At 53.8% G+C, this 54,769-nt stretch carries 52 protein-coding genes, 2 tRNA genes and 3 other RNA genes; 26 read left to right on the forward strand and 31 right to left on the reverse strand.

The window, feature by feature from the left end; translation table 11 throughout:
* Positions 1-399: 399 nt before the first annotated feature.
* Both dsbB and nhaB read right to left on the reverse strand, forming a co-directional pair.
* A complete protein-coding gene (dsbB, locus tag H5P17_RS06875) occupies positions 400-930 on the reverse strand; it encodes a disulfide bond formation protein DsbB (RefSeq protein ID WP_044551807.1) in 531 nt (176 codons plus the stop codon).
* 124 nt (positions 931-1,054) lie between these two features.
* Positions 1,055-2,626 carry a sodium/proton antiporter NhaB gene (gene nhaB / locus H5P17_RS06880; protein ID WP_044551805.1) on the reverse strand — a complete coding sequence of 524 codons (1,572 nt, stop codon included), beginning with the start codon at positions 2,624-2,626 and terminating at the stop codon, positions 1,055-1,057.
* A gap of 243 nt (positions 2,627-2,869) precedes the next feature.
* On the opposite strand from nhaB, the gene fadR reads away from it, so the two are divergent.
* On the forward strand, positions 2,870-3,589 hold the full coding sequence (gene fadR, locus H5P17_RS06885; protein WP_182822057.1) for a fatty acid metabolism transcriptional regulator FadR: 720 nt from the start codon (positions 2,870-2,872) through the stop codon (positions 3,587-3,589).
* 222 nt (positions 3,590-3,811) lie between these two features.
* Here fadR and H5P17_RS06890 read toward each other — a convergent pair whose 3' ends face one another.
* On the reverse strand, positions 3,812-5,347 hold the full coding sequence (locus tag H5P17_RS06890) for a SpoVR family protein (RefSeq protein WP_020827233.1): 1,536 nt from the start codon (positions 5,345-5,347) through the stop codon (positions 3,812-3,814).
* Between the two features lie 538 nt (positions 5,348-5,885).
* Here H5P17_RS06890 and H5P17_RS06895 point away from each other — a divergent pair.
* Positions 5,886-7,190 carry a D-amino acid dehydrogenase gene (locus H5P17_RS06895; protein ID WP_044551804.1) on the forward strand — a complete coding sequence of 435 codons (1,305 nt, stop codon included), beginning with the start codon at positions 5,886-5,888 and terminating at the stop codon, positions 7,188-7,190.
* Positions 7,191-7,262: 72 nt separating this feature from the next.
* A complete protein-coding gene (gene dadX / locus H5P17_RS06900; protein WP_182822059.1) occupies positions 7,263-8,336 on the forward strand; it encodes a catabolic alanine racemase DadX in 1,074 nt (357 codons plus the stop codon).
* Between the two features lie 3 nt (positions 8,337-8,339).
* Here the strand turns inward: dadX and H5P17_RS06905 are convergent, their stop codons facing one another.
* The 6 genes from H5P17_RS06905 to H5P17_RS06930 form a co-directional block, all read right to left on the reverse strand.
* Positions 8,340-9,533: a multidrug effflux MFS transporter gene (locus H5P17_RS06905; protein WP_182822061.1), complete on the reverse strand. Its 1,194-nt coding sequence runs from the start codon at positions 9,531-9,533 to the stop codon at positions 8,340-8,342.
* 109 nt (positions 9,534-9,642) lie between these two features.
* Complete coding sequence (locus H5P17_RS06910) at positions 9,643-10,203, reverse strand: 3'-5' exonuclease (protein ID WP_044551799.1); 561 nt, start codon at positions 10,201-10,203, stop codon at positions 9,643-9,645.
* Positions 10,204-10,264: 61 nt separating this feature from the next.
* Positions 10,265-11,983 (reverse strand): ABC transporter permease subunit, encoded by a 1,719-nt coding sequence (locus tag H5P17_RS06915; RefSeq protein WP_182822064.1) that lies wholly within the window; start codon positions 11,981-11,983, stop codon positions 10,265-10,267.
* The gene (locus tag H5P17_RS06920; protein WP_182822066.1) at positions 11,983-13,491 is read right to left on the reverse strand and encodes an ABC transporter substrate-binding protein; all 1,509 of its coding nucleotides are present in this window, start codon (positions 13,489-13,491) and stop codon (positions 11,983-11,985) included. The genes H5P17_RS06915 and H5P17_RS06920 overlap by 1 nt, the downstream gene beginning before the upstream one ends.
* 18 nt (positions 13,492-13,509) lie before the next feature.
* Positions 13,510-14,301: an ABC transporter ATP-binding protein gene (locus tag H5P17_RS06925; RefSeq protein WP_182822068.1), complete on the reverse strand. Its 792-nt coding sequence runs from the start codon at positions 14,299-14,301 to the stop codon at positions 13,510-13,512.
* A 4-nt stretch (positions 14,302-14,305) separates the two neighbouring features.
* On the reverse strand, positions 14,306-15,115 hold the full coding sequence (locus tag H5P17_RS06930) for an ABC transporter ATP-binding protein (protein WP_182822070.1): 810 nt from the start codon (positions 15,113-15,115) through the stop codon (positions 14,306-14,308).
* Positions 15,116-15,267: 152 nt separating this feature from the next.
* Here H5P17_RS06930 and H5P17_RS06935 point away from each other — a divergent pair, with 152 nt between their 5' ends.
* Positions 15,268-15,423 carry a hypothetical protein gene (locus H5P17_RS06935; RefSeq protein ID WP_182822072.1) on the forward strand — a complete coding sequence of 52 codons (156 nt, stop codon included), beginning with the start codon at positions 15,268-15,270 and terminating at the stop codon, positions 15,421-15,423.
* A 10-nt stretch (positions 15,424-15,433) separates the two neighbouring features.
* Here the strand turns inward: H5P17_RS06935 and H5P17_RS06940 are convergent, their stop codons facing one another.
* Entirely contained in the window at positions 15,434-15,916 is a 483-nt protein-coding gene (locus H5P17_RS06940) for a hypothetical protein (protein WP_044551791.1), read from the reverse strand.
* A gap of 170 nt (positions 15,917-16,086) precedes the next feature.
* Here H5P17_RS06940 and H5P17_RS06945 point away from each other — a divergent pair, with 170 nt between their 5' ends.
* Together H5P17_RS06945 and H5P17_RS06950 are read left to right on the forward strand one after the other, a co-directional pair.
* The gene (locus H5P17_RS06945; protein ID WP_182822074.1) at positions 16,087-16,380 is read left to right on the forward strand and encodes a hypothetical protein; all 294 of its coding nucleotides are present in this window, start codon (positions 16,087-16,089) and stop codon (positions 16,378-16,380) included.
* A 438-nt stretch (positions 16,381-16,818) separates the two neighbouring features.
* Positions 16,819-18,936 carry a TonB-dependent siderophore receptor gene (locus H5P17_RS06950; RefSeq protein WP_182822076.1) on the forward strand — a complete coding sequence of 706 codons (2,118 nt, stop codon included), beginning with the start codon at positions 16,819-16,821 and terminating at the stop codon, positions 18,934-18,936.
* A 56-nt stretch (positions 18,937-18,992) separates the two neighbouring features.
* Here the strand turns inward: H5P17_RS06950 and H5P17_RS06955 are convergent, their stop codons facing one another.
* Positions 18,993-19,169: a GhoT/OrtT family toxin gene (locus H5P17_RS06955; RefSeq protein ID WP_020827221.1), complete on the reverse strand. Its 177-nt coding sequence runs from the start codon at positions 19,167-19,169 to the stop codon at positions 18,993-18,995.
* A 223-nt stretch (positions 19,170-19,392) separates the two neighbouring features.
* Here H5P17_RS06955 and H5P17_RS06960 point away from each other — a divergent pair, with 223 nt between their 5' ends.
* The 5 genes from H5P17_RS06960 to H5P17_RS06980 all read left to right on the forward strand — a co-directional run bounded on the left by H5P17_RS06960 (position 19,393) and on the right by H5P17_RS06980 (position 22,760).
* The gene (locus H5P17_RS06960) at positions 19,393-19,551 is read left to right on the forward strand and encodes a YqaE/Pmp3 family membrane protein (protein WP_020827220.1); all 159 of its coding nucleotides are present in this window, start codon (positions 19,393-19,395) and stop codon (positions 19,549-19,551) included.
* 517 nt (positions 19,552-20,068) lie between these two features.
* On the forward strand, positions 20,069-20,758 hold the full coding sequence (locus H5P17_RS06965) for an alpha/beta hydrolase (RefSeq protein WP_182822078.1): 690 nt from the start codon (positions 20,069-20,071) through the stop codon (positions 20,756-20,758).
* Between the two features lie 163 nt (positions 20,759-20,921).
* Positions 20,922-21,482 carry a fasciclin domain-containing protein gene (locus H5P17_RS06970; RefSeq protein WP_044551784.1) on the forward strand — a complete coding sequence of 187 codons (561 nt, stop codon included), beginning with the start codon at positions 20,922-20,924 and terminating at the stop codon, positions 21,480-21,482.
* 58 nt (positions 21,483-21,540) lie between these two features.
* Positions 21,541-22,101, forward strand: coding sequence for an RNA polymerase sigma factor (locus H5P17_RS06975; RefSeq protein ID WP_044551782.1), 561 nt, complete (start codon positions 21,541-21,543; stop codon positions 22,099-22,101).
* A complete protein-coding gene (locus H5P17_RS06980) occupies positions 22,098-22,760 on the forward strand; it encodes an anti-sigma factor domain-containing protein (protein WP_182822080.1) in 663 nt (220 codons plus the stop codon). Before H5P17_RS06975 ends, H5P17_RS06980 begins: the two co-directional genes overlap by 4 nt.
* Here the strand turns inward: H5P17_RS06980 and H5P17_RS06985 are convergent.
* Entirely contained in the window at positions 22,757-23,350 is a 594-nt protein-coding gene (locus H5P17_RS06985; RefSeq protein WP_182822082.1) for a type 1 glutamine amidotransferase family protein, read from the reverse strand. The two genes, H5P17_RS06980 and H5P17_RS06985, sit on opposite strands and share 4 nt — an antisense overlap.
* A gap of 654 nt (positions 23,351-24,004) precedes the next feature.
* Here H5P17_RS06985 and H5P17_RS06990 point away from each other — a divergent pair.
* Positions 24,005-24,424: a GNAT family N-acetyltransferase gene (locus H5P17_RS06990; RefSeq protein ID WP_182822084.1), complete on the forward strand. Its 420-nt coding sequence runs from the start codon at positions 24,005-24,007 to the stop codon at positions 24,422-24,424.
* Positions 24,425-24,466: 42 nt separating this feature from the next.
* Here the strand turns inward: H5P17_RS06990 and H5P17_RS06995 are convergent, their stop codons facing one another.
* Together H5P17_RS06995 and yeaG are read right to left on the reverse strand one after the other, a co-directional pair.
* A complete protein-coding gene (locus H5P17_RS06995) occupies positions 24,467-25,735 on the reverse strand; it encodes a YeaH/YhbH family protein (RefSeq protein WP_182822086.1) in 1,269 nt (422 codons plus the stop codon).
* A 64-nt stretch (positions 25,736-25,799) separates the two neighbouring features.
* Positions 25,800-27,734, reverse strand: a complete 1,935-nt coding sequence (yeaG, locus tag H5P17_RS07000; RefSeq protein WP_020827214.1) for a protein kinase YeaG — start codon at positions 27,732-27,734, stop codon at positions 25,800-25,802.
* A gap of 430 nt (positions 27,735-28,164) precedes the next feature.
* On the opposite strand from yeaG, the gene H5P17_RS07010 reads away from it, so the two are divergent.
* Complete coding sequence (locus H5P17_RS07010; protein WP_044551770.1) at positions 28,165-28,929, forward strand: MipA/OmpV family protein; 765 nt, start codon at positions 28,165-28,167, stop codon at positions 28,927-28,929.
* A 114-nt stretch (positions 28,930-29,043) separates the two neighbouring features.
* On the opposite strand, the gene H5P17_RS07015 is transcribed toward H5P17_RS07010, so the two are convergent.
* Complete coding sequence (locus H5P17_RS07015) at positions 29,044-29,919, reverse strand: D-hexose-6-phosphate mutarotase (protein WP_182822087.1); 876 nt, start codon at positions 29,917-29,919, stop codon at positions 29,044-29,046.
* Between the two features lie 80 nt (positions 29,920-29,999).
* Positions 30,000-30,995: a glyceraldehyde-3-phosphate dehydrogenase gene (gene gapA / locus H5P17_RS07020; protein WP_012145453.1), complete on the reverse strand. Its 996-nt coding sequence runs from the start codon at positions 30,993-30,995 to the stop codon at positions 30,000-30,002.
* 348 nt (positions 30,996-31,343) lie between these two features.
* On the opposite strand from gapA, the gene msrB reads away from it, so the two are divergent.
* The gene (msrB, locus tag H5P17_RS07025) at positions 31,344-31,757 is read left to right on the forward strand and encodes a peptide-methionine (R)-S-oxide reductase MsrB (protein ID WP_020827211.1); all 414 of its coding nucleotides are present in this window, start codon (positions 31,344-31,346) and stop codon (positions 31,755-31,757) included.
* Positions 31,758-31,822: 65 nt separating this feature from the next.
* Positions 31,823-32,095, forward strand: a complete 273-nt coding sequence (locus H5P17_RS07030) for a YeaC family protein (RefSeq protein WP_044551767.1) — start codon at positions 31,823-31,825, stop codon at positions 32,093-32,095.
* 38 nt (positions 32,096-32,133) lie between these two features.
* Here H5P17_RS07030 and H5P17_RS07035 read toward each other — a convergent pair whose 3' ends face one another.
* The 4 genes from H5P17_RS07035 to sppA form a co-directional block, all read right to left on the reverse strand.
* Positions 32,134-33,414, reverse strand: coding sequence for a glycoside hydrolase family 18 protein (locus tag H5P17_RS07035; RefSeq protein WP_044551758.1), 1,281 nt, complete (start codon positions 33,412-33,414; stop codon positions 32,134-32,136).
* Between the two features lie 231 nt (positions 33,415-33,645).
* A complete protein-coding gene (pncA, locus tag H5P17_RS07040) occupies positions 33,646-34,278 on the reverse strand; it encodes a bifunctional nicotinamidase/pyrazinamidase (RefSeq protein ID WP_182822089.1) in 633 nt (210 codons plus the stop codon).
* 24 nt (positions 34,279-34,302) lie between these two features.
* Positions 34,303-35,319 carry an asparaginase gene (gene ansA / locus H5P17_RS07045; protein ID WP_182822090.1) on the reverse strand — a complete coding sequence of 339 codons (1,017 nt, stop codon included), beginning with the start codon at positions 35,317-35,319 and terminating at the stop codon, positions 34,303-34,305.
* 93 nt (positions 35,320-35,412) lie between these two features.
* Positions 35,413-37,269 (reverse strand): signal peptide peptidase SppA, encoded by a 1,857-nt coding sequence (gene sppA / locus H5P17_RS07050; RefSeq protein ID WP_182822092.1) that lies wholly within the window; start codon positions 37,267-37,269, stop codon positions 35,413-35,415.
* 160 nt (positions 37,270-37,429) lie between these two features.
* Here sppA and H5P17_RS07055 point away from each other — a divergent pair, with 160 nt between their 5' ends.
* From H5P17_RS07055 to H5P17_RS07075, 5 genes are all read left to right on the forward strand, one after another.
* Complete coding sequence (locus H5P17_RS07055; protein ID WP_182822094.1) at positions 37,430-37,981, forward strand: NAD(P)H nitroreductase; 552 nt, start codon at positions 37,430-37,432, stop codon at positions 37,979-37,981.
* Between the two features lie 157 nt (positions 37,982-38,138).
* Complete coding sequence (gene selD / locus H5P17_RS07060; RefSeq protein WP_044551750.1) at positions 38,139-39,182, forward strand: selenide, water dikinase SelD; 1,044 nt, start codon at positions 38,139-38,141, stop codon at positions 39,180-39,182.
* Complete coding sequence (gene mnmH / locus H5P17_RS07065; RefSeq protein WP_182822096.1) at positions 39,182-40,300, forward strand: tRNA 2-selenouridine(34) synthase MnmH; 1,119 nt, start codon at positions 39,182-39,184, stop codon at positions 40,298-40,300. The genes selD and mnmH overlap by 1 nt, the downstream gene beginning before the upstream one ends.
* On the forward strand, positions 40,300-42,225 hold the full coding sequence (locus tag H5P17_RS07070; RefSeq protein WP_182822098.1) for a DNA topoisomerase III: 1,926 nt from the start codon (positions 40,300-40,302) through the stop codon (positions 42,223-42,225). Before mnmH ends, H5P17_RS07070 begins: the two co-directional genes overlap by 1 nt.
* A complete protein-coding gene (locus H5P17_RS07075) occupies positions 42,222-42,515 on the forward strand; it encodes a DUF1496 domain-containing protein (RefSeq protein ID WP_182822100.1) in 294 nt (97 codons plus the stop codon). The genes H5P17_RS07070 and H5P17_RS07075 overlap by 4 nt, the downstream gene beginning before the upstream one ends.
* 18 nt (positions 42,516-42,533) lie before the next feature.
* Here H5P17_RS07075 and H5P17_RS07080 read toward each other — a convergent pair whose 3' ends face one another.
* The 10 genes from H5P17_RS07080 to H5P17_RS07125 all read right to left on the reverse strand — a co-directional run bounded on the left by H5P17_RS07080 (position 42,534) and on the right by H5P17_RS07125 (position 46,969).
* Positions 42,534-42,935 (reverse strand): pyrimidine (deoxy)nucleoside triphosphate diphosphatase, encoded by a 402-nt coding sequence (locus H5P17_RS07080; RefSeq protein WP_182822101.1) that lies wholly within the window; start codon positions 42,933-42,935, stop codon positions 42,534-42,536.
* A 44-nt stretch (positions 42,936-42,979) separates the two neighbouring features.
* On the reverse strand, positions 42,980-43,786 hold the full coding sequence (gene xthA, locus H5P17_RS07085) for an exodeoxyribonuclease III (protein ID WP_182822102.1): 807 nt from the start codon (positions 43,784-43,786) through the stop codon (positions 42,980-42,982).
* A gap of 102 nt (positions 43,787-43,888) precedes the next feature.
* On the reverse strand, positions 43,889-44,461 hold the full coding sequence (locus H5P17_RS07090; protein ID WP_182822103.1) for a TIGR00730 family Rossman fold protein: 573 nt from the start codon (positions 44,459-44,461) through the stop codon (positions 43,889-43,891).
* A 151-nt stretch (positions 44,462-44,612) separates the two neighbouring features.
* A non-coding RNA gene (locus tag H5P17_RS07095) (RtT sRNA) lies at positions 44,613-44,739 on the reverse strand.
* Positions 44,740-44,783: 44 nt separating this feature from the next.
* A non-coding RNA gene (locus H5P17_RS07100) (RtT sRNA) lies at positions 44,784-44,910 on the reverse strand.
* A 44-nt stretch (positions 44,911-44,954) separates the two neighbouring features.
* Positions 44,955-45,039: transfer RNA gene (locus tag H5P17_RS07105), tRNA-Tyr, on the reverse strand.
* A 96-nt stretch (positions 45,040-45,135) separates the two neighbouring features.
* A non-coding RNA gene (locus tag H5P17_RS07110) (RtT sRNA) lies at positions 45,136-45,262 on the reverse strand.
* A gap of 41 nt (positions 45,263-45,303) precedes the next feature.
* Positions 45,304-45,388, reverse strand: a tRNA-Tyr gene (locus H5P17_RS07115).
* 158 nt (positions 45,389-45,546) lie between these two features.
* Positions 45,547-46,395, reverse strand: a complete 849-nt coding sequence (gene purU / locus H5P17_RS07120) for a formyltetrahydrofolate deformylase (protein ID WP_044551742.1) — start codon at positions 46,393-46,395, stop codon at positions 45,547-45,549.
* Between the two features lie 109 nt (positions 46,396-46,504).
* The gene (locus H5P17_RS07125; RefSeq protein WP_182822104.1) at positions 46,505-46,969 is read right to left on the reverse strand and encodes a YchJ family protein; all 465 of its coding nucleotides are present in this window, start codon (positions 46,967-46,969) and stop codon (positions 46,505-46,507) included.
* A 143-nt stretch (positions 46,970-47,112) separates the two neighbouring features.
* Here H5P17_RS07125 and rssA point away from each other — a divergent pair, with 143 nt between their 5' ends.
* From rssA to H5P17_RS07150, 5 genes are all read left to right on the forward strand, one after another.
* Positions 47,113-48,018, forward strand: a complete 906-nt coding sequence (rssA, locus tag H5P17_RS07130) for a patatin-like phospholipase RssA (RefSeq protein ID WP_182822105.1) — start codon at positions 47,113-47,115, stop codon at positions 48,016-48,018.
* Between the two features lie 105 nt (positions 48,019-48,123).
* Positions 48,124-49,137, forward strand: coding sequence for a two-component system response regulator RssB (gene rssB / locus H5P17_RS07135; RefSeq protein ID WP_182822106.1), 1,014 nt, complete (start codon positions 48,124-48,126; stop codon positions 49,135-49,137).
* A 196-nt stretch (positions 49,138-49,333) separates the two neighbouring features.
* Complete coding sequence (gene galU / locus H5P17_RS07140; RefSeq protein WP_182822107.1) at positions 49,334-50,251, forward strand: UTP--glucose-1-phosphate uridylyltransferase GalU; 918 nt, start codon at positions 49,334-49,336, stop codon at positions 50,249-50,251.
* A 43-nt stretch (positions 50,252-50,294) separates the two neighbouring features.
* Positions 50,295-51,638, forward strand: coding sequence for a UDP-glucose/GDP-mannose dehydrogenase family protein (locus H5P17_RS07145; RefSeq protein WP_182822108.1), 1,344 nt, complete (start codon positions 50,295-50,297; stop codon positions 51,636-51,638).
* 9 nt (positions 51,639-51,647) lie between these two features.
* Positions 51,648-52,658 carry an NAD-dependent epimerase gene (locus H5P17_RS07150; RefSeq protein ID WP_182822109.1) on the forward strand — a complete coding sequence of 337 codons (1,011 nt, stop codon included), beginning with the start codon at positions 51,648-51,650 and terminating at the stop codon, positions 52,656-52,658.
* Between the two features lie 206 nt (positions 52,659-52,864).
* On the opposite strand, the gene hns is transcribed toward H5P17_RS07150, so the two are convergent.
* A complete protein-coding gene (hns, locus tag H5P17_RS07155; protein ID WP_006321188.1) occupies positions 52,865-53,272 on the reverse strand; it encodes a histone-like nucleoid-structuring protein H-NS in 408 nt (135 codons plus the stop codon).
* Positions 53,273-53,973: 701 nt separating this feature from the next.
* Between hns and H5P17_RS07160 the strand changes: the two genes are divergently transcribed.
* Entirely contained in the window at positions 53,974-54,558 is a 585-nt protein-coding gene (locus tag H5P17_RS07160; RefSeq protein ID WP_044551729.1) for a thymidine kinase, read from the forward strand.
* Positions 54,559-54,769: the final 211 nt, after the last annotated feature.

Raw genomic sequence — 54,769 nt, forward strand, 5'->3', positions numbered from 1 at the left:
TGTTATGTAAATTACGTCCATAATCCTGCCCAGACGCTTCTTTTTAAACGTAAGGTTCGGTAGTTTGAGCGCTCTCACGCTAAGTTCCGAGAGTAAAATAATGAAAATGATACGCCTGTTTGCCATAGCTGGAGCACTGATAGTGCTCGTTTATTACCTTACACATACCTAATCTCGCATTACCTCTGAAGATCATAAGCGATTCCATGAAAAACGGCGCCTTGAGGCGCCGTCAGATTGTTGACAAAGTCCTTTGCAGTTAAAAGTTCTGTTCTGGTGACTAATGAAAACAAAGGATTATGCCTTCTGATTTACCCCAAACATCCGAAAACCACGTTTTTCGGGTGTTTGTCATTAGACTAACGGCGCCCTGAGGCGCCGTTTTTCATGCTGTCATGCTCAGCGGCCAAACAGATCGCGGCGGCGTGGGCGGACAAATTGTGCGAGCAGCACAACGATAGCAATCAACAAATAAGCCGCGAAGATGCCAACCAGCCACTGTGGCATTTCCAGCGTCAAGAATTCCCATTGGCGTACCGAACAGTCACCTGATGCGTGGAACACCGCCGGCAACCATTTGTCCAGCGGCAGCCAGGACGGGAAGCTAACGAAGAAATCACAGGTATTAAACGGCGAGGGATGCAGTTGGATCATGGTGTGTTTCCACGCCAGCTGCAGGCCTTCCCAGGCACTGTAAATCCACAGCGCAATAGCGGCATAACGCAGTGGCGTTTTCGGCGCAATGGCGCCCAGCAGTGAGGCGCCCAGAATGCCAAACAGCGCGCAGCGTTCGTAAATGCACATGACACAGGGTTGCAGCAGCATTACGTGCTGAAAGTAGAGTGCGACTAATTCCAGCGCCAGCGCAGTCAGGGCCATCAACAGCCAAGCACCGCGCCCCTGTGAGCAGCGGTTAAAGAATTGCAACATATATTTATTCTTCCATGCAGTAAGCAATTGAACTGGCAGTGTAAACCAATTCAACCCCGCTGCCAGCCACCTGAGCCGGATTCAGCACAAAAATAGTCGCTGACAGCGGAGCGGGTTTACAGGGTTAGTGTGCCGCGGCTTCGATTGACGGTAGCGTCAGCCAATGCCACTGGGTCAGCAGATCGGTCACGGGCGCCAGAGTAAACTGTACGCACAGCAGACCGACCAAGGTTAATACCACAGTATAGGGCAATGCCATCCATACCATTCGCCCATAGGATAAACGTACCAGAGGGGCCAGTGCCGAGGTCAGCAAGAACAGGAAGGCGGCCTGGCCATTCGGCGTGGCGACCGACGGCAAATTGGTCCCGGTGTTAATGGCGACCGCTAACATTTCGAACTGCTTCAGGGAAATGGCGCCATTTTCAAACGCGGCGCGCGCTTCATTAATGTAAACCGTGCCGACGAACACATTGTCGGATACGGAGGACAGCAAGCCATTGAACAGATAAAACAGCGAAAGTTGAGAAGAGGGTTCCGCCTGCAGAACAAATTGAATCACCGGTGTAAACAGGTGTTGTTCAATGATCACAGCCACCACGGTGAAAAATACCGTCAGCAGGGCGGTGAAGGGCAAGGCCTCCTGGAAGGCTTTGCCGATGGCATGCTCATCGGTTACGCCACACAGGGAAGTGGCGAGGATAATCACCGACAGGCCAATCAGGCCAACCTCCGCCAGATGGAAGGCCAGAGCGACAATCAGCCAAACGCCGATAAGTGCCTGAACCACCAATTTGACCTGCTCTTGCTTACTGCGCCCGGCAGTCGCCTGGCGGTCAAACTCCGTCAGCACTTCGCGCACGCGCTCCGGCAGTTTTGCTCCGTAGCCGAAGACGCCGAACCGCTCAAGCAGCAGGCAGACCAGCAGACCACAGACCAACACCGGTAAGGTGACCGGTGCCATGCGCAGGAAGAAGTCGACAAACCCCCAGTCGGCGCTTTTGGCGATGATCAGGTTTTGTGGTTCGCCCACCATGGTCATCACGCCGCCCAGAGCGGTACCGACACCAGCATGCATCAGCAGACTGCGCAAAAAGGCGCGGAACTGCTCCAGCGTCTGTTTGTTATCGTCGCTTACCAGGTTGCTGTCGTCGTTGACGTCGGCATTGCCGCCGGAAGGGTTTGACACCACGTTGTGGTAAATCGAATAGAACCCGGTTGCGACGCTGATGACCACCGCAACCACCGTCAACGCATCAAGGAAGGCGGACAAAAATGCCGCCGCAAAACAGAAGGCTAAAGACAGCAGTATTTTAGAGCGAATATTGAGCAGCAGCTTGGTGAAGACGAACAGCAGTAGCTGCTTCATAAAGTAGATACCGGCCACCATAAAGATCAGCAACAGCAGGACTTCCAGATTATGGGCAATCTCTTCGCCCACCCGATCGGGGCTGGTCATGCCGATCAACACCGCCTCAATGGCCAGCAGGCCGCCCGGCAGCAGGGGATAGCACTTCAGCGCCATCGCCAGCGTGAAGATAAATTCGATGACCAGCAGCCAACCCGCAATGAAGGGATCGACCAGGAAGAAAACCAGCGGATTGACCAACAAGAAGATGAGGATGGCCAGTTTGTACCAGTCAGGTGATTGCCCGAGGAAGTTTTTCACCAGGGCACTGCGTAAAGTCGTTTCCATTATGCGTTACACGTCCTGAAAATAAGTTGTCACATATTACCCTAACAATGCCGCAGGGGCAGAAGCAATACGGGCTTGCTTTACGCCGTGAAATTTCTCTGACGCGGTGTTTTTGCACGTTTTTTGCCACTTTATGCACACTTTCGTTTAATGTTTTTCGCTCACGCTATGTCATGCCAAGGCGATCTGGTATGATCAGCCGACTACTATTACTGATTATCGTCGCTACGGAACGTCAAACACATGGTCATAAAGGCGCAGAGTCCTGCCGGTTTCGCGGAAGAATACATTATCGAGAGTATCTGGAATAATCGCTTCCCTCCTGGCTCTATTTTGCCCGCGGAGCGTGAGCTTTCAGAACTGATTGGTGTTACGCGCACCACGTTACGCGAAGTTTTACAACGCCTGGCCCGTGATGGCTGGCTGACCATTCAGCATGGCAAACCGACCAAAGTAAATAATTTCTGGGAAACATCCGGCCTTAATATTCTTGAGACGGTGGCACGCCTCGATCACAAAAGTGTTCCACAGTTGATCGACAACCTGCTGTCGGTTCGTACCAATATTGCCGCGATCTTTATTCGCGCAGCAGTGCGTAATCATCCTGAGGCTGCTCAGGAAGTGTTGGCGAAAGCGACCCAGGTGGAAGATCAGGCGGACGCTTTCAACCTGTTGGACTACGAAATTTTCCGCGGTCTGGCATTCGCTTCCGGCAACCCGATTTACGGCCTGATCTTCAACGGCCTCAAAGGTCTGTATACCCGTGTCGGTCGTTACTACTTCTCAAATCCGGAGTCCCGCAAGCTGGCGCTGACTTTCTACAGCAAGCTGTCGACGCTGTGCCATGAGAAGTCGTACGATCAGGTGATGGATTGCGTGCGTAATTACGGTAAAGACAGCGGGGCCATCTGGCAGAGCATGCAAGGCACCATGCCGAGCGATCTGACCGAAGCCCGCTGTTAGTATCACATCTCGCATTACGCAAAAGGGGCGCCAGTGGCGCCCCTTAGGTTATTGACAAAGGGGGATAAAAACGTGGTTTTTCCCCTTTTGTATTATCAGGCGAAAATCAATAAATTGATTTTCCTGGTTTATTTTCAAAACCTTTAGCGCCTGCCGCCAAACATTATATGTTTGTCAGCAGTCAAAGGGGCGCCAGTGGCGCCCCTTTGTCATTGTCTGATCTTACAGCGGAGTCGGGCGCGGCGGACAACGTTCCAGCAGCTCGACGCTGCCATCCTCGTTGAGCTGCTCCAGAATAATGTCGAAGCCCCACAGGCGGTGCAGGTGTTTCATCACCTCTCGCCGGCTCTTGTCCAGCGGCGCACGGTCTTGTGGAATATAACGCAACGTCAATGAGCGATCGCCGCGCAAATCCACATTCCAGATCTGAATGTTCGGCTCGTGGTCGCTCAGGTTATATTGCGCCGACAGCTCCTGACGGATCGCCCGATAACCCGCCTCATTATGGATCGCCGCAATCTCCAGGTAGTTATTGCGATCGTCATCGAGCACGGTGAACAGCCGGAAGTCACGCATGATTTTCGGCGACAGGAACTGGCTGATAAAACTTTCGTCCTTAAAATCACGCATGGCAAAGTGCAGCGTTTCCAGCCAGTCTTTACCGGCAATATCCGGGAACCAGTAGCGGTCTTCTTCGGTCGGCGACTGGCAGATGCGCTTGATGTCCTGGAACATGGCAAAGCCCAGCGCGTAAGGGTTAATCCCGTTATAATAAGGGCTATTGTAAGGCGGCTGATACACCACGTTGGTGTGGCTGTGCAAAAACTCCAGCATAAAGCGTTCGGTTACCCGGCCTTCATCGTAAAGATGGTTGAGGATGGTGTAGTGCCAGAATGTCGCCCAGCCTTCGTTCATCACCTGCGTTTGTTTCTGCGGATAAAAATACTGGCTCACTTTGCGCACGATGCGCAGCACCTCACGCTGCCAGGGTTCCAGCAGCGGTGCATTTTTCTCCATAAAGTAGAGGATGTTTTCCTGCGGCTCACTTGGATAGCGACGCGCTTGTTCAGGCGCTTCTTCGCGTTCTACCCGTGGCAGGGTTTTCCACAGCGTATTGACCTGGCTTTGCAGGTACTCCTCGCGGCTCTTCTGGCGGGCTTTTTCTTCGACCAGGGAAATCTTCTGCGGGCGTTTATAGCGGTCCACGCCGTAATTCATCAACGCATGGCAGGAATCGAGCAGCTTCTCCACTTCTTCAACGCCGTAGCGTTCTTCGCACTGGCTGATGTAGTGGCGGGCGAACAACAGATAATCGACGATCGAACTGGCGTCGGTCCAACTGCGGAACAGGTAATTATTTTTGAAAAACGAGTTGTGGCCGTAGCAGGCGTGCGCCATGACCAGCGCTTGCATGGTGATGGTGTTTTCTTCCATCAGATAGGCAATGCAAGGGTTGGAGTTGATGACGATTTCGTAGGCCAGCCCCTGCTGCCCGTGTTTGTAGCGCTGCTCGGTCTCAATGAATTTTTTACCGAATGACCAATGGGTATAGTTAATCGGCATGCCGACGCTCGAATAGGCGTCCATCATCTGCTCTGAGGTAATCACCTCTATCTGATGCGGGTAGGTATCGAGCTTGTAATGTTTGGCTACGCGATCGATGTGCTCCAGATACACCTGCAGCAGCTCGAACGTCCAGTCCGGTCCATCGCTCAGACGTTTATCTTCCTTGACCTTTTCATGTGTTGAAGTAGTCATCAGCGCACCCTCGTTATTACGGACCTTGCTCGAACGGCAGACCCTAGATCAATCGTAGCTCAATCTGGGCAGAGGTAATAATGATATAAAGCTTAAAAATTCAACGATCTGACGTCACTGTCCTGCCTCAGGAGACGACAGGGGCATTTTGCGGCGAGTTTTTTCTGCTGAAGCGATTGCGGATGCGTATGAAATGTTATCTCGATGGAATGGCTCTTTATTGGTTTTTTGTTCTGTTCTTGTGGGCCTGTTTCATTTTTATATTCTGTTAAAACCTTGTTGCACGTCGTAGCTTTTCATGATGCTTTCAATGCTGTCAATGACAGCATAATGGGGGCCGTTTCGCTCTTAAATCTGCCTTTCACAACATCTTATCGCTATTTATAGGGAGCTATTGCAAAAGAACCGGCCATGAACGATAAATTAATTGTGAATGCTGTCACGTTTGATGATGAAGATGTTGGACGGATTTTTCCACTGAGTTAATTTCCTGTGAGCAGAAGATTATGCTTTGTGAAGCCTTGAGCTGGAGTCAGCGATGCGAGTGGTAATTTTAGGTAGTGGGGTGGTGGGCGTTGCCAGTGCCTGGTATTTGGCGAAGGCGGGGCATGAGGTGACGGTAATCGATCGTCAGCCTGGCCCGGCAATGGAAACCAGCGCGGCAAATGCAGGGCAGATCTCACCGGGCTATGCGGCGCCTTGGGCTGCGCCTGGCGTGCCGTTGAAGGCAATCAAATGGATGTTCCAGCGCCATGCGCCGCTGGCAGTTCGTTTGGACGGCAGCCGTTTCCAGCTGAGCTGGATGTGGCAGATGTTGAAAAACTGCAACACCGAACACTACATGACCAACAAGGGTCGCATGGTGCGGTTGGCGGAATACAGCCGCGATTGCATCAAAGCGTTGCGCCAGGAAACCGGCATTCAGTACGAAGGCCGTCAGGGCGGCACGCTGCAACTGTTTCGCACTCAGCAACAGTTTGAAAGCGCCTCCAAAGACATCGCGGTGCTGGAAGACGCGGGCGTGCCTTACAAACTGTTGGAAGCCAGTCAACTGGCCACCGTCGAACCTGCGCTGGCGCAGGTGGCGCATAAGTTAACCGGCGGTCTGCAACTGCCAAACGACGAAACCGGCGATTGCCAACTATTTACCCAGCAGTTGGCCAAACTGGCCCAGCAAGCGGGCGTTACTTTCCTGTATAACCGCAGCGTCGATCGCCTGCTGGTGGAAGGGGACAAAATCAGCGGCGTGCAATGCGGCGGAGAAATCTTCAAGGCCGACAGTTACGTGGTGGCCTTTGGCTCTTACTCCACCGCGCTGCTGCGCGATCTGGTCTCGATCCCTGTTTATCCGTTGAAAGGCTACTCGCTGACCATTCCGATTACGGATGAGGCCGCGGCACCATTCTCGACCGTTTTGGATGAAACTTATAAAATCGCCATCACCCGTTTCGACCAGCGTATTCGCGTCGGTGGCATGGCGGAAATTGTCGGTTTTAATACTCAGCTCGAGCAAAAACGCCGCGAGACGCTGGAGATGGTGGTACGCGATCTTTACCCTAATGGTGGACGGGTGGAGGAAGCTACCTTCTGGACCGGTTTGCGTCCGATGACGCCGGACGGTACGCCGATTGTCGGCAAGACTTCGCTGAAAAACCTGTTCCTGAATACCGGGCATGGCACGTTGGGTTGGACAATGGCCTGTGGCTCCGGGCAATTGCTTTCCGATCTGATTTCCGGCATCACGCCGGCCATTCCTTCAGACGATCTGGCGGTGGCGCGCTACAGCGCCGGATTTCGCAGCGCCTACACTGCGCCCTTGAACGATGTGCATCCCGCGCGTTAAAAAACCTTAACTATCATGTTGTCGTCACGGGCGTTGGCTCGTGACGGCATTCGCAGGCCCGTAGGAGTTCCCATGCCTCGCCCGATTACCGCCAGATTGCACCTTGGCGCCTTTGAAAATAACCTGCAGGTGGTTCGTCGGTTTGCCCCCAGCGCCAAAGTCTGGTCAGTGGTCAAAGCCAATGCCTATGGCCACGGCATTAAACATGTTTGGCGCAGTTTGGCACAAACCGACGGCTTTGCTCTGTTGGATCTCGCCGAAGCGATTATGCTGCGCGAGTCCGGCTGGCAAGGGCCGATCTTGCTGTTGGAAGGCTTTTTCAAAGCGCAGGATTTAGCTCTGCTGGATCGCTATCGTTTAACGACGTCGGTGCACAGCGATTGGCAACTGGCGGCGATAGCCGAAGCCAAATTATCGGCACCGCTGGATGTTTACCTGAAAGTGAATAGCGGCATGAATCGTCTGGGATTTGCCCCGGACCGGTTGCACGCCGTTTGGTTGAAAGCTCAGCAGATAAGCAATATTGCCAGCCTGACGCTAATGAGCCATTTCGCCACCGCCGACGGCCCGCAGGGGGTAGTCGAACAGATGGAGACCATTGAAGAGGCTGCAGCAGGTATCACTTCGCCGCGCTGTCTGGCCAACTCCGCCGCCACTTTGTGGCATCCGGAAACCCACGGCAGTTGGGTGCGACCGGGTATTGTGCTTTACGGCGCCTCCCCAAGCGGCCAATCGAGAGATATTGCCGACAGCGGACTGAAGCCGACGATGACGCTGAGCAGCGAAATCATTGGGATTCAAACGCTGAAAAAGAACGACCAGGTCGGTTATGGCTGGCGTTATCGCGCCGAGGGGGCACAACGCATCGGAGTGGTCGCCTGTGGCTATGCCGACGGTTATCCGCGCCATGCGCAGACCGGTACGCCGGTCTGGGTGGACGGCGTGCTGACGCGAACGCTGGGTACGGTGTCGATGGATATGCTGGTCGTCGATCTGACGCCCTGTCCGCACGCCGAAATCGGTGCAGAAGTGGAGTTGTGGGGGCGGCGCCTGCCGGTTGACGATGTCGCCGCCGCGGCAGGCACGCTGGGCTATGAATTGCTGACGGCGTTAGCCGCCAGAGTCCCGATAGTGACCGAGGCCTGAGCCTCAGGCAATTTTCTTCAGTTGCCCCTTGATTTGCTTGCTGCGCTGCCTTGCGTGCAGCGCCAGCAGGCAACCTACCAGCATCACCAGCGCCAGCGACAGCTTGGGTTGCAACGGCAGCGCCATCGCCAACAGACCCAGGCCTGCGCCACCGGCCATCTGCACGAAACCCACCAACGCAGAGGCGACACCGGCCTCGTTGGAGTAGGGCTCCAGCGCGTAGCTGGTCGCCGGCCCCATCACGAAGGCCAAGCCCGCACAGGCGCTTGCGACGGGCAACATATAGGCCAGCCAATGGGTTTGCGCCGGGCCGGAGAGCCAGCTAACCCCGAGCAGCAGGCCTACGCACCCGATACCCATCAGAATTCCCCCGGTAGCCAGGCATACCGGGCGTCCCACTTTGTGAATGATGCGGTTGGCGAAAAAACTCACCAGCATGATCCAAAAGCCGTTGGCACCGAACACCAGAGAGAATTGCAATGGCGTCAGCCCGGCGGTGCCCATCAGCACATTGGGTGCCAGCGAGACGTAGGTCAACGCCATGCCCATCGCGCCGGAGTTGACCACGGCGAAGGACAGAAAACGGCGATCTTTGAGGATGCGAGCATATTGGCGTACCGGTAAACCTTTAACACGCACCGTGTCTGCCGGGCGGGTTTCCGGCAGGCGCAGCGCGATCAACACCAGTACGGCCAGGGCATAACACACCAGGAACCAGAACGGCGCACGCCAGCCAAAGGCTTCCGCCAGTAACCCACCCAGCAGCGGGGCCAGCGCGGGAATAATGTTAAGCGTGCCGTTGAGGAAGCCGAAGGCGCGAGCCGCGTCGTCGCCGTTCATACGATCGCGCACGCCGCTAAATGCCACAACGGCGGTACAGCAGACCGCTACGCCCTGCAGCAAGCGTGAAACGACGAACAGCGTCGGCGTCGTGGCCAGCGCCGCCATGGCCGCACCAATCATATAGATGACAATGCCGGCCAGCGCCACGGGCTTGCGGCCATAGTTATCCACCAGCGGTCCGGCAATAATCTGCCCGAGACCCAGCACCAGAATGAACAGTGAAATGGTGGACTGGATCAGCGCTTCACTGCTGTTAAGGCCGGCAGCGATGGCCGGAATCGTCGGCAGATAGAGATCGATACCCAGCGGGCCGAGCAGCACCAGGCTAAGAAGCAGAAACAGAAATTTTTGCATAACAAAAACAGCACATCCGAGTGACAAAGGGGGCTAGAGTAGTGACTCTGGCGATAAATGGAAAGGGGCAAAATACCCGCCTGCTTTCGGTACGTTTAACTAGCTCGATTCACGACGCTGCGGCTTTGCGATAATAAAGTGCGGAAATGGTATCCGCCACGTAGCGCGCCTGATGTTTGGCATCGTCGAGTGCACGATGGGGCGTGCCTTCGAATGCCCGCTCTTTCTTGGGATTAAAGCCCAGCAATTCGGCCAGAGTGATCACCGTACGCACATCCTGCGTGTCCCAAAATTTCCACGGGCAGGGCATGTCCAGTTGCTGAAAGGCATGCTCAAGGATGGTGCAGTCGAACTCCTTGCCGTTGCCCCAGACTTTAACCTGGTCAGTGCTGTTCATATGGATAAATCGGCTCAGGTTGGTCAGCGTACGCTTGAGGCTTTCCGTACCGCCGAAAGCCAACTTGCGTGCTTCGTCCGACTGTTTTGCCCACCAGGCGACGGTGTCCAGGCTGATGGTTCTGCCAGGCTGATCTTTTTGGCTGCTGACGGCATTTTCAAATTCGGCACCGAGCTGGCCGGTTTGGGGATCGAAAAATACGGCGGCCACCACCAGGATCACCGCGCTCGGTTTTATGTCCAGCGTTTCTATGTCTAACATCAGATGGTGCATGGGGACTCCCGGCTGGTAGAGGTACAAATAATGTTACTACAAACCGGGTCAGGATGCGCCGTCAGCGTCGGCGATTGCCGGCGGTATTTGCCAGCGTTACCGCAAGCACCGCCAACAGCACCAGAGCGATCGCTGGCGCCAGAACGCCCCACGGCGCCCGTTCGATATAGGGCATGCCCTCGGCCAGTACCAGTCCCCACTCCGCACTGGGAGGCTGTGGCCCCAGGCCAAGGAACCCCAATGCCGCCAGCGCCAGCGTAATGCCCGGCAGACGCAGCATGGCGTGGCGCAGCAGGGGAACCCACAGCGCCGGCAACAGATAGTGCGTCAGCGTACGCCAGCGGCCGATCCCCAGCACCGGCAACATGCGGATATAGGGTTGAGTGCGGGCCTCAGCCAACAACGAGGCGCAGTGAGCGGACAGCGGTGCCCAACTGACCAGCATTACCGCGCAGGCGGCACCGAAGGGGGAAGGCCCGGTGACTGCGGTGACCAACAGCCCCGCGACTATCGGCGGTGTAGCGTTGGCCAACTCAATGACCCCGCACATCAGGCGAGGCATCAACCCGAACACTATCCCCAGGAACAGCGAAGCGAAGCTGACTGCCAGCGCCAACAGGCTGGTATTCAGTGCACCGTAGGCGACACGAGCCAGAATATCCCGGCCGGTGGCGTCCGCGCCAAAGGGCAGATCCAGACTGGGTGGCTGCAGACGAATATGCAGTGACGAAAAGGGATCGCGGATGATCCCGCTCAGGACTAACAGGCACAGCGACAGGGCAGCGACGGCGGCGAAAATATAGCTCGCCCGGCTGCTGTGCTGTGGCGGCGTTGAATTGGGCAATGCGGCGGCTATTCGGCCCAACAGCAGGTAATGGGCTCCTTGCATCAGAAAACCGGTGCCGAAGGCCAGCAGCAACAAGATCAGGATACCGCATTGCAAGGCGGGCAGATCCTGAGCGATGGCGGCCCCCAATGTTGCCCGGCCCAGTCCCGGAATGGCGAACACTTTCTCGACGGCGATCGCGCCACCGGTCAGTCCGATCAGCACTAAACCGATCTGCGGCAGCAGCGCAGGCAGCGTGCGGCGCAGAACTGCCAGCAGGCAATGCCGCCGAGCGATACCGGCCAGGTTCCAGGTCAGCAACCAGCGTTCGGAGAAGGTTGCGGCCAGGCCGTCATTGAGCAACAGGGCCAGCAGGCCGCCGGCCGGTAAGCCCAGGGCCAACGCCGGCAGAACGGCATGCTGCAGGCTTTGCCAGCCGTAGGGAGGAAACCACTGCAGCCAGACGGCGCCAACGATCAACAGCAGCGCTGCCAGCAAAAATTCGGGCAGTGCGGTCAGGGATACTGCTAACACGCCTGCGGGACGGCGGTTCTCGCCATGCAGGCCGCGCCACAGGGTTGGCAGTGCCAGCAACATCGCGACCAGCATCGCTATCGCCAGTGCGTAGCCCATCAGCGTCAGAGAAACCCCTGTGGCCTGCAACATGCCTTCCAGCACCGGGCGACCGGATATCCACGAGTTGCCGGCATCCCCCCGCAGCACGCCGTGAAACCAGCGGCCAAGCAGCAGTAACGGCCCGTCGTCCAGGCCATACTGCCGACGAATGGCATTCAGGGCTTCAGGGGTTGCTTCTTGTTCACCCGAACGCGCCCGCAGCAAGCTGAGCGCCGGATCGCGCCCGGACAGCCAGGGCATCAGCCCAATCAGGACGATCATCCCCAGCAGCGAGAACAGGCGTGAGGCGAGTGGCAATAGCCGTTGCGCTTTTACCATCAAGGTTGCTCTGGGGCGATGAAGCTGCGAGGCGTCACCAGCAGACGTTCACGCGGATCGCGCTCTGCGCTCCTCATTACGGCAGCTTCCCCCTGGATCACGCGTTCATGCAGCAAGGGTATCGCCGCATGGGTGGCCAGAATGCGGCTTTCTGCCGCGATGATCGCCTGGCGTCGTTGTGGCCCGGCAGGGATGGCGGCGGCCTGAGTCAAGGCTTCGTCTACCTGTGGATCGCACAGTTGAGCAATGTTGAAAGAACCCCGGCAGGCGAAGTCACTGTACATGTAGGCCAGCGGATCGCCAGAGTCCAGCACCGTGGCTCGCGACAAGATAAAGGCGTCGAATTTACCCGCCAGCGCGTCGGCTTCAATGTGCGCGTATTCCCGCACTTCCTGCTTCACCACAAAACCGGCGGCGCTGAGTTGCTGCGCCAGATACACCGCCACTTCGGGTAGCTCGGCACGATCGCTGAAAGTGGCCAGGGTGATGGTTTTGCCTTCAACAGTAGTTGTCGGCAGAGTCGGTTGCGGCTGGCGCAATGGTGCGGCCCAAGGCAGGGCGGGACCCAGCAGCCCGAAGGCAATATCGGCGCGGCCTTCGTAGACGTTGTCCACCAACGGGCGACGTTTGATCGCCGCGGCGGCGGCGGCGCGAATGGCCGGATCGCGGAAAGCACCGACCCGGGTGTTCAGATACAGCGTATTGGTGCGTGGCATGGGCACTTCGTGGATCAATTCAGCCGCAATTAACGGCAACTGCGAGACCGGCAGCGCCTCTACCAAGTCGACGTTGCCGGTGCGTAGCGCGGCAGCGCGAGCGGCGCTGTCCGGGACAAAGCTGACGTCGATCCCTGGGGCGGCCGCTTTCTCGCCCCAATAGCCGTCGAAACGGTTTAAGCGTGCGCTGCTGGTGCCGTTGACTTCCGTCAGTACAAAGGCGCCGGTTCCGGCCTGTAAGGGATTAACCACGCCGTTGGCGGCGTAGGCTCGTTCTGCGAGGATCGCCAATTGCGGGCTGGACAACCGCTGCGGGAGGAGCGGATCGGGCACGGCGGTAGAGATAACGACGGCCTGCTCGCCTTCTGCAGCGATCGCTAATTCGACCCCGTCAAGAATGCGCGGTTTAGGTGTGGCCTTCATCGCTGCCGAAAGCGAACGCACCACGCTTTCCGGCGTCATTACGGTGCCGTCGTGGAAACTGACACCCGATCGCAATACGAAGCGCCAGCGGTGTTGGTCCAGCTGTTGCCATTCGGTTGCCAGCGCCGGCTTGGCATCGCCGTCGGCGTTCAGCACCACCAGTGTTTCGGCGGTGCTCCAGCGCGAAAGTTTAAACGCGTCATCGCTCAATGGCGTGAGCCCGGAGCGTGGGGGCTGCAGCATGGCCAGTCGGATGCGCCGTTCGTCGCCGGTGCTTTCTCTGGGGTCCGCAGGGTCAAAGCAGCCGACAAGCAGCAAACTGCCGGCGAGCAGGCAGCCGGTTGGGCCAATAAAGCGCGGGTTGAACATGCAAAACTCCTCAAAATTTTAGGGCTGAAAAAGGGGCGGTAACAGCGGAATGGCGTCGATCAAGCGGCGGGTAGCGGAATGCCTCGGGGTGTGAAGCAGTTCGTGGGTGGGGCGGTCTTCCACGATGACGCCAGATGCCATCACCAGCGTGCGCTGACATAAGGCAGCGACCAGTGAAATATCGTGGGAGACAAGCAACATGCCCATATTTTGCTGACGGGCAACCTGGTCGAGCAGGGCGATGATCTGCTGACGCAGCGGCAAGTCCAGGCCGCTGACCGGTTCATCGGCCAGTAAAAAACGGGGTTTCAGCGCAATAGCACGCGCCAGGGCTACCCGTTGCGCCTGCCCGCCGGAAAGTTGCCCGGCTCGCACATACAGCAGGCTTTCATCCAATTCGACCTGTCGCAAAGCCCGTTCGGCTGCGATACCCCAATCCTGACGTGGACCAAGTTGGCGCAAGGGAGCGGTAATTAGTTCCGCTACCCTGTGGCGAGGGTTCAGCGAAGCATGGGCATCCTGCGGTACGTACTGCACTAACCGCCGATACCAGCGCAATCTATGAACCGGGGCGGGGCGAATTTCCTCGCCCTGACACAGAATATGACCGGCGTCCGCCGCTTCGAGCGCCAGCAATAGCTTAAGCAGCGTTGATTTCCCTGCCCCGGAGCAGCCCACTAATCCAACGCGTTCTGCGGAGTACAGATTCAGATCGGTAGGTTGTAGCCCTCCGGCCCCTGATGAATATTGTCGGTAAACCTGCTGCAGGCTGATAAAGGGCATTTCCCCGCTCACGGGCAGATTATTCATGTCGTTACCCTGCCAGGCTCAGTGATGGGGTCTGGTTAAATGCCGGGCGTTGAGCACTGGCCACCAGCCGTTGGGTGTAGGGATGCGTGGGGGACTGTAACAACCGCGCGAAGGAACCCTGCTCGACTATTTCCCCGTTAACCAGCACGATGGCACGTTGGCACAGGCTGGCGGCAACGGCGAGATCGTGAGTAATAAACAGTAACGCTGGCGCGCTGGGGCGTTCGGTGTAGCTTTTCAGGATATTAATCAGCTGATGCTGACTGACCATGTCCAGAGCGGTGGTGGGTTCATCTGCGATCAGCAGGCTTTTTTCACCGAGCAAGGCCAGTGCTGCGCATATTCGCTGACATTGACCCCCGGACAGTTGATTGGGGTAACGTGGCATGACGTTATCCGGCGACATTCCCAATGCTGTCAGCAATTCCGCAGCGTAATGCTGAGCCTGAGGTTTCGTCAGGGCACTTTGGCTGCGTAGCGCCAGGATCAGTTGCTGGCCCACGCTGGTCAGGGGATTGAGGCTGGTAAAAGGATCCTGAAAAATGGCCGCCAACTCAGTGTTTTTACGCCGTTGTAAACGCAGGCCATTAACTTCTCGCCCTTGCAGTCGAATCGAACCGCTAACCGTTGCTCCGACCGGCAGCGTTCCCAGAATGGCGGCGGCGGTCAGTGATTTTCCGGAACCCGATGCGCCCAGCAGGCATAAACGTTCACCTGCATGCAAAGTGAAGCTGAGATCGTGGATCTTGACCTCTGCGTTCAGTGAGAGCGTCAGGTGTTCTACGGTAAGTAACGGCGGGGTTTGGCTTTCCATTAATGCATCTGTGCTGGGTTGTTTTGATATGTGATAACATAACATTTCAGCTTCTGAAATGACCAGCGGATTAATGAAATACTTTGAAATGGTCTAAAGAGGGATAACCAAGGTATGATAGTCAGGGTTTTGTTGTCAGGTTGGTCCTATCGGTGAGAACGCTTATTTTCATTTTATGCATGGCCGGTTATCTGCTGGTGCTGAGCTACCTTGGCGTATTCGTCACTGATAAAATATGTGAGAAATCCAATAACTACACCAAGGTCTGCCGTCTGGTTGATATCTCGGAACCCCACATCCCCCGTTAGATACCGGCTGTCAGCCTAAATAGTCGGTGGTAATTAACGGCGTCAGTAACGCTGACAAACTGGCTAACATAGCCCACTGTCTCCACCCCAGATGAGCCAGCCAATCTTGGCGCAGCGGCGGCGTCGCAAGCTGGCCGACAGAAACCGTACCCGCCAGCAGCAGCGTCAGCAGAACGAACACCAGCCCGCGGCTCCAGAGGGTAAACTCGATATGCAGCAGGTTGGCGTAATACAAGCGCATCAGGATATAGTAAGCCAACATGACCCAGGCGAAATAGGTGCGTTTTTTCAACACGTGGTAAAGCATGAATGCGATGAAAACACTGTGGCATGCTGAGATCAGTGGCGCTTCAATCGGGTGTCTGACACAGCCGTTATATACTGCCAGATAGATATTAAAGATCAGCAACGCGTAAACGGTATATATATACCAACCAAAGATGATTTTAAGTTTTTTGCGGTTTGGCGGGATAGGGCGATCGTCCGGTATCATTGGAGCCTCCTGAGCTGACTAGCGTTATAACACCCAAAAACTAAATGGAATTTAAACGCCAGACAGGCTTTATTTTACCTTAAAGCGGGAACTATTCGGGGTCTATCCGGTCTGTTCAAAACGTCATGCCCAAGCTTGTTTTGGCTGAATTATAATGGTAATTCATTGATATGAAAGAGTATAAAAACGAGCGCTTCGCGATGTACTTGCTGATAGCTACGCTGGGATTTTATTTTTTCCTGCCGCCGCTGTTGGTCGCTTTATTTTGCCAATGGTTTAACCTAAATCCCTTCTTTATTATTCGCGTTTGGCACATTAATCCCTTTTCCGCCGCTCGGGGAATTCCACTCTACCAGACTTTTATATACATATTAACGCTGTGGGTTGTGGCGAATGTTCTGCTTGGTGGCATTTTGCTGGTGGCGGGGCGCTTGCATGCCTGGTTCATTAAACGATCTCGTTGACCCCTATCGAGACGTAACGTCAGAAAGTTGTAGGTAGAAATTCATTCCTAAAGGATAATGATAGTCGTTATCATTATTGATTGCCAGTTGAGAGGTGAAGGGTTGTCTCCTTATGCGCTCCGCTCGTCTGGCCTGACAGGGTTCATATGACATCCCGTTTTCTTGCCAGCCTGGAGCTGGCTTTTTTTTTATATTTTTTTCAGATGCATAAGTGCTTTCTGGATCAGGTGCTATCGATCTGAACAGGATGCTTCGCTTGCTTATTAAAAGTTGCCTGATGCTTGAAATTTACTATCGATAAAGATAATAATTATCATTAATATTTCACTTTGTTTACATTCAACACACCGATTGAACCTCTGAGCAAGTTGTCAGCCAGCGCTGCTGACAGGGGAGCCTTTGGGTGTCATTTAATGATTTTTACTGGGGATTACAGGTATGCCGATGATTTTTCCTGTCAAACGGTCACGGGTTTTATGCGCGTTCGCAATGTTCCTGCCACTGGCGTCTCTCGCTGAGGATACCCTGGTCGTTACCGCTAAACCTGCCGATACGGCGGAGGCAGCAACCCATGGCTATCAGGCCGCGACCAGCCAGGGGGCGACCAAAACCGATAAACCGTTGATTCTGACTGCACAGTCCGTTTCGGTGGTGACGCGCCAACAAATGACGGATCAGAATACCCAAACGGTTAACGATGCCCTGAAATATGCCCCGGGTGTTTTCACCAACTTTTCCGGTGGTGCCACGCGCTATGACACCATTGCGTTACGTGGTTTTCACGGTGGCGACGTTAATAACACCTTCCTTGATGGTTTGCGGTTATTGAGTGACGGCGGCACCTATAATGCCCTGCAGGTTGATCCCTGGTTCCTGGAACGCATCGACGTTATCAAAGGGCCTTCATCGGTCATGTACGGGCAAAGCATTCCGGGCGGCTTGGTCGCTTTGACCTCCAAGCGACCTCAGTTTGCCACGGAAGGGCACGTTAACCTGATGGCAGGCAATAACAGCACCCAGGGGGGCGCTTTCGATGTGACCGGCCCGCTGTCGGAACAGTGGGCTTATCGATTGACCGGGATTACGCGCAGCAGCGAAACCATGTATGACCATCAGCGTGAGGAAAGATATGCCATTTCACCTTCATTGCTGTGGCAGCCGGATGAAAATACCTCGCTGCTGCTGAAAGCTTACCTGCAAAAAGATCCGTCCGGCGGTTATCACAGTGCGGTACCGGCAGATGGCAGCCTCTATTCCAGCACCGGTGACAAGCTGGGGCGTGGCTTCTTTGATGGTGAAAGCAGCCGCAATGTGTTCAAACGTTGGGAGCAGATTTACAGCTACGCTTTTTCGCACAGCTTTAACGACGTTTGGTCATTCCGCCAGAATGCCAGTTACACCCATTCCAATGTTGAATTACAGCAGGTGTACCAGATTGGCTGGAATGACGATCACAGCCTGTTGAATCGCTATTACAGCGGTTCAGCCACCTCGCTGGATGCATTCGCCGTCGATAACCAGCTGGAAGCCGATTTTGCTACCGGGCCGTTGGATCACAAGGTGATGCTGGGTCTGGATTACCAGCGCCTGCGTAATAATCTGTGGGATGAGTCTGCGGCAGCTTCGCAGCTTAATCCTTATACCGGCGTGTCCGGCGGCGACGCATTAACCAACCTGATACATACCGATTCCCGACGTCACTATGAGCAAACCGGGGTTTATCTGCAGGATGAAATCAGCCTACAGAATTGGTATCTGAATCTCTCCGGGCGTTTCGACCGTATCGAGTCTAAAAATACGGTGCTTAATACCGGCGCCAGCGATGCTCGTACCGACGACAATTTTAGCGGCCGCGCTTCGCTGTTGTATCGCTTCGATAATGGTTTCTCGCCTTATGCCAGCTACAGCACGGCGGTTACCCCGGAGGCGCTGCCCGATCAAAGCGGGCATATGCTCAAACCGAGCACCAGCGAGCAGTATGAGGTGGGCCTGAAGTACCAGCCACCAGGCAGTACCTCGATATACAGCGTGGCGCTGTATGACCTGACACAGAAAGATGTGGCTAACCGAGTGGTGCAACAAAGCTATTACCTGCCGGCCGGCAAGGTGCATTCTCAGGGGATTGAGCTGGAGGCCCGCAGCAAGGTAACTGAACATTTCGATCTGATCGCCGGCTATACCTACAATAAAGTGAAATTCAAAGATGCCATTGATGGCAACGATGGCAATACACCGTATCTCGCACCGGAGCAAATGGCTTCACTGTGGGGCAAATACGCCACCGCTTACGGCGTGGATCTTGGTGCCGGCGTACGTTATATCGGCAAGCAGTGGGCCGATAATGAGAATACGTTGCGAATTCCTTCCGTGACGCTGTTGGATGCCTCGGTGCGGATGAATCTGGACAGGGTGAATCCGTCGTTGAAAGGCGCCTATGTGCAACTGAATGTGAATAATCTGACCGACCGGAAATATGTCGCGGCCTGCTATGGGACCGGCTATTGCTACTGGGGCGCGGAACGCTCCGTGGTGGCGACGGTGGGATACGATTTCTGATTCAGGAGGCGGTGCTATCACCCCGTCAGCGTGTGACGGGGTTGGTTTCTGCAGCGTCAGAACAAGGAGAACATCAACACTACCGGTAGGCTCAGGGGCCAGGTCAAACCAATCGTTAAGGCACTGAGAAAACGAATCTTTATGGTGTCCCGGCTGACCAGGTAGGTGAAAATCATAGAAACTACCAAGCCAATTAAATAAAAGTATTGTGTTGCAACCCACAGCGACGACATGAAACCTTACCCAGTTGTAGTGTTAAGTTACAAATTTTAAGGGCTTGACCCTACATAATCAATGCTTATTAATTGTTTATTCAATATTGGCAGATATCAGCACAATCACTATGGCTATACGCATTTTTCATGCCATGTTGAACAGCGTTTTACAGGACGCCATTTGAAAATGTTAAGCAAATATAATATGTTGGTGCCTTGTAGAACAAAATGAGGCGCTATTATGAGTTTTTGGAGAATCGTATTTACCATCATCCTGCCCCCGCTGGGCGTACTGCTGGATAAAGGTATAGGCGGCGCGTTTATCCTCAATATTATCCTCACCTTATTTGGCTACTTCCCGGGCCTGATCCACGCCTTCTGGATCCAGACGAAACAGTAGTCGCCCGGTTTCCTCACCGGAACGGCTGCAGCACAGCTTTAAAAACCCTGGCATCGATGCATGCCGGGGTTTTTTATTATCGCAGGGCGTTAATGAATATTGAGGCTATAGACGAATAACCACGAAAAAAGCATCGCCAGCAGGCTTACGATAAAAAGAATGGAGAGCATTTCCTTCACGTAAAAATTCCCTATTGATTTTGATAAAAATACTTCTCTTTGTTTTTTCATGGGATTTTAGATCGTTATAGGTATAAATCCTAGTTTTAATCTTGTTGTAAGGCCGCTCGGTGAGTCTATGGCGACTGAAATTAAGGAAATTACCCGCGTTGGAAGGCAAGACAGGTGAGGTAAGATTTCGGATTAACTATTCGTAGCTATTGCTGGAAACTCTTGTTCTGAACTATATACAAGAGGGTATTTCAAGGCGTTTGGGCTTGAGGCAATGGCGCTGAAAACACCACAGTGCGGATGTTCAAGCCTGGCGTAGCGCCTCCATGTTAAAGAGGGAATCAGTAATGAAGGCAAAACCTACCGTAGTCCTGGTCCATGGATTTTGGGGCGGTGCAGCGCACTGGAGCAAAGTCATTACCGAATTATCGCACAAGGGATATCACTCGATTCAAGCTGTAGAAATGCCGCTGACGTCGCTGGCAGACGATGCTGAACGCACCCGCAAGATGGTGGCGCAGCAGCAGGGGCCGGTGCTGTTGGTCGGCCACTCTTATGGTGGCGCGGTGCTCAGTGAAATGGGCAATCAACCCAACGTGGTGGGTTTGGTTTACATCGCCGCCTTCGCACCGGACGCCGGCGAAAGTCCCGGTGGCATCACCCAGCAACATCCGCCAATAGCGGCAGCGAATCTGGCGCCGGACAGCGACGGTTATTTATGGATTAAGACAGACAAGTTCCACGAAAGCTTCTGCCAGGATCTGCCTGCTGATGAGGCATTGGTGATGGCGGTAACGCAAAAGGCACCGTTGGCCAGCACCTTCGGCAATGCGATCGCTGAGCCGGCGTGGAAACACAAACCTTCCTGGTACCAAATCTCCAGCAATGACCGGATGATAGCGCCCGAAAACCAGCAGCGAATGTCTGCGCGTTTGAAGGCCAGAAACGTGATTACGCTGGATGCCAGCCACGCTTCTCTTGCTTCGCACCCGAAAGAAATAGCCGCTTTAATAGATGAGGCAGCCAACGCCTCTTAAGCCAGCAGATTGCGCCCCGTATGCAACAACGGGGCTTTTTTATTTCAGTTTACTTACGCGCGGCGTTAAATATTTTTCATCTGCTGCATCCAAAAGTATCTCCTCTTACGTATATCCGAATGTGAGGCAAAACTTCACTTCTTTTATCTTTGAGGAAATGATCATGAAAAAGCTCATCTACACTGCATTATGTGCATCAGTCCTGTTCAGCGGCGCATCCGCGGCCGCCATGATGTCCGATCAGGTCATGGTAGGCGGGGCCGCCATGTATCCGAGCAAAAATATCATTGAGAACGCCCTTAATTCCAAAGACCATTCAACGCTGGTGGCGGCGGTCAAGGCCGCTGGGCTGGTGGATACTCTACAAGGGAAAGGTCCCTTCACCGTGTTCGCGCCAACCAACGCCGCTTTCGCAAAATTACCCGCCGGCACCGTCGATAATTTGCTGAAACCTGAAAATAAGGCCGTGTTGACCAGCGTACTGACTTACCACGTAGTCGCTGGCAGATACGACATGAAACAGCTGGAAAAGAAAATCCACGAGGGGAACGGTTCGGCGGAACTGAAAACGGTGAATGGGCAATCTCTGTGGATCATGAATAATGGGCCACATAATATCCAGCTCAAAGATGGAAAGGGCAACGTCGCTAATATCAGTACTTATGATGTGTACCAGAAGAATGGTGTGATTGATGTTATTGATACTGTCCTGATGCCTAAATAAATTGTGGCTATACTTGGTGCGGTTGGTCTGAACAACCGCACCTTCATCAGGATAAGACATGACGACATCGGCATCGGAACAGGAACGAGATAAGGCGTTGATGAAGGCCATAAGTCGTGGCGATCGTCAGGCTTTTGAGCAGCTCTATCGTCAGACGTCGCCGCGCTTATTTGCGGTAGCCTTGTGCATGCTCAGGCGGCAATCCTGGGCGGAAGAAGTGCTGCATGAGAGCTTTATCAGTGCCTGGAGTAAGGCCGCCAGTTACGATCCCTCACTCAGTTCTCCTTTAACCTGGCTCACCCATATTGTGCGTAACCGCGCCATTGACTGGTTGCGCAGCACGGGTGGCAAGCTCGCAGCGCAAGAGGACGAGTTTGTTGAAACTGACAGCACAAGTTTTGCTGAACCTGGTGAAGCGCTGCAACGTACCCAGGAAGGAAAAAAGCTGGCCAGGTGTTTAGATCACTTGCCTGCCGATCAACGGCAAAGCATTGTACTGGCCTATTATCAGGGGATGTCGCACGGCGAGGTGTCTGATTATCTCCAGCAACCGCTTGGCACCATCAAAAGTTGGATTCGCCGAGCGCTCGAACATTTGAAAGAGTGCGTGGGATTATGAAAGACAGGGGGGAGTACGACTCAGCTTTGGCCGCGGAATATGCGCTGGGAACCCTGCGGGGACCGGCGAGATTCAGGCTGGAACAGCGGATCCGCCGAGAGCCTGCGTTGGCGGAACAAGTTGCCCATTGGCAGAGATTATTGGCGCATTTGGATGATGCTCTGGCGCCGGTAGCTCCTCCTGGCAGGGTGTGGAAAAAAATACAGCTTAACCTGCCGCCAAGGGCGCGTCAGCCTCGCTGGCGTTGGGACTCTTTGGTCTGGGCATTGGCGGCCTGCTTATTCGCAGTGGTACTGATCCCTCGTATTATTGAGCAGCCTCAGGGGTTCACCCCTACGGCGGTGCTTAACGGTAGCCCAAACAGCAGTGGACAATGGATAGTGAGCCTGGATAGGGAGGCGCGGAATCTGCAACTGACGCCGGTTAACCTCAAACCTGTGGCGGCGGTAAACAGCCTGCAGTTATGGGCTATCCCCAGCGGAGAAAAACCGATATCGCTGGGGCTGGTTACAGCACAACACCTCACCAGAGTCTCGTTGGGGAACCTAAAATGGGCAGCGGATATGACTATCGCTATCAGTTTGGAACCTGCAGGCGGTTCACCAACCGGACAACCTACGGGGCCCGTCCTCTACAGTGGCCAATTGGCATCGCGTTAAAAGCCAATAACTGCGCTATCAAACGGTTTGCTGTGTTCAGCCGCGTGCATGGCCAGGTAGGCCTTAAGGTTATCATCGCTAACCCCCAACAGGTTCAGGATCTCCGCCATAAAACTCACCGGTGCGCTGCCGGGCGCGGTTACAACGCGCTGGTCGGCTACGGCGTAGGGCACATCCTGATAATATTCAGCCCCGCCATAGTTAAGCTGCGATAAGTTCTCAGCCGAATTGGAGGTGTGACGAAGATGATCAAGTACGCCCGCCTGCGCCAAAACGCGGGTTCCGTCGCAAATGCCGGCGACGATGATATTTTTGCTGTGGGCCTCCGCTACCATGCCAGCGATATCCGGGGCCTGATCGGTTCGCCATACCGTGCCTCCGCATAGGATCAACAGATCTATCTCGCTCAATTGGATAGCTTCGATCGCCATATTTGGGGTCACGTGCATGCCGCCGGAGGAAATGACAGGAATGCCATTGGGGGAGGCAAAGCGAGTCTCGAACCCATAATACCCGCGGCAAGTGGAGTTGATCAGGGCAGTTTCCCAATCAGAGAAATTATCGGTAAGAATGGTCACAATACGCGTCATTGGCGGCGATTTCCTTGTATGGCTGATAAAGGGCAGGAAGGTTTCGTCCTGCGGGCATGGCGAGTGTAATGGCAGCCACTGTCAGTTTCTGGCAGCAGGGATATCGGTGCCTCATTTCGTTGAGCGGTTCTGTACGGCATAAAAAAATCCCGCGCAGCGGCGGGATTAAGGGATGATAGCGACAAACTGGATGTTGTTCTGGTTATGTGATGGTGTGTGTCTCCAGATGGCGACAGTAACGCACCTGAATTTCAGCGACAAGCAGAAAATCCGCAATGGTGCAGGTATCAGAATATCCTCAGAAAAGTATGAAGCACGCGCGTGATGGAAAACCAGCGTGGGCGTTGAAAAGAATGAGGCGGAGTGGTGCTGTTAACCACTTCCTTGTGGAGAGGCGTCCTAACGTCGTTTCCGCTTGGCGTTGAAAGTACTTACTCTTCTTTGTCGTAAATACATGACAAAGGAAAATACGACAACTGCGATCAAAACGACGATGATTGCAAAGGGAAGTATTTCCATAGCATTCACCTGAGATGGCAATTTGGCCATTCATTAAATAGGAATATTCCTAATTGGCGCAATGGGTAAAAACGTAATTAGGAATTACCTCAGCGAATGATGTGCGTTAACCACAAAAATAACGGGGAGCCGAAATTGATTTTTCGCCTGGCAACAGTAACGGATGCTAACCTATTGATTGACCTTGATACCTTGGCATCACAGGATCTGCGTCGCCATGCACAGATCGGCGAGTGGTGCGAGGCTGGCGTCTGCCACGTCGCTGAAATCGAGGGCGTGGTCGCGGCTTACGGCGTATTACACTATCACTTTTACGACAGTGGATTTATAGAAATTCTTATGGTTGGCAGCTTGATGAGGCGTAAAAAAGTGGGGTTAAAATTTATCGAATATTTTAAAAAGATCTGTATGCGTCCGAAACTTTTCACCTCAACCAATCGCTCGAATTTACCTATGATAAAGCTACTGTCGAAGGCCGGATTTATTGAGAGTGGCCGTATTGATAACCTTGATGAGCAGGATCCGGAAGTGGTTTTCTTTTTCCCGGTAAAATAAACAGCCGGCGAACACAGGGTTAACCGGCTGATTTGATGGGGTCTACACGGTCTGCTTGTGGAAAAGTTCGCGGAATACCGGGTAAATATCGTCCGGTTCGCGGATATGTTGCATGGCAAAGTTCTCGAATTTTGCCTGCAGGTCTTCGTATTCGCGCCACAGTGTCTGGTGAGCACGGCGAGTGATTTCAATGTAGCTGTAGTAGCGAACCATCGGCAGCAGCTTTTTCGCCAGCAGTTCGTGACACAGCGGCGAGTCATCGGCCCAGTTGTCACCATCCGACGCCTGTGCGGCGTAGATGTTCCATTGCGCCGGATCGTAACGTTCCTCAACCACTTCATTCATCAGTTTCAGCGCGCTGGACACTATGGTGCCGCCAGTCTCCTGCGAGTAGAAGAACTCCTGCTCATCCACTTCCTTCGCCTGGGTATGGTGGCGAATATACACCACTTCGACGTTTTTATAGGTTCGGCTCAGGAACAGATAGAGCAGAATATAGAAACGCTTGGCCATGTCCTTGGTGGCCTGGTCCATGGAGCCGGAAACGTCCATCAGGCAGAACATCACCGCCTGGCTGGAGGGTTCCGGTCGGCGCTCATAGTTCTTATAGCGTAAATCAAAGGTGTCGATAAACGGCACGCTTTCGATTTTCTTTCTCAGTTCGGCTATTTCCTTGCGCAGCCGTTCTTCTTCCAGCAACTGCACGGGTTCGGTGTTTTCCATCTGGGTGAGTTCGTCTTCCAACTCATGCAAGGCGCGACGTTTTCCTGCGGTCATGGCAGTGCGCCGTGCCAGCGAGTTTTGCAACGAACGCACCACGCTGATGTTGGCCGGTACGCCGTTGGCGGTGTAACCGGCCCGATGGGTTTTGTACTCGGTGAGCTGCTTATACTGATTCTTTTTCAGGTTCGGCAGCGCCAGATCTTCAAACAGCAGGTCCAGGTATTCGTCCTTGGATATCTGGAAAACAAACTCGTCTTCACCTTCACCATCCTGGCTGGCATTTCCCTGACCGCTGCCACCGCCGCCGCTGCCCTGAGGGCGTTCGACACGGTCATTTTGCACAAAGTGGTCATTACCCGGATGAACGCGGTGGCGTGTGCCACCGCGACCCTGATGAAACATAGGTTCGTTGATGTCGCCAGCGGGGATCGAGACGGACTCCCCACTGTCTACGTCGGTGACCGAACGCTTGTTGATGGCTTCGGCAATCGACTGTTTGATTTGCGACTTGTAGCGGCGCAAGAAGCGTTGGCGGTTAACCATGCTCTTGTTTTTGCCGTTAAGCCGTCGGTCAATGAAATAGGCCATACTTCCCCCAAACGACGTTGCCAACTTTCTACGCCATCTCCATGACGCTAATTCTCATTAGACGTTACGAAGACTTTCTGACCCGCAGATACCATTCACACAGCAGACGAACCTGTTTGCGGGTGTAGCCTTTCTCCATCATGCGATCGACGAAGTCGTCGTGTTTTTTCTGCTCGTCCGTTGAGGTTTTTGCGTTAAAGGAAATCACCGGCAGTAACTCTTCGGTGTTCGAGAACATTTTCTTCTCGATCACGGTACGCAGCTTCTCATAGCTGGTCCAGTTAGGGTTACGGCCACTATTGTTAGCACGGGCGCGCAGCACGAAGTTGACTATTTCGTTGCGGAAATCTTTCGGGTTACTGATGCCGGCCGGTTTCTCGATTTTCTCCAGTTCGGCGTTCAGCGACTCGCGATCGAACAGCTGACCGGTATCCGGATCACGGTACTCTTGATCCTGGATCCAGAAGTCTGCATAGGTCACGTAGCGGTCAAAAATGTTTTGACCGTATTCCGAATAAGATTCCAGGTAGGCCGTCTGGATCTCTTTGCCGATAAACTCGGCGTATTTCGGGATCAGATAGCCTTTCAGGTGCTCCAGGTATTTCTCTGCCAGATCTTGCGGGAATTGCTCACGCTCGATCTGCTGTTCCAGAACGTAGAACAGGTGAACCGGGTTAGCGGCGACCTCTGCGTGATCAAAGTTGAACACCCGCGACAGAATTTTAAATGCGAAACGGGTAGACAGGCCGTTCATGCCTTCATCGACCCCGGCGTAGTCGCGGTATTCCTGGTACGACTTGGCTTTCGGATCGGTATCCTTCAGGCTTTCGCCGTCATAGACGCGCATCTTCGAGTAGATGCTCGAGTTTTCCGGCTCTTTCATGCGGGAGAGTACGGTAAAGCGCGCTAAGGTTTCCAGCGTGCCAGGGGCGCACGGCGCATGGGTCAGTTCGCTGTGATCCAGGAGTTTGTCGTAGATTTTTATCTCTTCCGAAACCCGCAGGCAGTAAGGCACCTTGACGATGTAAACGCGGTCGAGGAAGGCCTCGTTGTTTTTGTTGTTACGGAAGGTCACCCATTCGGATTCGTTGGAGTGCGCCAGAATAATGCCGCTGAACGGCAGGGCGGAGATCCCTTCGGTACCGTTGTAGTTACCTTCCTGGGTGGCGGTCAGCAGAGGATGCAGCACCTTGATTGGCGCTTTGAACATCTCCACGAATTCCATAATCCCCTGGTTGGCACGGCACAGGGCGCCGGAATAGCCATAGGCATCCGGATCGTTTTGCGCGTGGTTTTCCAGTTTGCGAATATCGACCTTGCCGACCAGCGCGGAGATATCCTGGTTGTTTTCGTCACCCGGTTCCGTTTTGGCGATGGCTATCTGTTCCAGGATGGAAGGGCGTACCTTGACCACTTTGAATTTGGTGATGTCGCCGCCAAATTCATGCAGGCGTTTTGCCGCCCACGGGGACATGATGGTGCCGAGGTAACGATTCGGGATGTTATATTCTTTTTCCAGAATAGTGGCATCTTCCTGCGGATTGAACAGGCACAGTGGGTGGTCGTTTACCGGGCTGCGTTCGCCGTTGGCGCTCAGGGTATAAATGGGCACGCGTTGCATCAGCGCTTTCAGGCGTTCTGCCAGCGATGATTTACCGCCGCCGACGGGGCCCAGCAGATAAAGGATTTGTTTCTTCTCTTCGAGGCCCTGAGCGGCATGTTTCAGGTAAGAGACTATCTGTTCGATAGCTTCTTCCATACCGTAGAACTCTTCGAATGCCGGATAGCGTGCGATCACGCGGTTGGAGAACAGGCGAGACATACGCGACTCAAGCGCGGTATCCACCATAACTGGTTCACCGATAGCCATGAGTAGACGTTCTGCCGCATTGGCATATGCACTGCGATCTTGCCGGCAGATGGTAAGAAATTCCTGCAGTGTGAACTCTTCGTCCTTGGCAGCTTCGTAGCGCTGGCGATAGTGGTCAAATATGTTCATGGCGATGCCCGTCCTTTCGTTATTAGCACAGGTTAAAGGGAGCTGATGATTGTGTTTTGGCCCCCGAAAGAAGAAGTTATCCTTGAGTACAGCAACCCGTATGCCAACTTGGTGCGCTTATTATCGCGAGTTGCGCTGTATTGCCACTGGGCTCAGGATTCATTCACCTTCTGATTTAAGCTTAGTTTGCATACCAGAAAATTTCCTGCGTGGTAAAAAGCTTTTTTTAAGTCATATCAATGACTCAGTTATGACAGGGATAGCCAAATGCCTTGTCTGGCGCGGCCTGCGGCAAAAAACGTCACTGTTCCGCCATGATTAATTCATATTTCTATTCTAAGTTATTCGATCTTGGTTGTTTTCTATTGTAAAGATTAGGCGCGTAACGACAATTTCACATAAACTAAGCCGGCTATTAACTCTGTTATTTATGGAAAAAGAACCAGTGAAGATTTTTCAACTCAAAACGCTAGCAATTATCGCTTCCGCAATGGTTTGTGCGCAAAGTGCTCAGGCTGGAACCTGGTCACTCGGTGCTTCCGCGCTGGTTAGCCCGGATCCGTATCGTGGCTATCAGGACCGCGTATATCCGGTACCCGTCATCAACTATGAAGGGGATGACTTCTACTTCCGTACCCTGACCGCCGGTTATTACCTGTGGAAAGATCAGGAAAACCAACTGAGCCTGATGGGTTACTACTCTCCGTTGGGCTACCGTCCGGGTGACAGCGACGACGACCGCATGAAGAAGTTGAACAAGCGCCGTGGCACGCTGATGGCCGGTCTGGCCTATACGCACAACGCCGAGTGGGGCAGCCTGCGCACCACCTTTACCGGTGATACGCTCAATTACAGCAACGGTATGGTCGGTGACGTTGCCTACCTGTACAAATTTGAGCTGGATGCCTTCACCCTGGTCCCTGGCGTAGGTGTGATGTGGAGCAGCAAAAACCAGAATAAATACTACTTCGGCGTTAACGATAACGAATCTCGCCGCAGCGGTCTGGACAGCTACACGCCAAGCGACAGCTGGGCACCTTACGCTGAGCTGAGCGCCAACTACCAGATCAACAAAGACTGGAATGCCTTCTTTGTAGGCCGTTATATCAAACTGTCTGATGAAGTGAAAGACAGCCCGATGGTGGATAAATCATACACCGGGTTGTTGATGACGGGTGTGAGCTACAGCTTCTAAAAGCGAATGCACGAAAATAGTGCAAGGCACGCATCATAAAGGGGCGCTGGCGCCCCTTTTGCACATCTATAGTGCGATAACGCAGAGCGGCAGTTTCCACCGCCCCTGGTGCGATCATGCGTTCTTGCGGGTGCGGAAGGTCACTGCCAGCCGTGCCGGTTGTTCCCCTGCTGCGATCAGCGGTTTGCTGACTCGGCCGGTTTCCACGCAAACCATGGTTTTATAGCCGTCGTTAGGCATGTCCGCCATGCTGCAAGAAAGTTCTACGCCAGGGTTCCAGGCAATTACATCACTCATATGATGGTGATGAACCTCAATGGTGCGTTGAAGGGCTGCGTCTTTGATCAGGCTAAAGGCCTCCGGCTGGGTATACACCCGATCGGTTTGGCCGACGAAAGTCACGTCACCCGTCTGTTTGGCTTCGGTGCCCCCAGCGACTTTATCGATATAAGGCACGCCGAGCCCGGCGACCTTAACCTGTTCAATGTCCCCGATCTGGAAGTAGCTATGCAGCGCCGCAGTGGCCTGATAATCACCGTGGGACTCCAGCTCTATCTCGCACTCTTCGCCTAGCTTGAAGCGGGCAATCAGCGTAAAGGCGTGTGGCCATAGGCTACGGGTTTGCTCATTGTCTTTCAGCGTGAAGGTCAGAATGACGCCGTTATCATCTTCATCATGCGCCGTCAGGCTCCAGGGCTGATTACGGGCGAAACCGTGCGACGGCTTAGCCACCGGACCAAACCAGGGCCAGCAAATAGGGACGCCGCCGCGGATAGCATTGCCTTTTTTAAAGGGTGTGTTATTGCTCAGCCAAATGACCGGCTTTTCACCGCTGGGTTGCCAGGCCAGCAGATGTGCGCCCTGCAGTGTGATAGCCGCGCGTACTTTCGGGTGGGAAACCACCACCACAGGCAGTTCTTCGAGCTGACGTTGGCTGATATAAGGAGAAATTTGCTGAGTAACGGGTAGGGTGAAAATTTTTTCGTTCATCGGTTGGCCTTTTGTTCGCCGTAGAAACAAAAAAAGGGCGACAAAAATGTCGCCCTCATCATCAGCTTGGCATCAATCCATTATTTGGAGATGTGAGCGATCAGATCCAGAACCTTGTTGGAGTAACCAGTTTCGTTATCGTACCAAGAAACCAGTTTCACGAAGGTGTCGCTCAGTGCGATACCGGCTTTGGCATCGAATACGGAAGTCAGAGTTTCGCCGTTGAAATCGGTAGAAACCACTTCGTCTTCGGTGTAGCCCAGCACGCCTTTCAGCTCGCCTTCAGATGCCGCTTTGATAGCCGCACAGATTTCTTTGTAAGAAGCTGGTTTTGCCAGACGGGCAGTCAGGTCAACCACAGACACGTTCGGAGTAGGAACGCGGAACGCCATACCGGTCAGTTTGCCGTTCAGTTCTGGGATAACTTTACCTACAGCTTTAGCTGCACCAGTAGAAGAAGGGATGATGTTCTGAGATGCGCCGCGGCCGCCGCGCCAGTCTTTGTGAGACGGGCCATCAACGGTTTTCTGAGTTGCGGTAGTGGCATGCACGGTGGTCATCAGTGCTTCAACGATGCCGAACTTGTCGTTGATAACTTTAGCCAGTGGTGCCAGGCAGTTGGTGGTACAAGAAGCGTTAGAAACGATTTCCTGACCGGCGTAAGATTTGTGGTTAACACCCATAACGAACATTGGGGTGTCGTCTTTGGATGGGCCAGTCAGAACAACTTTCTTAGCGCCTGCAGCGATGTGTTTACGTGCAGTTTCGTCAGTCAGGAACAGGCCAGTTGCTTCAGCAACGACGTCAACGTTGACTTCGTTCCACTTCAGGTTAGCCGGATCTCTTTCTGAGGTACAACGGATGGTTTTGCCGTTAACAACCAGGTGGCCGTCCTTAACTTCTACAGTGCCGTTGAAGCGGCCGTGAGTAGAGTCATATTTCAGCATGTAAGCCATGTACTCTGCGTCTAACAGGTCGTTGATTGCAACGATTTCGATGTCAGAACGTTCTTGAGCAGCACGAAAAACAATGCGACCGATACGGCCAAAACCGTTGATACCTACTTTGATAGTCATATATTCCACCAGCTATTTGTTAGTGAATAAAAGGTTGCCTGTAAAATTACAAAAACCTTACCAAGCGTCAAGCGGAATCGTGTCAATACTTGCTGCAAATCAAACCTCGCAGCCTGGTTTGAGCGCTTATTGCACGTTCCGTTTGCGTTCGGCCTCATCCGTAATATGGGGTCAAACCGCCAAGTATAAAGTCAGTCCATATAAGATATGTGATCGGTATCACATATTGCCGCGACGTGACCTTTATGGGCTACAGTTTAGGCCAAAAAGCGCTGCAGTGTTGTTAATTTTTTGTTATTATTACTCATTGTTTTCGTTGACATTATCCACATTCAGAGAATCGCACAAATGGCTAAAGAGACAACCCCTGACCATCCGGCCACGGAACTGAATGAAATCCAACGTTATGTGACTCAGGAACGTGGTACCGAGGCGCCGTATTCCGGCAAATTGCTGCACAACAAACGCGAGGGCGTGTACCATTGCCTGTGCTGCAACCACCCGCTGTTCTACTCCGACAGCAAGTATGACTCCGGGTGCGGCTGGCCTAGCTTCTATCAGCCGGTATCCGACGATGCTATTCGTTATCTTGATGATAATTCACATAATATGCATCGCGTTGAGATCCGCTGTGGCCACTGCGACGCGCATTTGGGCCACGTCTTCCCCGACGGTCCGCAGCCGACCGGCGAGCGTTTTTGCGTTAACTCGGCGTCACTCAGTTTTACCGACGGTGAGAACGGTGAGAAAACCGCAGGCTAAACCCGGCGTTGAGTTAGAAAAAACGATTCAGCTAATTATTCTTGCACGAGTGAGGAAAGGCCCTGATGGATGTGAAAGACCTGATTGCCGCCATGACGCCGGAAATCTATCAACGGCTGGTATTGGCCGTTGAGCTGGGCAAATGGCCGGATGGCGTAGCGCTGACTCCGGAACAGAAAGAAAACAGCCTGCAGGCGGTCATGTTATGGCAGTCGTTGCACAATGCCGATCCGCAACATATGAGCATCGGCACCGACGGCCAGATTGTGATGAAGAGCAAGCAAGAGCTGAAACAGCAGTTTATGGCTGAACCCCTTGCCAAGCTGAAACCGCAGTAAATCGAATAACGGGGCGATACTGACATCGCCCCGTGGGTTTAGCCTTTCCCGCCGTTGATCCCCAGCGATTCCGCCAGTTGATGCGCGAGTCGGTTATTGTCGTCTGCGCCATATTCCCAGAACATCGCGCCCCCCAATCCCTTGCTCTTGATGTAATCAGCCTTCAGCTCAACCGAGCGCGGGTTCTCGTACGAAATGGCAAATAAAGGCTTGCCCACGGCGGATTTCATCGTCAGATAAGGAACCTGGGCGTCACTGTCCCAATGGGCGCTGAAGCGCCGTTGTGGATCGTTTAACAGCTTGCTGACGATATCGTTATATTTGAAATAGCTGTCCTTGGTCAGATCCAACCCCAGTGATTTGAAGACGGCGGTTTCGCGAGCGGTGAAATAGGGCTGGGTGACAGGGTTTTTCGCCGCGTCGGCTTTGTCCCAGTCGATGCCGGGCTCAGTGGCGCGTTTGGGGACCCGACCATAAAAACCGATGCCCAGATTTAGCTGCGCCGGTTTTAATCCGGCAGCCAAATAATTATCCACGACAAAATTGGCACTGTAACGATCGGCCGCCGCGACGGTTGGCCACTGTTTGGAATCATACAGATTGGAGTTGAAATATTGCGTGCCGTACGCCATGTCGTAGGTCATCAGATTGATATAATCGAGGTAGGGCGCAATACCTTTGACGTCCACCCATTCCTGCGGACTTTTAACGTTGGCGCCTACGGCGATGGTCAGCAATTTATTTTTATTCAGGGCGCTATGCAGTTCTTTCAGCAGCACGGTGAAGTTGGCCCGATCCGCCGGTTGGCTTTCGACCAGCCCCCAGGCACCGTTAACCGGATACTCCCAGTCGAGATCGATGCCGTCCAGTTGGTACTGCTTGATGACGTCCAGCACCGAACGGATAAACACGCTCCGGCTCTCTGGCGTTGCCGCCGCACCAGAAAAACCGCGAGCCCCCCAACCGCCGACGGACAGCAGCACTTTCAACTCAGGATTCTGTCTACGCAACACCGGCAGCAGCTTCAGATCGGCCATCACCTTGGGTGACAGATAAATCTGGTGCAGGCGAGCCGGGTCTTTTAGCGCCGGATTGGATTCCTCTTTCTCATCGTTGTAGATCAGGCCGAAGGAGTAATTGAGGTGAGTGATTTGCGTGACGTCCAGCTTGTTGATATCGCCGCCTGGACCGGCGGTAACGTCACCCCCGCCGTTGAAATAGCCGACGGAGAGGTAAGAGGCGGCGTGTGCCATGCCGGCACCAGCCATACCAAACTGCACCGCGACCAGCAAAGGCAGCAGTTTACGGGTGAAAACCATGTTATCTCCTTTGGTCGGCAAGGCCGACCCGAAACCGCCTCAGGCGGTAACATAAAGCCGGGCTCAATGGGCCCCGGATGCGTATAACTGATTGATGCCAAGGCATCAGCGGTCATAACAGCAAATGTGCTTCGCGCGAACAAGATGTCATCACAGGAGAATGGTCGGAATGTGAGCGATGTCGAGATTTGTCGGTGGGGGAATGGGTGGGTGCCATCAGCACCCGACGCATTATCGTTCGATGAATTGTGACAGGGTAACGAGCTCTGCACCAGCCTGCTGCATGGCCTGAAGGGCTTTCTGACTGTCGCCAGGTTGCAAATTAACGCCGCGACAGCCGTCGGTAATTACCGAAGTCTGATACCCCAGCGCGAGGGCATCCAGGACGCTGAACTTGACGCAGTAGTCGGTTGCCAGCCCCATCACGGCCAAATGGCTCACGTCATGAGCTTTCAACCAGCGGTCCAACTCGGTACGCGAGCGATGCCCGTTGTCGAAGAAGGCGCTGTAGCTGTCGATATCCGTATTTTGACCTTTGCGGAATACGGCGACGATATCCCGCTGGTTTAGTTGCGGATGAAACTCGGCACCTTGGCTTTCCTGAACGCAGTGCACCGGCCACCACACCTGCGGCAACCCCTCCAGTTCACCCAGCGTACCTACCTGTGCGTTGGCGTTTACCGCAAAGCTACGGTGATTGGCAGGATGCCAGTCCTGGCTGGCGACCACGGGCTCGCCCCGCGCGTTGCAGGCCTCTATTGCCCGATTGGCTACGGCGATCACGGCGTCACCGTCTGTTACCGCCAATGCGCCGTTGGGGCAAAAATCGTTTTGCAAATCGATTAGCAGCAGGGCTGTTTTCATCGCGACTCCGTTGTAAGGGTTGGGTTAACCGCTGATGCTCAGTTCGCCGCGCAGATCTAGCTGCATCTGGCTGCGGATTTGCGCCGGCGTCAGCGGTTGGCTCAGCAGATAATGCAGCTTGGTCAAGGCGGCCTCGACCGTCATGTCGAACCCGCTGATGACCCCGGCATGGGCCAGCGCGTTGCCGGTGGCGTAGCCTTCCATATTCACCCGACCGGATATGCACTGGGTCAGGTTCACGACCACAATGCCGCGTTCGGAAGCGTCGCGCAATTCATCAACCAACTCCGCTTTTTGCGGTGCGTTGCCCACGCCGTAAGAACGCAGGATCAGGGCTTTCACCGGTTGCAGCAAAAAGTTGCGCACCACCGCGCCGGAAATCCCTGGGTAAATCGTCACCACACCGATCGGCTGGGGAGTGATGTCATGCACTTTCAGCTCACCGTTGCAGACCGGGCTGTCGATACCGTTCTGGCGACGGATGTGGATCCCGGCTTCCAGCAGCGGCGGCAGGTTAGGCGAGGCAAAAGCGTCGAAACCGTCAGCGTGCGCCTTGGTGGTGCGGTTGCCGCGGAACAGTTTGTTGTTGAAGAACAGGCTGACTTCATTCACCGGATGGTTGGCGGCCAGGTACAGCGCGTTGAGCAGGTTGGTTTGACCATCGGAACGCAGTTCAGCCAGTGGGATTTGCGAACCGGTGACGATCACCGGCTTGGCCAGGTTTTCCAGCATGAACGACAGCGCCGAAGCGGTGAAGGCCATGGTGTCGGTACCGTGCAGGATCACGAAGCCATCATAGAGGTGGTAATTCTGTTTGATGTCGTCGGCGATATGCTGCCAGTCTTCCGGCGTCATGTCGGAGGAGTCGATCAGCGGCGCATATTCATGAATGGTGAAGTCCGGCATTTCCGGCCGGTGAAATTCAGGCATCAAGGCCAGCTGGCGCTGCAGGTGACCGGACACCGGAATGTAGCCGTGATCAGAGCGTTGCATGCCGATGGTACCGCCGGTGTAAGCGACGTAAATCGATTTCTTTTGCATGGTCATTGTTTTAACAGAAATATGATGGGCTGAATTATAGGGGGATAAGCGCAGAAAAAAAGCCCGGCGGGTGCCGGGCTGAGGATTAATTTGTTAGCGGACTTCTCCGCAGGTCAAACAGATGGCATAGCGGTTTTGCGGATCGTTCAGGTTATTGAACAAACCCGGCTGTTCTTTCACCGCCATGGCGACCGAAGCCAGCGGCGCAGGCAGCATTGACTGAATCGCTGCCGGCAGCATGGCGTGAATAGACACGCCAAACTGGCTGAGTACCATGTCGGTCAGGCTTGGCGAATCGACAAACCAGTTAAGCTGCCATTGTTTCAACTGTGCCAGTTCGGCCGCTTTTTTCACCGCGTCGTCAAAATCGCCCAACTGATCGACCAGGCCGTTGGTTTTGGCATCGCTGCCCAACCACACGTGCCCCTGAGCAATTTGATCAACCTGCTGCGGCGTCATTTTGCGGGCTTTGGCGACCAGATCGATAAAGTTTTGATAACCTTTCTCGATGTTCAGCTGCATCATCTGCGAGAACTCTGGCGGCAGCGCCTTGGTTACCGCCAGATCTGCCAGCGGCGAGGTAGCCACACCGTCGGTATGCACGCCAATGCTGTCCAGCGTCTGTTCGTAGGTGTTGATCACCCCGAAGATGCCGATAGAGCCGGTGAGGGTGCTCGGGCTGGCGATGATGTAGTCCGCCGGCGTAGAGACCCAATAACCGCCCGACGCCGCCATACCGCCCATGGAAACCACCACTGGTTTTCCGGCGGCGCGTACTGCGGCCAGTTCGGAACGGATCACTTCAGAAGCGCTGACGCTGCCTCCTGGGCTGTTAACCCGGAAGATAACCGCTTTGATCGCCGGATCCAGTCTTGCCTGACGCAGTTCAGCGGCGGTGGTGTCACCCCCAACGGTGCCTGGCGTCTGCGGGCCGTCCATGATAGCGCCGTTGGCGAAGATCACGGCAATTTTGCCTCCCTGATCCGGCGCCGATTTCGGCTGATAGTCATAGATGCTGGTGGCGTTGAAATCGTTCGCCTGCTTGTCCCAACCGAAAGTCTTGATCAGTTGGTTCTCGATCACGGTGCGTGAAGCCAGCTCATCCACCAGCTTATTGTCCAGCGCATACTTGGCGGTATCGCCACCGGCGGCCTGCAAGCCAGTCAATACGCCCGCCGCGCCCGGGAACAGTTGCTGCGCGGTGATCTGACGGTTGGCGGCTACGGTATCCAGGTAGTTCTGCCACAGCCCGCCAATCCAGCGGCTGTCGGCCTCACGGGCGGCCGGTGACATATCGTCACGGATCAGCGGTTCTACCGCAGATTTATAGGTGCCCACCCGGAAGATATTGGTGGTGACCTTGAGTTTCTCCAGCAGGGATTTGTAGTAAAGATTGTTGGTAGCGAAACCGTGCAGATCGACGGCGCCCTGCGGCGACAGATAAACCTTGTTGGCGTAGCTGGCCAGATAGTATTGCGTCTGGTTATAGCTGTCGCCAATGGCGAAAATCGGTTTCCCGCTGTCGCGGAATTCCCGCAGCGCCTTGCCCATGTATTGCAGCGAAGGCTGATCGGCGCCGGCAAAATCATTTAACTGCAATACCATGCCGGTAATGTTTTTGTCGTCCTTGGCTTTGCGGATGCTGTCAACCACGTCAAACAGGGAGTTTTCCTGCAGACGGTTACTGGACGCACCCAGCAGTTCACGACCCCATTGGCGCACTTTGTTGTTCATCGAGGGTTGGTCAACGACCACGCCGCTCAGGTCCACCAGTAACGCGCCGCGAGTAGCAACGGCAGGGGTGGTTGCGCTCTGGAATGAAAGATAAATACCGACCCCAACCAGGATCAGCAACACCAGGAACAGATTAAGGATCAGTTCCCTGATAAAGTTCAGCAGACGCCATGTCCACCTGAAAACGCCGGCAATGATTTGCCACAATGTGCGCATGTGCTCTCCAGCAAGAGTCGAGAATGTTCCGCTATCCTAATGAGCGGCCGAGGAAATGTCAGCTTTAAATCGTGTGTCACAGAGGGTATTACCGACGCTGTCACTCGCCGTTTAGCTATGTTAACGTGATCGTAATGAAAATTGTTATCAGGAGTTTACGATGGATGCACTGGATCTTTTACTGAACCGCCGTTCGGCCTCACGCCTCGCCGAGCCTGCGCCCACCAATGAGGCTCGTCAAAATATCATCAATGCGGGCCTGCGAGCGCCTGACCACGGCGCATTGCAGCCATGGCGTTTTATAATGATTGAAAACCAGGGCCTGGAGCGCTTCAGCCAATTGTTACAAGCTGCTGCAAAGCAGGACGAAATGGACGAAGCGGCTATTGAGAAGGCGACAAAAGCCCCGTTCCGCGCACCGCTGATCATCACCGTGGTGGCGCATTGTACCGAAGAAACCAAGGTGCCGCGCTGGGAGCAGGTGGTTTCTGCCGGTTGTGCGGTGCAGGCGATGCAGATGGCCGCGCTGGCGCAAGGTTTCAACGGCATCTGGCGTACCGGTGCCTGGACCGAACATCCTCTGGTTCGCGAAGCCTTTGGCTGCCGTGAGCAGGACGAAATTGTGGGTTTCCTGTATTTGGGTACTCCTCAGTTGAAAGCCGCCACCAAAGTTGTCGCCCCTGACAGCAAGCCTTTCGTCAGCTACTTCTAAACTCAGGCGCAGGGTTGCGGCAAAAATGAGTTAAATCCCGCCATTCTGTGTTGTTTCTGAGCAGGCTGTTCGCTTATCGACAGCCTGCTCTTACCATTCCCCTCGGCAAGCGCTACCCTATGATATCTTGAATGCCGTTAACCGAAGGGAGTGGTATATGACATCGCCAGCGATCCGTTTAACCCAGTACAGCCATGGCGCAGGCTGCGGTTGTAAAATCTCACCGAAAGTTCTCGAAACTATTCTGCACAGCGAGCGGGAGAAGTTTGTCGATCCGCGTTTGCTGGTGGGTAATGAAACCCGTGACGATGCTGCGGTGTATGACATCGGCAACGGCGTTGGCATTATCAGCACTACCGATTTCTTTATGCCGATCGTCGATAACCCGTTCGACTTCGGCCGCATCGCGGCAACCAATGCCATCAGCGACGTCTATGCCATGGGCGGAAAACCGATCATGGCGATTGCCATTTTGGGTTGGCCGATAGCCAAGCTGCCGCCGGAAGTGGCGCAACAGGTGATCGACGGTGGGCGCTACGCCTGTCAACAGGCGGGGATCGCGTTGGCCGGCGGGCATTCTATCGATGCTCCTGAACCTATTTTTGGCCTGGCAGTTACCGGTATCGTCAATACTGACCGGGTGAAGAAGAACAGCGCGGCCCAGGCCGGAGCCCGCCTGTTCCTGACCAAGCCCCTGGGCATCGGCGTGCTGACCACCGCTGAGAAGAAAAGTCAATTACGCCCTGAGCATGAAGGCCTGGCGACCGAAGTTATGTGCCAACTGAACAAACCGGGCGCGGATTTTGCCGATGTGGAAGGCGTAACGGCGATGACCGACGTGACCGGTTTCGGCCTGCTGGGCCACCTGAGTGAGGTTTGCCAGGGGTCGGGGTTGCAGGCGACGGTTTGGTTTGAGCAGGTGCCAAAATTGCCGGACATCGAGCGCTATATTGCCGAAGGCTGCGTGCCGGGCGGTACCGGGCGCAACTTCGAAAGTTACGGCCATCTGGTAGGTGAAATGACCAGCCTGCAGCGGCAATTGCTGTGCGATCCGCAGACCTCTGGTGGCTTGCTGCTGGCGGTATTACCGGAAGCGGAACAGCAGGTTCAGGCAATTGCCGAACGTCACGGCATTCAGCTTCAGGCTATCGGTGAACTGCATACGGCCGTTGCGGGCAAGCCGCTGATCGAGGTTGTATAGTGTCTGTTACGTTGGCTCGGGCGGATACCCAAGACTATCGGTGCATTTTTTTGCAGGATATCCCGCTGATTGATGTGCGTGCGCCGGTTGAGTTTCAGCAGGGCGCTTTCGCCAATGCGGTAAACCTGCCGTTGATGAACGACGATGAACGGCAGGCGGTGGGCACCTGTTACAAACAGCAGGGGCAGCAGGCAGCGATTGCTCTGGGCCACAGCCTGGTTAACGGCCGATTGCGCGAGGAGCGCACGGCGGCGTGGTTGGCGCAATGCGCGCAATGGCCGGAAGGTTACCTCTACTGTTTTCGCGGCGGCTTGCGTTCGCAACTGGTGCAGCAATGGCTGCGTGAGGCTGGAGTGAACTATCCGCGCATTGTGGGCGGTTACAAGGCGCTGCGGCAGTTCTTGCTGTCCACGTTGGAACAAAGCGCCGAACTGCCGATGGTGCTGATCGGCGGCAATACCGGCAGCGGCAAAACGGTGTTGGTCAATGAGCTGGCCGAAGGTATCGATCTGGAAGGCGCGGCGCGGCATCGCGGTTCATCTTTTGGCCGAACGCTGGTGGCACAAAGCGGACAGATTGATTTTGAGAATCGTCTGGCTGTGTTATTGCTGAAAAAACAGCATGGTGGCTGCCGCCGTTGGGTGCTGGAGGACGAAGGGCGCATTATCGGCAGCAACAATCTGCCGCTGCCCATTTTCACCCGCATGCAGCAGGCGCCGGTGGCCGTTATCGACGATCCTTTCGAGGTGCGTCTGGCACGGTTGCAGCATGAATATATCGATCGCATGCGTCTGGCGTTTGAGCAGGCTTTGGGGGCGGAGCTGGGCTGGCAGAAATACGATGAGTATCTGCACCACGGCCTGTTTGCCATTCGCCGTCGCTTGGGCCTGGAGCGTTTTCAGCAGCTGACGCAGAGCCTGGAATGGGCGTTACAGCGTCAATATGCCGGCGGTAATAGTGACGCGCATCAGGAGTGGCTGGTGCCGTTGTTGCAGCACTACTATGATCCGATGTATCACTATCAATTGGAAAAAAAATCCCAGCGGATTGTGTTCCGCGGGAATTATGCTGAAGTAAGAGAATTCCTGATGACGTACAGCCAGAATAACGGTGAATAATGCGACTGTTTATTGCCGAAAAACCGAGTTTGGCGCGCGCCATTGCCGACGTACTCCCTAAACCGCACCGCCGCGGTGACGGATTTATCGCCTGTGGTAACAATGATGTGGTGACCTGGTGCGTGGGCCACTTATTGGAACAGGCGCAACCGGATGCCTATGACAGTCGCTATGCGCGATGGTCGCTGGCGGACTTGCCGATCATCCCTGAAAAGTGGCAGTTGCAGCCCCGCCCGTCGGTAAGCAAACAGCTCAATGCGATCAAAAAACTGCTGCATGAGGCCGATGAGGTGGTGCACGCAGGTGACCCGGATCGCGAAGGGCAACTGCTGGTGGACGAGGTGCTCGACTATCTGGCGTTGACGCCGGAAAAACGCCAAAGCGTACGCCGCTGCCTGATTAACGATCTCAACCCGCAGGCAGTGGAACGCGCCATTGAACGGTTACGTGATAACCGCGATTTTATTCCTCTGTGTGTTTCCGCCCTGGCACGTTCCCGCGCCGACTGGCTGTATGGCATCAATATGACCCGCGCCTACACCATTTTGGGGCGCAATGCCGGTTATGACGGCGTGTTGTCCGTCGGGCGGGTACAAACGCCGGTATTGGGGCTGGTAGTGCGACGGGACGAAGATATCGAAAACTTCGTGTCGAAAGACTTCTTCGAAGTGAAAGCGCACATCGTGACGCCGAAAGAGGAGCGATTCGTCGCCCTGTGGCAACCCAGCGACTCCTGCGAACCCTATCAGGATGAGGAAGGGCGTCTGCTGCACCGGCCTTTGGCGGAGCACGTGCTCAAGCGCATCGAGGGCCAACCGGCGCTGGTCACCTCCTATAATGATAAACGGGAATCAGATACCGCTCCGCTGCCGTTTTCATTGTCGACTTTGCAGATCGAAGCTTCCAAACGTTTTAACCTGAGTGCGCAGCAGGTGCTCGATGTCTGTCAGCGCCTGTACGAAACCCATAAGTTAATTACTTATCCGCGTTCTGATTGCCGCTATCTACCGGAAGAGCATTTCGCCGGGCGCCATTCGGTGTTGAACGCCATCAGTGTTCATCAACCGGATCTTTACCCGCAGCCGGTGATCGACAGCGATCGTCGTAACCGTTGCTGGGATGACAAGAAGGTGGATGCCCACCACGCTATTATTCCCACCGCGCGTGCCAGCAAGGTCAGCCTCAGTCAGGACGAACTGAACGTTTATGGGCTGGTTGCCCGACAGTACCTGATGCAGTTTTGCCCGGATGCGATGTTCCGCAAATGCGTCATTGAGCTGGATATCGCCGGAGGCAAGTTTATCGCCAAGGCACGCTTCCTGGCTGAAGCAGGGTGGCGCACGCTGTTGGGCAGTAAAGAGCGCGACGAAGAAAACGAAGGGGCGCCGCTGCCGGTGGTGGCGAAGGATGACGAACTGTTGTGCGAACGCGGTGAAGTGGTTGAGCGTCAGACGCAGCCGCCGCGCCCGTTCACCGATGCCAGCCTGCTTTCCGCCATGACCGGTATTGCACGTTTTGTTCAGGATAAAGCACTAAAGAAAATCCTGCGAGCGACCGATGGTTTAGGGACCGAGGCTACGCGCGCAGGCATTATTGAGTTGCTGTTCAAGCGGGCGTTTTTGTATAAGAAAGGGCGTTATATTCATTCCAGCGAAACCGGTCGGGCGTTGATCCATTCGCTGCCGGATATTGCTGCCCGTCCGGATATGACGGCGAACTGGGAGGCTACGCTGACGCAAATCAGTGAGAAATCCTGTCGCTATCAGGACTTTATGCAACCTCTGGTGGGGACTTTGCAGGAACTGATTTATCAGGCCAAGCAGAGCCGGGCGAGTATGGCGTTTCGCGGGTTGCCGCCGCCACCTTCCTCCGGGGCAAAAAAACGCAAGAAGAGCGCCGGCAAGGCGCGGGAGAAGAGCGAATGAATTACGCCTTACTGATGCTGACCACTGGCGCACTGATGTTTTCGTCTGCGGTCATGGCCAACCGTGGCGATGTGGACGTGGTGGTGCCGGTATCGCCGGAAATTTGGGGCGCGGCGAAAAGCGCGGCGGCTCAACCTGCCGTGCAACCTTGCAGCCGCTGCTGCATTTATCAGGATCAAAACTATTCTGAAGGGGCGGTACTGAAGGTGGAAGGGGAAGTGCTGCAGTGCGTGCGCGACCCCAACGTGGTGGGAACTAATCCGTTGATCTGGATCCGCCTGAAGAAGTGACGCGGTAACGTCAGCGGCTCAGGCTTCTGACGCTAAACTGGCAATATACGCGGCCAGCAGCGGTACGTCGGCCGGAGCCAGCGGATAGTCAAACGCCTGCTCCGGCGTTACCCAAACAAAGTCGGCATGGCAGCGGTTCTGCAATTCGCCACTGAATGCCTCGACACGCCAGGCATGTAACCTAATCACCCGCTCAGTTTGCTGCCACGGGTTGCTGGCGACGTAATCGCCGACGCTGGCCACTATTCCCAACTCTTCATCCAGTTCACGCGCCAGGGCTTGAGGCTGGCTTTCGCCGGGTTCCACTTTTCCGCCGGGAAATTCCCACAGGCCGGCCTGATCGCTGTCGGCATCGCGTTGTGCCAGTAAAATTTTGCCATTCTTTTCGATAATGGCGGCGACGACATCGATAATTTTCATCTTTACCACAGAGAGAAACCCCGGCAGGGCCGGGGTTGGATGAATTACAGCGAGAACTCCGCCCAGACCGGTGCGTGATCCGAAGGCTTCTCCATCCCGCGGATCTCATAATCGATGCCGGTCGCGATACAACGCGCGGCCAGTGGCGTGCTGGCTAACAGCAGATCGATACGCAGGCCGCGGTTTTCATCAAAGCCGCGCGAACGGTAGTCGAACCATGAGAACTGATCGTTGCGTTCTGGGTTGGCGTGGCGATAGGTATCCACCAGGCCCCAGTTCAGCAGGCGATCCATCCATTCACGTTCTTCCGGCAGGAAAGAGCATTTACCGGTGCGCAACCAGCGCTTGCGGTTCTCTTCACCGATACCGATATCGTAATCGCTTGGGCTGATATTGACGTCACCCATCACCAGTACCGGTGAGTCTACTGACATCTGCTGCTCAAGGTAGTTTTGCAGATCCTGATAGAAGCGCGTTTTGGCAGGGAATTTGATCGGATGGTCACGACTTTCACCCTGTGGGAAGTAGCCGTTGATTACCGTCAGGGTGCCTTGCGGCGTTGCCAGGTCGGCCATGATGATACGGCGCTGTGCGTCTTCTTCATCGGTAGGGAAACCCCGGCGAACGGCCAGCGGCTTTTCTTTGGTCAGCAGTGCTACGCCGTAATGGCCTTTTTGCCCGTGATAGAACACGTGATAGCCGTACTGGCTCACGTCTTCCAGCGGAAACATATCATCGTGAACTTTTGTTTCTTGCAGACCGATCACGTCGGGTTGGTGCTGCTCGATAATTGCGGCCAGTTGGTGCGGACGCGCGCGCAGTCCATTGATATTAAAAGAGACAAACTTCATGAGCGGTGCCGTTTATGCGAGAAAAATGTGTTGAGATAGTAGCAGAGTTTGGCCGGAAATGTAACGCGGGCCAGCGGCAATGACCGCCGCTGGCAAGCCGGGTTATTTCGCCCAACGGTCGTAATTTTTGGGCTGATAGTCGTCGAATTGTTGCAGCAAGGTTTGTGCGGATTCGCTGATGTGCATGGTGCCGAGATAATCATGACGCATAAAGCCCTGATCGGCCACGTGCTGCAGGAAATTGTTTAGCGGGCGGTAGAAACCGTTCACGTCGAGCAGGCCTACCGGTTTGCTGTGATAGCCAATCTGACCCCAGGTCCAGATTTCAAACAGCTCTTCCAGCGTTCCTATGCCGCCCGGCAAGGCGATAAAACCGTCAGCCAGGGCCGCCATACGCGCCTTTCGGGTGTGCATGTCAGGGACCACTTCCAGCTCGGTCAGGCCACGGTGCGCGGTTTCAGCTTCAACCAATCGTTCAGGAATGATACCCACCGCTTCGCCACCGGCGGCAAGTACGGCATCCGCCACAATGCCCATCAACCCTTTTTTCCCGCCGCCGTAGATCAAGCGTCGGCCTTGGGCGGCAAGTGTCTGGCCCAGTTGCCGTGCATTCTCGGCATAGGCAAGGTTAACGCCTTCGCTGGCGCCGCAAAAAACGCAGATATTGTTACGCATGCACTTTTTTCCTTACTGCATTAAAGAAGCCAGTGGTATAGCGAATTGTTGGTCGGAGTTCAAGTTGAGGACGTGCAGAAAGATTAAGGAAATTGATAAATGAGATATCGGAGTGCTAAGGATTGATTTGATGCTGGGGAATAGACAAGGATGGTGGTGGGGGAAGGATTACTCGTCGCTGTGCGACTCACCCTGCGGGCCGCGCTAAAGCGCGTTGTCTCACTGCGTGAGACTCGAACCTGGTAGAAGCTTCTCATCCCTCCCGTTAAGGAGTGATAGTGGGACTTTCAGGTTTGGTTTGTTTCTGGGGGATATACAAGGATGGTGGTGGGGGAAGGATTACTCGTCGCTGCGCAACTCACCCTGCGGGCCGCGCTAAAGCGCGTTGTCTCACTGTGTGAGACTCGAACCTGGTCGAAGCTTCTCATCTTTCCCACTAAGGAGTGATATTGGGACTTTCAGGTTTGGTTTGTTTCTGAGGGATATACAAGGATGGTGGTGGGGGAAGGATTCGAACCTTCGAAGTCTGTGACGGCAGATTTACAGTCTGCTCCCTTTGGCCGCTCGGGAACCCCACCATGGTATTCATGGTTTTACAAATTGTAGTTCCGGTTTTATCCGGAAGAAACCTGGCCGGCTTCTTTACTGCGTCTTCACTCTTTACAGAGAGAAGAGGGTGGTGGGGGAAGGATTATTCGTCTCTTCGTTCCTCACCCTGCGGGCCGCGCTAAAGCGCGTTGTCTCACTGCGTGAGACTCGAACCTTGGCGAAGCTTCTCATCCTCTCCCTCAGTGTTTTAAGTGACTTCAGCTTTCGCTGTGCACTCATCAACAGAGAGAAGATGGTGGTGGGGGAAGGATTCGAACCTTCGAAGTCTGTGACGGCAGATTTACAGTCTGCTCCCTTTGGCCGCTCGGGAACCCCACCACTGGCCTTGCTTGCGAAACGTCTGTCTCGGTAAGCGGGGCGCATCATATCAAATGAAGCGCGCGTGTAAAGTATTGAAATGCAGAAAATGAATCGTTTGCCGATTTTTTACCCTTGGCGGTGCATCCCTGAACGAAAGGCACCGCTTTATTGAGCAATTACAGAATAACCGTCCGGTTGCCGTACACAAATACCCGTTGCGCCAACACGTGGTAGAGCGCACGGCTGAGGGCATTTTTCTCAACGTCACGTCCGGCGCGCATCATGTCGTCGGCAGAATAGGTGTGATCGACGTGGATCACGTCCTGCATGATGATCGGGCCTTCATCCAGATTATCGTTAACGTAGTGAGCGGTGGCGCCGATGATTTTCACACCGCGCTCGTAAGCCTGATGATAAGGTCTTGCGCCGATAAAGGCAGGCAGGAAGGAGTGGTGGATATTGATCACCTGGTTCGGGTAGTGCTGTACAAACGCCGGCGTCAGCACACGCATATATTTGGCCAGTACCACGTAGTCCGGTTGGTATTGATCGATCTGGGCCATCATTTTCTGATCGTGCTGATCGCGAGTCAGGCCTTCATGGCTGACCAGATGGAACGGAATATCGAAACGTTCGACCAGCGTTTGCAGCGTATCGTGGTTACCGATAACCGCCGCAATCTCCACGTCCAGGCCGCCGTAGGCGCTTTTCATCAGCAGATCGCCCAGGCAATGTGCTTCTTTGGTCACCAGCACGACAATGCGGCGACGGCCGGAATTATGCAGTTCACGAACCGAGCCTGCCGGCAGCGCGCTGTCGAGATCCGCCAGCAACGTGGTGTCGTTGAAAATGCCTTCCAACTCGGTACGCATAAAGAAACGACCGGTGCGGTGATCGACGAACTCGTTGTTTTGAACAATGTTGAGTTCATGCTTGTAGCAAATATTGGTGATCTTGGCGATCAGGCCTTTGGCATCCGGGCAAATGGTGCGCAAAACTTTTCTTTGTACATTTTGGTGTGGCATGGGGATGAGGATCCTGTCTGATACGGTATGTCCTGTCTGCGCAGGCGAGAATTTTATCGCTTTCGTTTTCAGGCCATCGCCTGAAACTCTTGGGTACGGTGACTGCCGGCTAACGCCCGCAGCACTTTTTATATTTTTTTCCTGAGCCGCATGGGCAAATGGCATTTCTGCCAGGCTGAGGTTTGGTTCCGTCAATATAATACCAGCGTTGGCCAAGCTGAAGGAAGCGCGAGCGTTCGTGCATTGCCCTTTGCTCGCCGGTGCTGCCATCGATAAAACGGGCAATGAATTCGACAAAACCTTCATTGGCCTCATGGCCCGTTTTTTCTTCTACCACCGTCAGGCCGAGCCATTCGGTGTCTTTGAAACTGTCGACGATGCCGTTGCGCCATTCCGCCGCGTGGCAGTCGGGGTGCCAGGTAGCAATCAGATAATCCACGTTGTGTTTTACGTAAGCGCTAAAGCGCGAGCGCATTAACTGTCCGGGGGTTGATGGCGTTTGGCTGCCGTTGATGTAGGGCTCGCAGCATGCGCTATACTCCACTCCGCCGCCGCAGGGGCATAATTCGGACAAGGTGACTCCTAAAATGGCCGGAACCTGAGGAACGGGCCGATGCCAAAAGAAATTTAGCGCATATGTTACCTAACATTATTCGATCGTGACAATCTACGCTGACAGCGTCATTGATACAATTCACCGGGCAAAGGGCGGAAAGTATGCGAAAAATAAAGATTGGATTGGCATTGGGGGCGGGGTCGGCGAAAGGGTGGGCGCACATCGGCGTGATCAATGCGCTAAAGAAATTGGGCGTTGAAGTCGATATAGTAGCGGGTTGCTCGGTGGGTGCCCTGGTGGGGGCCGCTTTTGCCAGCCACCGTTTGCCCGCCATGGAAACCTGGGTACGTTCGTTCAGCTATTGGGACGTGATCCGATTGATGGACTTGTCCTGGCAGCGGGGCGGATTGCTACGCGGCGAACGGGTTTTCAACGCGGTGGGGCAATTGCTGAAGATCGATGATATCGCCGAGTGCTCACTCAAATTCGGCGCCGTGGCAACCAATCTCAGTACCGGACGCGAGTTGTGGTTGACGGAAGGCGATATTCATCAGGCGGTTCGTGCGTCGTGCAGCATGCCGGGCCTGTTGGCACCTGTCTGGTTTGATGGCTATTGGCTGGTGGATGGCGCAGTGGTGAATCCTGTGCCTATTTCATTGACCAGGGCATTGGGAGCCGACATCGTCATCGCCGTCGATTTGCAGCATGATGCTCATTTAATGCAGCAGGACTTATTCTCGGTGCGCAATCACGATGTGGAGGTGCCGCAAGATATTCCTGCCCGCAGCTGGCGGGGGCGCTTAAGGGAACGCATCAGCAAAATGACCACCAGAAAGCCCAACTTCACGCCTACGGCGATGGAGATCATGGGGACGTCGATCCAGGTTCTGGAAAATCGCCTGAAACGTAACCGCATGGCCGGCGATCCGCCTGATGTGTTGATTCAACCTTATTGCCCTCAGATTTCGACGCTGGATTTCCATCGCGCCGATGAGGCGATTGCCGCCGGCAAACTGGCGGTGGAAAAACAGATCGACATGCTATTACCGTTGATAAAAAACAAATAATCGCCGGTTTGCGGGAGAATACCCCACCGTTGGAAAAATTTCCGGCAAGCATAAATGGTCTTTTTGAGCCACTATTACACTATGGAAAGGGAAGAGGCACGGCAGATGGCATTACCATTGACTGACAAGCGCATTTTGGTGGTCGAGGACGAACTGGTTTTTCGTTCGGTGCTTGTTGGCTATCTGAAATCGTTGGGCGCAGAAACCAGTGAGGCGCCCAATGGTTTGCTGGCCTTGAGCCTGGTGGATGACGTTCACCCGGATTTAATCCTGTGCGATCTGGCGATGCCGGAAATGGACGGGATAGAATTTGTCGAACATCTGCGCCTGCAGGGCGTGCAAATTCCGGTATTGGTGATATCGGCGACCGATAAAATGGCTGATATCGCCAAAATGCTGCGGTTAGGCGTGCAGGACGTGCTGTTAAAGCCGGTGACCGATCTTAATCGTCTGCGAGAGGCGGTGCTGGGTTGCCTGTATCCCAATATGTTCACTTCCCCGGCGATTGAAGAAGTCGAGCTGTTACAGGACTGGGACGCGCTGAGTAAAAACCCTTCCGAAGCGGTGAAGCTGCTCAAGCAGTTACAACCCCCGGTGCAGCAGACCGTTGCCCACTGCCGGATTAATTATCGGCAATTAACCACCGGTGAAAACCCCGGGCTAGTGCTGGATATTGCGGCGCTGTCGGATAAAGATCTGGCTTTCTATTGTCTGGATGTGACGCGTGCAGGGGATAATGGCGTATTGGCGGCGTTACTGTTGCGGGCTTTATTTAATGGATTATTGCAGGATCATTTAGCGAATCAGCGTCAAAGGCTGCCGCAAATGAGCGCATTGTTAAAACAAGTTAATCAATTATTACGTCAGGGCCGGTTGGAAGGGCAATTCCCACTGCTGGTGGGTTATTACCACGCCGAATATAAGAACCTGATCCTGGTCTCCGCCGGTCTGCATGCCAATGTAAATACCGGCGACAATCAAATTCAATTGAGCAACGGCGTGCCGCTTGGCACGCTGGGTGCGACGTACATGAATCAAATCAGTCAACACTGCGCTGCCTGGCAGTGCCAGGTCTGGGGCTCAGGTGGGCGACTGCGGTTGATGCTCAGTGCCGAATAATCCCAGCGTTCAAAATAGTATTTGAAATCCAGATATTTGACGTGATTATTTTTACCTCAGTTAACCCCTTGGGTAATTGTCCTAAATTCTTTCTATTTGTGCTGCGGTTAATGCCAGACAGTCATAAGCTGGTATACTCCGAAGGTTTTTATATGGCGAAAAGCTCATAAAGTGAGCGCTATTAAGAGAGGAAATAATGCCTGCTGTAAATCGTAAAGTCAGAAAGGCTGTGATCCCGGTTGCAGGCTTGGGAACACGGATGTTACCGGCGACAAAAGCCATTCCAAAAGAAATGCTGCCGCTGGTCGACAAACCCCTGATCCAATACGTGGTTAATGAATGTATTGCTGCAGGGATTAACGAGATTGTGCTGGTTACCCATTCCTCCAAGAATTCGATCGAAAACCATTTCGATACCAGCTTTGAATTGGAAGCGATGCTGGAAAAGCGCGTTAAGCGCCAGTTGCTGGACGAAGTGCAGTCCATCTGTCCGAAGGGCGTGACCGTGATGCAGGTGCGTCAGGGCGTCGCCAAAGGGCTGGGGCACGCCATTATGTGTGCCTATCCGCTGGTGGGTGACGAGGCGGTGGCCGTGATTTTGCCTGACGTGATCCTTGATGAGTACAGCGCCGATCTTAAAAAAGACAACTTGCACGAAATGCTGCAACGGTTTGAGCAAACCGGCATCAGCCAGATCATGGTTGAACCCGTACCGCACAAAGATGTCGGTAATTACGGCGTAGCTGACTGCAAAGGCTATGAACTGCAGCCGGGTGAAAGCGCTCCGATGGTCAGCGTCGTCGAGAAGCCATCACCGGACGAAGCGCCTTCCAATCTGGCGATTGTAGGACGCTATGTGCTTTCTGCCGACATTTGGCCGCTGCTGTCGAAAACGCCTCCAGGCGCCGGCAATGAAATCCAGCTCACTGACAGCATTGAAATGCTGATGCAGCAAGAAACGGTTGAAGCCTATCATCTGAAAGGGATCAGTCATGACTGCGGCAATAAGCTGGGTTACATGCAGGCGTTTGTCGAATACGGCATGCGTCATCCTGCACTTGGCAAAGATTTTACGCAGTGGTTGAATCAGTTACTGGCCGCTGATAAAGAATAATTTATTTATCTTTCGTCTTAATTTGAAAAACTAGGATTTTCCCATGAAAGTAACAGTTTTTGGTATTGGCTATGTTGGCCTGGTGCAGGCTGCGGTGTTGGCTGAAGTCGGCCACGACGTTATGTGTATTGATATAGACGAACGTAAAGTCGAAAACCTGAAGAAAGGGAATATCCCTATTTTTGAGCCTGGCTTAACGCCGTTGGTTCAGCAGAACTATGAAGCCGGTCGTCTGCATTTTACCACCGATGCCAAGGCCGGGGTGGCGCATGGGGCCATTCAGTTTATTGCGGTGGGGACGCCGCCGGATGAAGACGGTTCTGCCGACCTGAAATATGTGACTGCCGTTGCGCGCACCATCGCGGAACACATGACCGAACACAAAGTGGTGATCGACAAATCTACCGTGCCGGTCGGTACCGCAGATAAAGTCCGCCAGGTGATGGAAGAAACCCTGCAAAAACGTGGCAGCAAAGTGCCTTTCGATGTGGTTTCCAATCCGGAGTTCCTGAAGGAAGGGGCGGCAGTAGCAGACTGTATGCGTCCTGAGCGCATCGTTATCGGTACCGATAACAAAGATGTGATCGAGCCTATCCGTGAATTGTACGAACCGTTTAACCGCAATCACGATCGCATGATCATGATGGATATTCGCAGCGCCGAGTTGACCAAATATGCCGCCAACTGCATGCTGGCGACCAAAATCAGCTTTATGAACGAAATGTCTAACCTGGCCGAAATGCTGGGGGCAGATATTGAGAAAGTGCGCCAGGGTATCGGTTCTGATTCCCGTATCGGTTATCACTTTATCTATCCAGGCTGTGGTTACGGCGGTTCCTGCTTCCCTAAAGACGTTCAGGCGCTGATCCGCACTGCGGAACATATTGGTTACCAACCAAAACTGTTGCAGGCCGTAGAGCAGGTTAACTACCAGCAGAAGTATAAGCTGACCAAATTTATCAAACAGCATTTCGGTGAAGACCTGAAAGGCAAAACCTTTGCGCTATGGGGCTTGGCATTCAAACCGAATACCGATGATATGCGTGAAGCCTCCAGCCGGGTGCTGATGGAGCAGCTGTGGGAAGCGGGCGCTATCGTTCAGGCTTACGATCCTGAAGCGATGAATGAAGTGCAACGTATTTATGGGCAACGTGATGACCTGAAGCTGGTGGGAACCAAAGAAGCGGCACTGCATGGCGCTGATGCTTTGGTTATCTGTACCGAGTGGCAAAACTTCCGTGCGCCGGACTTCGATGTGATCAAGGGCGCGCTGAAGCAGCCAGTGATTTTTGATGGCCGCAACCTGTTTGATCCAGAGCGTCTGGAAAACCGAGGCTTTACTTATTATGCGATTGGTCGCGGTGCGTCCATTCAGCCGGTTATTTAAGGGTTAACTATGAAATTCCTGGTTACAGGCGCGGCAGGCTTTATTGGTTATCATACTGCTGAGCGTTTGTTGGCCGCAGGTCATCAGGTTGTCGGTATCGACAACCTGAATGATTATTACGATGTGGGCCTGAAAATGGCCCGTCTTGATCTGCTGGCAGATAAGCCTGCCTTCCAGTTTATTAAGCTGGATTTGGCCGATCGAGAGGGGATGGCAAATCTGTTCGCCGAGCACCAGTTTCAGCGGGTGATCCATCTGGGCGCGCAAGCCGGGGTGCGTTATTCGCTGGAGAATCCGCTGGCGTATGCGGACTCGAATCTTATCGGGCATTTAAACGTGCTGGAAGGCTGCCGACACAATAAAGTCGAGCATCTGTTATATGCTTCTTCCAGTTCGGTATATGGTCTGAATCGAAAGCTGCCATTTGCGACTGAAGATTCGGTCGATCACCCTATATCATTGTATGCGGCGACCAAGAAAGCCAACGAGTTGATGTCGCACAGCTACTCTCACCTATATGGTCTCCCAACCACTGGCCTGCGTTTCTTTACCGTCTATGGCCCGTGGGGGCGTCCCGATATGGCGCTGTTCAAATTCACCAAGGCCATATTGGCGGGTGACAGTATCGATGTATATAACCACGGCGAGATGCACCGTGACTTTACCTACATCGACGATATTGCCGAGGCTATTGTCCGCTTGCAGGCTGTTATTCCTCAGCCAAATGCTGACTGGACGGTAGAGCAGGGATCGCCGGCGACCAGTTCTGCCCCTTACCATGTTTATAATATCGGCAACAGCAGCCCGGTGAAGCTGATGAAATATATCAGTGCACTGGAACAGGCGTTGGGGATTGAAGCGCGCAAAAATATGCTGCCTATGCAACCTGGCGACGTGTTAGATACCAGTGCCGATACCGCCGAGCTCTATCGCGTGATTGGATTTAAACCGGAAACCAGCGTTGAAGAAGGCGTGAAACGTTTTGTTGAATGGTATAAATCGTTTTATAAAGCTCAGTAATTGAGCAGCACGGTAATGCTATAAGGGGCTCAGGCCCCTTTTTTATGCTTTGGAAAAATACGCAGACTCTGCCGTTAGTCAACGGGTACACGAGGCCAACCATTAGGATAATTACGCAAAGCCGAACGGAATTTCTAAGAAGCGTGAAAATAAGCATAACAAAAAGGCTCCCTTGGGAGCCTTTTTAACATGTAACTGGAATGCTATTACAGCAGGAAATCGTCCAGGGATTTACCTTGCTCTTCGATAGCTTTCTTAATCACTGCTGGGGTACGGCCCTGGCCAGTCCAGGTTTTCAGTTCACCGTTTTCGTCTTTATATTGGTATTTAGCCGGACGTGCTGCACGTTTAGCTTTACCAGCGGCTTTAGTTGCAGCCATAGTTTGCAGCAGTTCATTTGGATCAATACCGTCAGCAATCAGCATTTCACGATATTGCTGCAGTTTACGGGTACGTTCTTCAACTTCTGCTTGAGCCTGGCTGTCTTCTTCGCGACGTTCGTTCACAACAACTTCCAGTTTTTCAAGCATCTCTTCCAGCGTTTCCAGGCTGCATTCTCTTGCCTGAGCGCGGAGAGTACGGATGTTGTTCAAAATCTTTAATGCTTCGCTCATTGTCCTAGTCTCAAATTATATTGGTGGGGGGCGTCTGGATAATAATAGAGTGCTCTTTTCTTTTCTGCAATAGCCAAATTGAAAGGAACGCTCAAATTTACCTTTTAAAAGACCTAACCAGAACTCTCTGGGTAATATAGGCGGGGGAGATAAGTATTACAACCTCCCTTTTTAAGTCAAATTTTCTACAGCAACGGTATGTTTGCTGTGCCACAAAGGCATTCATGGCTAAGTTATAATTGTGTTTTATATCAATATAACGCTGAATTCTGTGGGTTAAATCACGTGTTTTAGTCTGCCAACACTGTAAACAATAGGGGTATATGAGTAAAGATAACGTCAAGAACTGTACCCTGGGCTGTTTTATGTCATTAAATACTCAGATGCAGCGCGTGGTGGGGTTAATAGATTTAATCTTACGTGCCGGTAGCCGTTGCCGGGCTGCTTCAGGGTATTGGCATAACCATTAATGTCGGGCGCTAATCATTGGTAGTAATTAAATGTGATGACGGACAGGAACCATCCTGTAAATAGATGTAAAAGCGCTATGGCAGCAGAACGGAATGTTTCATTTGAAAGTCAGTATTCGTCTGGCCCGGATATTGATTAATCTGGAGGTGTAAGCCGGTTGTCGCCTTATGGTACACTTGGCTGCTGAATCAACCGCTGAATATTTCTTATACCATTGGAGTAGCGGGCCCATGGCTCAACTTTATTTTTATTACTCTGCTATGAATGCAGGGAAATCTACCGCGTTGTTGCAATCTTCATATAATTATCAAGAACGTGGTATGCGAACACTGGTGTTTACCGCCGAAATAGATCACCGTTTTGGTGTGGGTAAGGTGAGCTCGCGGATCGGCCTGTCCTCCCAGGCACAGCTGTATAATAATGACTCTATGCTTTTTGCGATGATTGCGCAGGAACATCAGCAGCAGCCTGTACACTGCGTTCTTCTGGATGAAAGCCAGTTCCTGACCAAACAGCAGGTCGAGCAACTGTGCGATGTTGTCGATCAGTTGGATATTCCGGTGCTGTGTTACGGCTTGCGTACCGACTTCCTGGGTGAACTGTTTATTGGCAGTCAATATTTGCTGGCCTGGGCAGACAAGTTGGTGGAGTTGAAAACCATTTGCCACTGCGGCCGCAAGGCCAATATGGTGCTGCGACTCGATGAGAACGGGAAGGCGATGCATGCCGGTGAACAGGTAGTGATTGGTGGTAACGAAAGCTACGTCTCCGTCTGTCGTAAACATTACAAGGAAGCGATAGAGGCATTGGAGTAGCCTCCAGCGCGTAACAGAGAGCCTTGTAGCGCGTTTTAGCGCTAGTGCTCAAGGCGGGTTGATGAATGGACTCTGCCGCATAAAAAAACCGCCTTACGGCTAATGCCGATCGTTTAAGGATCGGTTGAACGATCCGGTGGTTGCTGTAAAAAGGGTTCCAGGACATGACTGGAACCCTTTTTTATGCACCTTTCTCAGGCTCTTGGCATTA

This window comes from Serratia sp. OS31 (assembly GCF_014164835.1).
Classification (GTDB): domain Bacteria; phylum Pseudomonadota; class Gammaproteobacteria; order Enterobacterales; family Enterobacteriaceae; genus Serratia; species Serratia liquefaciens_A.

Coding starts and splice junctions, on each gene's coding strand:
- H5P17_RS06940 (WP_044551791.1), bottom strand. CDS start 15,916: ATGATACCGGACGATCGCCCTATCCCGCCAAACCGCAAAAAACTTAAA.
- rssA (WP_182822105.1), top strand. CDS start 47,113: ATGCGAAAAATAAAGATTGGATTGGCATTGGGGGCGGGGTCGGCGAAA.
- H5P17_RS07055 (WP_182822094.1), top strand. CDS start 37,430: ATGGATGCACTGGATCTTTTACTGAACCGCCGTTCGGCCTCACGCCTC.
- H5P17_RS07160 (WP_044551729.1), top strand. CDS start 53,974: ATGGCTCAACTTTATTTTTATTACTCTGCTATGAATGCAGGGAAATCT.
- H5P17_RS06980 (WP_182822080.1), top strand. CDS start 22,098: ATGAAAGACAGGGGGGAGTACGACTCAGCTTTGGCCGCGGAATATGCG.
- selD (WP_044551750.1), top strand. CDS start 38,139: ATGACATCGCCAGCGATCCGTTTAACCCAGTACAGCCATGGCGCAGGC.
- H5P17_RS06920 (WP_182822066.1), bottom strand. CDS start 13,491: ATGTTCAACCCGCGCTTTATTGGCCCAACCGGCTGCCTGCTCGCCGGC.
- H5P17_RS06965 (WP_182822078.1), top strand. CDS start 20,069: ATGAAGGCAAAACCTACCGTAGTCCTGGTCCATGGATTTTGGGGCGGT.
- msrB (WP_020827211.1), top strand. CDS start 31,344: ATGGCTAAAGAGACAACCCCTGACCATCCGGCCACGGAACTGAATGAA.
- dsbB (WP_044551807.1), bottom strand. CDS start 930: ATGTTGCAATTCTTTAACCGCTGCTCACAGGGGCGCGGTGCTTGGCTG.
- galU (WP_182822107.1), top strand. CDS start 49,334: ATGCCTGCTGTAAATCGTAAAGTCAGAAAGGCTGTGATCCCGGTTGCA.
- H5P17_RS07090 (WP_182822103.1), bottom strand. CDS start 44,461: ATGCGTAACAATATCTGCGTTTTTTGCGGCGCCAGCGAAGGCGTTAAC.
- H5P17_RS06955 (WP_020827221.1), bottom strand. CDS start 19,169: ATGTCGTCGCTGTGGGTTGCAACACAATACTTTTATTTAATTGGCTTG.
- xthA (WP_182822102.1), bottom strand. CDS start 43,786: ATGAAGTTTGTCTCTTTTAATATCAATGGACTGCGCGCGCGTCCGCAC.
- yeaG (WP_020827214.1), bottom strand. CDS start 27,734: ATGAACATATTTGACCACTATCGCCAGCGCTACGAAGCTGCCAAGGAC.
- H5P17_RS07070 (WP_182822098.1), top strand. CDS start 40,300: ATGCGACTGTTTATTGCCGAAAAACCGAGTTTGGCGCGCGCCATTGCC.
- H5P17_RS07015 (WP_182822087.1), bottom strand. CDS start 29,919: ATGAACGAAAAAATTTTCACCCTACCCGTTACTCAGCAAATTTCTCCT.
- H5P17_RS06915 (WP_182822064.1), bottom strand. CDS start 11,983: ATGGTAAAAGCGCAACGGCTATTGCCACTCGCCTCACGCCTGTTCTCG.
- H5P17_RS06905 (WP_182822061.1), bottom strand. CDS start 9,533: ATGCAAAAATTTCTGTTTCTGCTTCTTAGCCTGGTGCTGCTCGGCCCG.
- nhaB (WP_044551805.1), bottom strand. CDS start 2,626: ATGGAAACGACTTTACGCAGTGCCCTGGTGAAAAACTTCCTCGGGCAA.
- H5P17_RS06975 (WP_044551782.1), top strand. CDS start 21,541: ATGACGACATCGGCATCGGAACAGGAACGAGATAAGGCGTTGATGAAG.
- sppA (WP_182822092.1), bottom strand. CDS start 37,269: ATGCGCACATTGTGGCAAATCATTGCCGGCGTTTTCAGGTGGACATGG.
- hns (WP_006321188.1), bottom strand. CDS start 53,272: ATGAGCGAAGCATTAAAGATTTTGAACAACATCCGTACTCTCCGCGCT.
- pncA (WP_182822089.1), bottom strand. CDS start 34,278: ATGAAAACAGCCCTGCTGCTAATCGATTTGCAAAACGATTTTTGCCCC.
- H5P17_RS06960 (WP_020827220.1), top strand. CDS start 19,393: ATGAGTTTTTGGAGAATCGTATTTACCATCATCCTGCCCCCGCTGGGC.
- H5P17_RS06890 (WP_020827233.1), bottom strand. CDS start 5,347: ATGACTACTTCAACACATGAAAAGGTCAAGGAAGATAAACGTCTGAGC.
- H5P17_RS07145 (WP_182822108.1), top strand. CDS start 50,295: ATGAAAGTAACAGTTTTTGGTATTGGCTATGTTGGCCTGGTGCAGGCT.
- H5P17_RS06925 (WP_182822068.1), bottom strand. CDS start 14,301: ATGAATAATCTGCCCGTGAGCGGGGAAATGCCCTTTATCAGCCTGCAG.
- H5P17_RS07030 (WP_044551767.1), top strand. CDS start 31,823: ATGGATGTGAAAGACCTGATTGCCGCCATGACGCCGGAAATCTATCAA.
- H5P17_RS06995 (WP_182822086.1), bottom strand. CDS start 25,735: ATGGCCTATTTCATTGACCGACGGCTTAACGGCAAAAACAAGAGCATG.
- ansA (WP_182822090.1), bottom strand. CDS start 35,319: ATGCAAAAGAAATCGATTTACGTCGCTTACACCGGCGGTACCATCGGC.
- H5P17_RS06970 (WP_044551784.1), top strand. CDS start 20,922: ATGAAAAAGCTCATCTACACTGCATTATGTGCATCAGTCCTGTTCAGC.
- H5P17_RS07035 (WP_044551758.1), bottom strand. CDS start 33,414: ATGGTTTTCACCCGTAAACTGCTGCCTTTGCTGGTCGCGGTGCAGTTT.
- H5P17_RS07080 (WP_182822101.1), bottom strand. CDS start 42,935: ATGAAAATTATCGATGTCGTCGCCGCCATTATCGAAAAGAATGGCAAA.
- H5P17_RS07010 (WP_044551770.1), top strand. CDS start 28,165: ATGGAAAAAGAACCAGTGAAGATTTTTCAACTCAAAACGCTAGCAATT.
- H5P17_RS07150 (WP_182822109.1), top strand. CDS start 51,648: ATGAAATTCCTGGTTACAGGCGCGGCAGGCTTTATTGGTTATCATACT.
- gapA (WP_012145453.1), bottom strand. CDS start 30,995: ATGACTATCAAAGTAGGTATCAACGGTTTTGGCCGTATCGGTCGCATT.
- dadX (WP_182822059.1), top strand. CDS start 7,263: ATGCCTCGCCCGATTACCGCCAGATTGCACCTTGGCGCCTTTGAAAAT.
- H5P17_RS07075 (WP_182822100.1), top strand. CDS start 42,222: ATGAATTACGCCTTACTGATGCTGACCACTGGCGCACTGATGTTTTCG.
- rssB (WP_182822106.1), top strand. CDS start 48,124: ATGGCATTACCATTGACTGACAAGCGCATTTTGGTGGTCGAGGACGAA.
- H5P17_RS06945 (WP_182822074.1), top strand. CDS start 16,087: ATGAAAGAGTATAAAAACGAGCGCTTCGCGATGTACTTGCTGATAGCT.
- H5P17_RS06985 (WP_182822082.1), bottom strand. CDS start 23,350: ATGACGCGTATTGTGACCATTCTTACCGATAATTTCTCTGATTGGGAA.
- H5P17_RS06950 (WP_182822076.1), top strand. CDS start 16,819: ATGCCGATGATTTTTCCTGTCAAACGGTCACGGGTTTTATGCGCGTTC.
- H5P17_RS06930 (WP_182822070.1), bottom strand. CDS start 15,115: ATGGAAAGCCAAACCCCGCCGTTACTTACCGTAGAACACCTGACGCTC.
- purU (WP_044551742.1), bottom strand. CDS start 46,395: ATGCCACACCAAAATGTACAAAGAAAAGTTTTGCGCACCATTTGCCCG.
- H5P17_RS06895 (WP_044551804.1), top strand. CDS start 5,886: ATGCGAGTGGTAATTTTAGGTAGTGGGGTGGTGGGCGTTGCCAGTGCC.
- H5P17_RS06910 (WP_044551799.1), bottom strand. CDS start 10,203: ATGCACCATCTGATGTTAGACATAGAAACGCTGGACATAAAACCGAGC.
- fadR (WP_182822057.1), top strand. CDS start 2,870: ATGGTCATAAAGGCGCAGAGTCCTGCCGGTTTCGCGGAAGAATACATT.